This is a genomic window from Sphingomonas alba (assembly GCF_023516555.1).
Classification (GTDB): domain Bacteria; phylum Pseudomonadota; class Alphaproteobacteria; order Sphingomonadales; family Sphingomonadaceae; genus Sphingomicrobium; species Sphingomicrobium album.
On sequence record NZ_JAMGBD010000001.1, the window covers coordinates 1788790 to 1844336 of the forward strand.

Consider the following 55547-nt stretch of genomic DNA (forward strand, 5'->3'; position numbering starts at 1 on the left):
CGGGGTGGTACTCGACTATGCCAAGGGCAAGGGCTGGCGAGAGACCGAAGCCCCAATGCGCGCACTTGGGCAGCTCATGAGTGGTCTCCGGCAACCTAAGGGGAAAAACTTTGCCGCTATGCCTTACCAGCACCTACCCGAGTTTTTTCTTGGCCTTATGGCCAAGGAGCCATCAGCCGGTCGGCTTGCGGTGCAATTTCTCATCCTGACCGCGGCTCGATCGGGTGAAGTCCGCGGCGCCAAGTGGAGTGAGATCGATTTGGTGACGTCCGAGTGGAGGATACCGGCTGATCGGATGAAGGCGGGGCGCATGCATATTGTTCCGCTTTCACCGGCGGCGCTGGGCGTACTTTCGGCTGCCGGCAACTTCTTTGGCAGGGCACCGGGTCAAACCGTTTTTCCTGGCCTCAAGGGGCAGCCCCTGAGCGACGCGACTCTGTCCAAGGCCGTGCGAGGAAGTGGAGGTGGGGAGGCCACAGTTCATGGCTTCCGGTCCGCGTTCCGAGACTGGGCGGCCGACACCGGCGTCGCCGACAGCTGGGCTGAAGCAGCGCTAGCGCACGGCAATCCCAACAAGACCGAGGCCGCTTACAAGCGAACCACTTACTTCGAGCAAAGGCGCGATACTCTGATGCCGGCCTGGGCTCAGTACTGCACTGACGCAGGGAGGTCATGTGCCTGAGGCGCCAAGCGATAAGAGGTTTCTAAAAGACCTTGTTCCGACTGATTATACTCAGACGTGGATTCCGCTCAGAGCCGCCTATCAGAGGGTGAGGGGACGAGCGCCGCAGGCCAGGGACGAGCTACCGCAGATTCTTTTGAGTTGGATCAAAAGCCGACTGCTGCGAACGCGCGCATTTGCTGTTTGGATCGAGGGTGAACGACGAACGAAGGTCGAAGTCCACGGGCATCTTTGGATGGGGCCGGGCTTAACGGTCGACTGGGAAGGCGGAGCTACCGCCAATAGAACGTTTAGTATGCACTCGATTGGCGTCGAGGTTGAGCCGACCGAGCTGGATGAGCTCCTTCACGTTACCGGCCTCGAAGTGCCAAGTAATGGTAAAGCGGGAGCGCCAGGAAAGGTGGCAGTTTGGCATCAATTCTATGCCGAACTGATGCGCCTAATTGATACTGGTGAGTTGCTCAGCTTCTCCACCCAGTCTGCGCTCCGCGACCATCTGTGCGAGGCGGTGGGCGGCAATCTCTCTGACGAAACAATAAAAAAACACGTGAGATTGGCATGGATGCAATACCGGGAAGGCCGAGCAGATTTGGCGCCCTGAATGCGAATTCCAACCAATTCATACCCATTGATACCTTCACCAAACCCTCCAGCCAGAATGAGTCTCCCAGTCACGGCAATGGCGGCCGTGACACGAAGGGAGATTAACAATGGAGCCAATCGGCTTAAGCATCGCGGAAACAGGCCGAGTTCTGGGCGGGGACGGGTCGCGGCTCTCGAGAGCAACCATCTATAGGATGATCGCGAGGGGCCAGCTGGAGGCCTTTAAGCTCGGGAGCCGCACCCTAATCACCGTGGCGAGCATCGAACGCTGCGCACAGACCGCACCGCGGCTGCGGGTGTTCTTGTGAGCCGGCGGCGCAACCGGAAGATGGCATCTAATGGCCGGAATCTGATCGGGGGACGGTTTATTCAGTTCCAGCGATCGTTCCTTCACTCAGCCCAGGTCAGCGCTCTCTCGCTTCCATCGCGCTGGCTGTTGGTCGAGCTCCAGGGCATGTTCAACGGGACTAACAACGGCACCCTTTTTCTTTCGGTGAGAGATGCAGCGGCGCGCCTCAGTTTGGTCGACCTGAAGGCGGCCAGGAAAGCTTTCGACGAACTGATTCAGCTAGGTCTCATCTCCGAAGCCATCGGCGCGTCTTTTTCAGTCAAGGCCGACGAAGTGTCGCGCGCGCGCGCGTGGCAATTGAATTGGCTTGAAAAAGGCGGTCTGGAAAACCTCCGACCCGTCGATTGCGCCCGTCTTTCCAAGAAGCAGAATGTCAGGCTTCTCCGTCGCTCGTCCGTGCTCAAGCGGTACGTAAAAAACTACGTCCAGGGGGATTTCGCGGTGACGAATTCCAACACGCTGGAGGCTCGGATGGCACACTCAGACCAATGTCGCGTGGAGAATTCCTCCACGCCCCCGAATGAAAACGGCGGATTTTCGCCAATACCTCGTGAAGCGAAATCCACCCCGCACATAGTACCATAGGGTAAGGGGCGCGACGGCTGTATCTTGGCCGCCAACATCCATCCTGAGACACTTCTATCCGGCGGCCGCTCGAATGATCGAATTCGGGCCGGCCGGCGTGCGCAAGCGAGACAGGCTAAAGTGTGGGGCAGTAAGGGGCGACCCAAGGCATCTGGCGACACTCTGAGCTGCCCCCCTTCACCGCCGCCAAAAGACGACGGATGCTTGACGAAAACCATGGTGATTTCAGCTGCAACCAGAAAGAAATTACCCATCGGCGGGTCGGTGGCCGGGTTTGTTGGCGCGGCTGCTGCGGAATCAGCGTCCGCCGAACACAGCCTCGAATGCCGCCGAAAATCTTCTACCGTTACCCCATTGGCACCCACAGGGATCGGCATTTCCCCCGAATCGGCTGACCCGTTTCCCTGCTGAAATGACCTGCATCAACCATGCAGCTATGCGGCTCGGCGAAGCTCAGCCTCGCAATCCGTTTCAAAGCGTCAGTTGACCAGGAACGGCCTAGGGCGCAATCGCGCGGGAGATGGGCAGAGCGATGAAGGTACTCTTCTACGGAAAGCTGAGAGGCGTTCTCGGGTCAGAGGTCGACGTGTCGATTGAGACACCATGCACTGTGGCCGCCTTGCGAACTTTGCTTGTCGCCGAGCATCCGGGTGCGGCGGAGTGGCTTCAGGACCGCCGGGTACGCGCGGTCGTTGGCGACACTTTCGTCGACGACACGCATCAGTTTGCGACCGGAGACAGAGTAGAATTCCTCGCGCCGGTGTCGGGCGGCTGATGACGGTCGTGGCGAAACTTGAGGAACGAAGCCTTGATCCGCCCGCGGAACTTGCCGAGCTCATGCACACCTGCAAGGGCGCAGGCGCAGTCGTCACCTTCGTTGGACTGGCGCGCGCGAAGAGCCGCGCCGGGGATACGGTCGACGTACTTGTCCTCGACCATCACCACCAACTGACTGCGAAATCGCTTCAATCGATTGCGGCCGCGGCAGCCGAGCGCTTTGCCATCAGCCATACCCGCGTGGTTCATCGTTGCGGCCGAATGCGGTGCGGCGATCCGATCGTCTTCGTCGGCGTGGCATCGCCGCATCGGCGTGCAGCCTTCGAAGCCGCTGACTATTTAATGGACCGCTTGAAGACAGAAGCCGTATTCTGGAAGCGCGAGGAGGGCGAGTCCGGCACGAACTGGATCGAACCGACCGAAACCGACTACGCCGACCGCCGTCGCTGGGAGTGAGCTTTGGCCGGAGTTGACGAAAGCCTGACCTTTTATCCTCTGCGGATCGCGGTCCTGACGATTTCGGACTCAAGGACGGAGGAAACGGATAAGTCCGGTAACCTGCTCGCTGAGCGACTTGGCACAGCCGGTCACGAACTCGCCCGTAAGGCGATCGTTACGGATGATGTCGAAGCCATACGCACCCAGGTCCGCGCCTGGGTCGAAGACGAATCTGTCGATCTCATCATTGCGACGGGTGGTACCGGCTTCTCTCCCCGCGATGTCACGCCCGAGGCGGTGAAGCCACTTTTCCGGCGCGAAATGGACGGCTTTTCGGTGCTGTTCCACCAAGCGAGCTTCGGTACCGTCGGCTTCTCGACGCTGCAATCGCGCGCCTTTGCGGGACAGGTCGACGATACGTTCGTCTTCTGCCTTCCTGGATCAACCGGCGCCTGCCGCGACGGCTGGGACCTTGTCCTCGTGCACGAACTCGATAGCCGTTACCGCCCCTGCTCTCTGGCAGGCCAGATTCCGCGGCTGAGGCATCTTTGCGCATGAGCAAACTCACCCATCTCGACGGCGAAGGCCGCGCAAAGATGGTAGACGTCTCGGGCAAAGCGTCGACCCTGCGGACCGCAGTAGCGCACGGCACTTTGGCGTGTGAGAGCGGAACCCTCGATCAGGTACGTACCGGCGCTGCGCCGAAGGGATCGGTCGTGCGCACGGCAGAGCTTGCCGGCATCATGGCAGCCAAACGGACCGCGGAGCTGATACCGCTCTGTCACCCCTTGCCGCTGACCAAGATCGAAGTCCGGATAGATATGGATGACAGCCTGCCGGGCTTCCGGGTGGCTGCCGAAGTGCGGACCGAAGGCGTCACGGGCGTCGAGATGGAGGCGCTTACGGCGGTTTCGGTCGCCTGCCTGACCTTGTTCGACATGCTCAAGGCGATCGACCGCTCGATGGTCATCGGCGGCGTTGAGGTGGCGTCCAAGACCGGCGGCAATTCCGGCGACTGGCAGCGGTCCGGTCAGGCATGATCAGCTTCGAAGAAGCGGTTGCGCTCGTAAAAGGCGCCGCTGTTCCCCTTGGCACCGAGACCATCGGCCTTGATACGGCCGCAGGCCGCGTGCTCGCTGAGCCAATCGTCGCGCGCTTGGATTCGCCGCGTTCGGACGTGTCTGCAATGGACGGCTACGCGCTGCGTGACGCAGACCTCGACCAGCTTCCCGTGGAGCTCCATGTGGTCGGAGAGTCTTTCGCCGGACGAAGCTGGAATGGGGAATTCGGCCCGGGCGAGTGTGTGCGAATCTTCACCGGCGCACCAGTTCCAGCCGGTGCCGACCGGGTGGTCATTCAGGAAAATGTCCGGCGCGACGGAGAAGTCGCAACCATTGAGGCGCACCCTGGACATGCACGCCACATTCGGACCCAGGGCAGCGATTTCAGGCGGGGCAGCGAACTAATTTCTGCCGGACGGCTTCTTGACCCTCTCGCCGTAGTCTGCGCGGCGGCAGCCGATGTAGATTCGCTGGTGGTGCATCGAGTTCCGCGGATGCGAATCCTCAGCACGGGCGATGAGCTGGCCGAGCCCGGATCGGCCTGCAACCGGGACGACGCTATTCCCGAGAGCGTGTCCTTCGGTATCGCGGCACTGGCAAGGCAGTGGGGCGGTGAGGTTGTCGGTCGATCCCGACTCAGAGACGACCTTGAGGAAATGGAGCGTAGCGCTGCCGAAGCTTTGGTCGATACGGACTTGGTAGTCGTTACGGGTGGCGCATCCGTTGGCGAAAAAGATTTCGCGAAGACGATGTTCGGGCCTGCTGGATTGGAGCTCATATTCTCCAACGTGGCGATCAAGCCGGGGAAGCCGGTCTGGCTTGGGCGTGCAGGCAAGACCTTGGTCTTGGGGCTGCCGGGCAATCCAACTTCGGCCCTTGTAACCGGAAGGCTGCTGCTCGCGCCGCTGCTCGCCGGCCTTTGCGGACGGGAGCCGGACGAGGCGCTCAATTGGCGGAACGCCTCGCTCGCATCAGATTTGAGCGAATGCGGCCCTCGGGAAACTTTCCATCGCGGACGGTCGGTTGGGGAGCGTGTCGAGCTTCTTTCGAACCAGGATTCGAGCGCGCAAATGACGCTTGCCCAAGCCGACCTGCTCGTGCGCCAACGCGCGGCCGCGCCCGCCCTTACGACAGGCGAACCGGTCCAGGTTTTGGATTTCTAGCCAGCGAGGAGTTCCTCGGCTGTTTTCAGATCTGAGACACTATTGATGTTGAAGAAGGGATCGACCGGGTCGCTGGGCCATTCGACAGCGATAAAACCCGCCTCTTCGGCGAGCCCGTTGAGCGAGCGGCGGCCCGAGGCCAGATACTTGGGCATCAAAGCCAGTACCTCCGGTAGCCAGAGGCCGCAGACCGGGTGAAGCCTGGCGGCACTGCTGGCGATGGCGGCTCGATTTTCACCGATTGCCGCTCCCAAACGATCCGCAAGATCGTCGGGGAGAAAGGGCATGTCAGCCGGAATGGTGAGCAATGCATCTGCTCCTTGCGCATTCGCAAAGCGCAGCCCGGCGACCAGGCCGCCAAGGGGGCCTTCGATCGACGGATCGTCGAGAACGACTGGAGCCTCGCAGGTTCCGATCTGTCGTTCTTCGCGCGCGGCCACGGCTAGGTGCGCGTTTGTCTTCCTTGCATAGCTCAGCGCATGATCAAGGAGAGAAACGCCCCCCAAGAGCCGCTGTGGCTTGCTGCCGCCGATGCGGCTTCCCTCGCCACCGGCAAGGATTACGAGCGCAGGCTTCATGTGAACAACAGCTTGAATGCGGCAATGACCAAGACGATCGCCAGGCCCTGCAGCAGGCGGTGCCGTGGCAGCCGCGAGACCCCGAGCCAAGTGCCGAGAAGCGCGCCGGCGAAGACGGAAGCCACCAGGATCGGTAGCGCCGCCGGAAGATGCTGCACGCTGGCGACGTTGCCGAGCAGACCAGCCGCGGAATTGAGAAGGATGAAGGCTGCGGCGACGCCAGACGTCTTGCGCGCGTCTTCCCAGCCGAAGAGGATGATGAGTGGGCTCAGAAAAATGCCGCCACCGGTCCCGGTGAGGCCGGCGAGCAAGCCGAGTGCGGCGCCACTCGGCAGCGTAATCGCAAGCGGCGGCGCATGGGTCGGCCGGGCAACCAGCCGCTCGGGCTGCCAGAACAAACGAGCGGCCGCGCCGAGGAGGATGACGCCGACCAGCGGGCGGTAGATCTCCGGCGCAAGGTGAATGGTGCCGCCGATGTACGCGGCCGGGGCCGCCGTTACCGAAAAAGCGGCAAGCAGGCGCCAGTTCGTCTGGCCCTTCATCGCAAATCGCGTAGCGGCGAAGGTCGCGACGACCAGATTCAACGCGAGCGCCGTCGGTCGCATGGTGTCCGGCGCGACGGAGAATAGCGCCATGATGGCAAGATAGGCGGAGGCCCCGCCATGACCGACGCTCGAGTAGAGCGCGGCTGCGATCGCCATTAGCGCGGCGATCCAGAAGATTGTGCTGCCGTCCATTGCCACCCCTTCGCCGGAAACAGCTAGTTCGAGCGCTCTTGCCTGCTTTGCGCTAGATCACTTCTAGCGCTTGCGAGCCTGTCTAATTGCTGCGCGGACAACAACAAGTCAGGCAGAACGAACATGGCCAGGATCAACCAGGCAGTCCGGGTTGCGGCGGGCGCAACCGCATCACTGCTACTCGCCAGTCCGCTGTTGGCGCAGGACAAACCCAGCAGACCTGATCGGCTGGAAATCAAGCCCATCCTGGAAGCGCGGCTTCGATACGAGACGGTGGATCAGGGCGCGCTCGATGCGGATGCGGTGACCTTCAGGCTGCGCGCCGGAGCCGAAGCGAAGCTCGGCAAATTCTCGTTCCTTGCGGAGGGAGAGGGCACGCTTGCGCCCGTCAATAATTACAACGCCTTTCCCTTTCCGCTGGCAGACAATCAGCGCAGGACCCAATATGCGGTCGTATCGGACCCCGAGAACATCGAGCTCAATCGGCTCCAGCTCCAGTACAAGACGAAAGACCTTGCCTTCACGCTGGGCCGGCAGCGCATCAATCTGGACGACCAACGATGGGTCGGCGCAGTAGGTTGGCGCCAGAATGAGCAGACCTTTGATGCCATTCGCGGTGAGATGAAGCTGGGGTCAGTTTCGGCAGACATTGCCTATGCCGTCAACCAGCGGACTATCTTCGGTGGGGATGCCGGACCTCGAACCGGTATCGAAGGCAAATTCCTGTTCGCTGGTATTGGTGCCAAGCTCGGCCCCGTCCAGGGCAAGGTCTTCAGCTACCTCATTGATTATGACGAGACGTTTGCGCTGACGAACAGCAGCCAGACCTATGGGGGCTATCTCAGCACCGAGATCCCAATCGGCAAGGCAAAGGTAACGGCGCGGGCCAGCTACGCACGCCAACTGGATTATGGCGATAACCCGTTCAGCTATGCTGCCGACTATTGGGCATTGGAGGGCGGGGCGAAAGCGTCGGGATTTACAGTTTCAGGAGGCGTGGAACTGCTTGGCAGTGATCATGGCCACTCCGTGCAGACCCCCCTCGCAACGCTGCACAGGTTCAACGGGTGGGCAGACGTCTTTCTCACGACACCGCCCCTGGGGCTTCAGGATGTCTATGTCTCGATCTCCAAGGCGTTCGACGGCGTCAGGATGCTGCCTGGACTCAATGCAAACATCGCTTTCCATCAATTCGACAGCGACAAGGGGAGTGTCGATTACGGGACGGAGTGGGACGCTTCGGCCGGCTTCAAGATCGGCAAGGCCGGCATTCTCTTCAAATATGCAGACTACGACGCCCAGCAATTTGGCGTCGATACAAGGAAGTTCTGGTTTCAACTCGAATGGAGCCTCTGACCATCAGTTAGCGCTTAGTTGATATGATCGGCGCTCATTCCGTCGGCCATTTCGCTGAGTCCAGAACGGTTCAGTACTTCCACGCGGTTCTGTGCTTGGAGGCGGATGAGCCGGAGGCTGCGCAAATGCGCCAGCATCCGGCTTACGGTCTCCTTCGTGAGCCCGAGATAGTCGGCAATGTCGATGCGGGACATGGGCAGGTCGAAACAGGTCTCGGCCTTGCCGCTGGCGCGCTCGGCACGGTCGAGAAGGCCCAGAAAGAAGCTGGCCAGCCGTTCCGCGGCCGCCTTGCGGCCAAGAAGCACCATCTGCCTCTGCGCCTCGGCCAGCTCATGCGCCGCGAGGCGATAGAGCTCTCTCTCAACCTGCGGGTGATCGCTGATGAACCTGTCAAAGGCTTCGCGCGAAAACCACCAAAGCTCCGTGTCTTCCAACGCTTCGACGGTGAAAGCATATTCTTCATCGATGCTGACCCCCAAGAAGTCGCCGGGGAACATGAAGCCGGTAATCTGCCGGCGTCCGTCGGCAAGCAGCGTGTACAGTTTCAAAGCGCCATGGGTGACCATGAACACGCGCCTGGCCGGGTCGCCCTCATGAAAGACCGATTGTTCCGGCTTTAGGCGCTGCATAGTTCCCAAGGACCGCATGCCGGCAAGCGTTGGCGCGTCCAGCCCCCTGCAGATGGTGATCGGACGCACGGGACAGTCGGCGCAGGGGTGTCCCTCCGGAAGCGGTGTGAGGCTGGCGGTAGGTACGTAGGGCAAACCTTGAATTCCCGAGCGTGATCCGGGCCAGCCGAAGAATGATCTGGCTCAATGACGTAATAGCCTATCGGACCTAGCGTGCAATCTCGGGGAGTTCTTGAGGGCAGATAACGCATGCGGGATTTGACAGTCCAGCGACTGCCCTATGAGCGCCTCGGGGAGGCCTATACTCTCATCCGGACGGCGACACATGTCAGCTTTGAGCGGTGGCTGGAGTTCGGAGCGGAGCTCATCAAGGCTGGTGGCGGTGTGATCGCCGTGGTCGCGGCCGACCACTATATCCATGGGGTAGCGGCGTTTCGGCCATGGACACATCTCAGACACGATGCGGCGCTCGAAGTAGAGGCGATGGTGGCCTTCGATCTAAGGGGCAATGATCGCGTGAAGGACGTGCTCTACAAAGAACTGGAGCGGATCGGCCGCGAGCATGGATGTCGGACCATTTGTTTCAACATGGCAGCCAAAAGCGCCGATCCCGGTTCGAGAGCCCGCGCGGGTCTGGAGCGCCTTGGCCTGAAGCTTGAGACAGCTGGCTTCGTTCGCGAGCTACCGGGTGAGGATAGGCTTGACTAAATCAGGAAATACACCGCCAGCGCGACACAAACGATCGTCACCGCGAGCCAGAGGACAGGCCAGCCCTCTCCTTCATTTTCCTTCGCCGAAGCGGTCTCGATCGGCGCCGGTGTGGACTCTTTCGTCGGGTAGACGGTCTCGGTGCTGCTTTTCAGCGCAGGATTGAGGGGAGCATCCGCAGGCTCGTCGCGTCGATCGTCACTCATGGATGGTCTCCGGCAGTTCCGGCTTACTCGGCCGGTGAGAGTGATTGTGACATCCCTGAGCCATCAAGCGCCAGCGGATCATTGCCAACAGGCAAACGGTGCCCGGATCGTCAGTGTTCCTCACGCTCGAAGTGAGCGTGGCCCAATCCTCCTCGCCAGCAAAGCGGTTGAAGTCGGCAATGGCGCTCCGGACGAACTGGGTACAAGTCATCTCCGATCTGGCTGCCGCTTCGGCGATCCGGGTCGCAAGCTCGGCATCCGACCGCTCAAGCCACGCCTGGAAGCCGGACGAGGAATCTCGTGCCGCCGCAAGCATGTCGCCAAGCATGACCATCAGGCGGATCCCTGAATGGTAATGCCTTCGAGGCTGCTACGCGCAGCGAGGCTCGCAACATAGCGCGCTGCCTCGACCGACCAGCTACGGGCTTCGAGCATGTCCGCGATCCGGTCGCGTGCCATTTCGAACGGCATGGTGCGTCCACCAATGCGGCGGTGCAGCCGAAGGACGTGCCAGCCGTAACGCGACCGCACTGGTTCACGTGAGATTGTCCCGGCTTCGAGGCGTTCAAGTCCGGCCTGAATCTCGCCGACAAGCTCGCCGCGCCGGATTTGACCCAAGGACCCGTCCTGCTTGGCCGATGCGCACGCAGAATGGGTTCGGGCTGCGCTTGCGAATGCTGCCGGATCGTCGCCGATTTCGCGGGCAATGTTCCGCGCGCGCTCCAACGCCGAGCACCAGGCCTCCTCCGTTTCCGCTTCGGGCTCAATCAAGATGTGCGCGGCTTCAAACAGTTCGGCCGTGTTGAAGCGGTCGAGGTGACTCTCATAATATCGCTGGCATTCGGTTTCGGAGGGAGCGGCCGGCTCGACGTCCTTTTCCAATAGGGCGCGAATTACCGCATCCTCCTCAACCTCAATTCGGCCGGCGTCGTCGGCCATCGCTTCTGGCGCAAGGCCAATGCGACGTGCCTCCTGCAGCAGGAGTTCACGAACGGCGAGGGCCCGTGCAGCCTCGACCCAGGCAGTCTCGGCATCGGGAGCCGGGTGATGCTGGATTTCCTCCGCAATAGCCTCCGGCGTGATTTCAACGCCGTTGACCCGCACCTCGCCAAAGCTCGGCGGCGGAGGCAGCATCGGCTCAGGTCCACCGCAACCCCCACTCTCGCACGAACTCATCATCTTTGGCGCCGGCCGTTGGGCCGGGTCGCCGAGATTGATGACGTCAAGCCGCCGGCTCATGCGCCTTCCTGCCCGCTTTCCGCCTGCTGACGCAGGACGGTAGGGCCGCCATAACTCGGCGCACCGCCCGCGGGCCCGCGCGTTGGGGAGCGCGGGGCGTTCTTGGCGCGGCGAGTACGCACGATCTGGAAGCCCGGCCTCAGCAGGTACCAGACCGGCGCACTCCAGATGTGCACGAGCCGGGTGAATGGCGTGATCAGGAACAGGGTCAGGCCAAGCACGATATGGAGCTTGTAGACCAGAGCGACATCTCGAATGCGCTCGGGAGCCGCCGGGTCGAAGGTAAGCATGCCATTCGCCCACCCCATAAACTTCACCATCTCGCTGCCGTCGAGATATTTCATCGTCCAGTAGGTTGTCGCGATTCCCAGGGTCAGCTGAATCCAGATCAGCACGAGGACCAGGATGTCTCCGAACGATGAACTTTTGCGGATGCGGGGGTCGAACAATCGCCGGTGGAGCAACAGTGAGCAACCAATGTAGGCGAGCACGCCGGCAATGCCGCCGACCACGAGTGCTGCGGTCTGCTTGAAGCTATGGCTGATGCCAACCGCATCGAAGACGTTCACCGGCGTCAGCAGGCCGATGAAATGGCCCGCGAGCAGCACCAATATTCCCATGTGGAATAAGTTGGAGCCGAGAACCATCTGCCGCCGGCGCAGGAATTGGCTGGATTGGGTGCGCCAGCTGTACTGGTTGGAATCGAACCTGAGGATGCTACCGACGACCAGCACAGTGACGGCAAGGTAGGGATACCAGCCGAACGCAAGCTGGTTGATGAAAGCGGTCATGGAGCGGCCTCCTGATTGACCGGGCGGTTCGACGCCCGGATCTTTGCGACAACCCCTGTCGGGCCGCCCATTTCGTGAGCGCCGCCGATGTTGAAGGAGACGGGCGCCTCCTCCCACTCGGCGTCGATATCGGCGCCGTCTTCCGCCGGCGTATTCTGGTCGACGACGGCACGGGCGTCGGCGTCGACGCGGGCGCCGGCCAGTGCGACAAGGCAGTGGAAGATCGCCGCATAGTCGCTCCCGCGCTGGTCAAGCCGCTCAGCTAAAGCAGCGAAGACGTGGCTCGGCTGGCCGAGCATGTCACGCGCTTCGGCCGGTGCCAGACAGGAGGCGTATTCGAGGAAGACCGGGACGAAATCTGGCAGCTCGCTGCCCTCAAGGAAAAAGCCGCTCTTCAGATATTGCTCGCCAAGGTCGATCATCGCCTGGCCACGCTCGCGGCTATCGCCGTGGACATGCTCGAACAGGTGAAGCGACAACGAACGCGAACGATCGAACAATTCGCTGTAGGCCGCCTGCAGGTCAAGGAGATCTTCGTTGGCCAAACGACGGAGCAGTGGCTCGAGCCGAGTGAGATCCTTCCTGCTCAGCAGGCCGTCGTTACGGAACGCGCGATCTACTTCGGCAACGTTTGCCTGAAGATCAGGTGACGGATAGCCGAGCAGCGCAGCGAGGGCCTTGAGGGTCAGTTTCATGACGGAATGTCCATTCTGGGTTCGCGCTTCGTCCTGGCCTTGTCGGCACCGCCACCAAACAGATTGACCTTGGTCCTGCCTTGCGTGCCTTCTCGGAAGCCGAAACCGGAGGAACCCCGAAGCACGAAGGCATCCTCGTCGAGCTCGCGGCGCGCAGTCGGAATGACGTAGCGATCCTCGTAGGCAGCGAGCGCCATGATCCGGTACATCTCCTCGATGCGCGCCCGGTCGAGGCCGACGCGCTCGGGTATCGACTCGTCGATCCGGCCTTCGATGCTTTTCGCCCGCATATAGGAGCGCATCGCCAGCATCCGTTCGAGCGCGGCGGCAATGGGCTCTTCATCGCCGGCGGTCAGAAGGTTGGCGAGATAGCGCAGAGGAATGCGCAGGGAGCGGACATCCGGCATGCCGTCGCGGGCCGAAATCTTGCCGGCTTCCGCTGCCGACTGGATTGGCGACAGCGGCGGCACGTACCAGACCATCGGCAATGTGCGGTATTCGGGATGGAGCGGGAAGGCGATCTTCCACTCGACCGCCATCTTGTAGACCGGCGATCGCATGGCCGCTTCCAGCCACTGGTCGGTGATGCCCTCGGCCCGTGCCGCTTCCTGAACCGCGACATCGTTAGGATCGAGGAATACGCCAAGCTGCGCCGGGTATAGATCCTTGGGATCCTCGACGGACGCCGCCTCCTCGATCCGATCAGCATCGTAAAGGACGACACCAAGATAGCGGATGCGACCGACGCAGGTTTCCGAACAGACGGTTGGCTGGCCGGTCTCGATCCGCGGGTAGCAGAAGATGCACTTCTCGGATTTCCCGGTCGCCCAATTGTAGTAGATCTTCTTGTAGGGGCAGCCGGACACACACATCCGCCAGCCGCGGCACTTCTCCTGGTCGATGAGGACTATGCCGTCCTCTGCGCGCTTGTAGATTGCGCCCGAGGGGCAGGAGGCCAGGCATGACGGGTTGAGGCAGTGCTCGCACAGCCTCGGTAAGTACATCATGAACGTCTTTTCGAACTGGCCGTAAATCTCCTTTTCGACCCCTTCGAAATTGTAGTCGTGGCTGCGCTTTTCGAACTCGCCGCCAAGCATGTCTTCCCAGTTGCCGCTCCACTCGATCTTGTTGAGCTTTTCGCCGGTCACCAGGGATCGGGGCCGGGCCGTGGGCTGAGCCTGAAGCTCCGGCGCTGACTGGAGCCATTCATATTCAAATGTGTACGGCTCGTAGAAATCGTCGATTTCCGGAAGATGCGGGTTGGCGAAGATCTTTGAGAGGATGCGCCACTTGGCGCCCTGCCGCGGTACAATCTTCCCGTTCTTCTTGCGGATCCAGCCGCCCTTCCACCGCTCTTGGTTTTCCCAGTCCTTGGGATAGCCGATGCCAGGCTTGGTCTCGACGTTGTTGAACCAGACGTATTCCATGCCTTCGCGGTTGGTCCACACGTTCTTGCAGGTGATCGAGCAGGTGTGGCAGCCGATGCACTTGTCGAGGTTGAGGACCATCGCGATCTGAGCCCGAACCTTCATTGCGCCACCTCCTTTCCGGAGGCCGCGGCACCTCTGACGCCCGTCCCCCAGTCAGCCGTGCCGCCCTCGACGTTGGCGGAATCATCGGCCGCCTTGTCGAACCAGTTCACCTCGCTCATCTTGCGGACAATTACGAACTCGTCGCGGTTGGCGCCGACGGTTCCGTAGTAATTGAAGCCGTAGGCGAGCTGCACATAACCGCCGATCATGTGCGTCGGCTTCATGTTGATGCGGGTGACGCTGTTGTGGATGCCGCCGCGCTGGCCGGTGATTTCCGAGCCGACAGTGTTCACCAGCTTTTCTTGCGCATGGTACATGATCGCCGAGCCGGGCATGATCCGCTGGGACACAATTGCCCGGGCTGTCAGCGCGCCGTTGACGTTGAATACTTCGATCCAGTCGTTGTCGACGATCCCCGCAACCTTGGCGTCGTCCTCGCTGATCCACACCGTCGGCCCGCCGCGACTGAGGCTGAGCATGATCAGGTTCTCAGTGTAGGTCGAATGGATGCCCCACTTCTGGTGCGGGGTCAGAATGTTCAGCAGAATCTCCGTGTTGCCGTTCGGAAGCTTGCCGAGCACCTGGCGAACGGTCTTCGTGTCGATCGGCGGCCGCCAGGTGACAAAGCCCTCACCGAACGCGCGCATCCACTGGTGGTCCTGATAAAGTTGCTGCCGGCCGGTCAGCGTCCGCCACGGAATGAGTTCATGGACGTTCGTGTAGCCGGCATTGTAGCAGACGTGTTCGCTTTCCAGACCTGACCAGGTCGGCGATGAGATGATCTTGCGGGGCTGCGCGGCGACGTCGCGGAAGCGGATTTTCTCCTCCTCCTTGCCCTCGGCGAGGTGGCCGTGATCGCGACCGGTGATCTTGCCGAGCGCTTCCCATGCCTTGACCGCGACCTCGCCGTTCGTTTCCGGCGCGAGCATCAGGATCGTCTCACAAGCATCGATATCGCTATCAACCTTGGGCCGCCCCTCGGTCGGGCCGTCTAGCACGCGACCGTTGAGGTCGCCGAGCAGCTCGACCTCGCGCGTGGTGTCCCAGCCGATCCCCTTGCCGCCGTTGCCCAGTCTTTCCAGCAGCGGACCCAATGACGTGAACCGAGCGTAGGTCTCGGGATAGTTGCGCTCGACGAGCGCGATCGACGACATGGTCTTGCCCGGGACCGGCTCGCATTCGCCTTTCAGCCAGTCCTTCGGTTCATAGGGCTGCGCGAGCTCGCCAGGAGTGTCGTGCTGGATCGGTGTCATGACCACATCGTGCTCGACGCCCAGCACCTCGGGAGCGACGTCGGAGAATTTCTTGGCGATCGCGCGGAAGATGTTCCAATCGCTCTTGGTTTCCCAGGCCGGATCAACCGCCGCCGACAAGGGGTGGATGAACGGGTGCATGTCCGACGTGTTGAGGTCGTGCTTCTCGTACCAGGTGGCCGTCGGCAGCACGATGTCAGAGTAGATGCTGGTCGTCGACATGCGGAAGTCGATGTTGACCATGAGGTCGAGTTTCCCGACCGGCGCCTCGTCGCGCCAGACAACGTCCTTGGGTCGATCAAGGCCGGCATCCTCATCGTCAGTGCCGATGACCCCATGCATCGAGCCGACAAGATGCTTGAGAAAGTATTCGTGGCCCTTGCCGCTGGCTCCGAGAACGTTGGAGCGCCAGAAGAACATGTTCCGCGGCCAGTTAATCGGGTTGTCGGGGTCGAGGCAGGCGGGCTTCAGCTCGCCTGATTTAAGTCCTTCGACCACCGTCGCCGACGCATCTCCGCCAGCTTCCCGGATCTTCCGACCAAGCTCGATCGGATTCGTGTCGAACTGAGGCGCGGACGGCAGCCACCCCATCCGCTCGGCCTTGACGTTGTAATCGATAAGGCTGCCCGACCAGTCTCCTTCCGGCGCCAAGGGCGAAAGGATTTCGGACATGCGGAGCGACTCATAACGCCACTGATCGGTATGGGCGTAGAAGAAGCTCGTTCCATTCATCTGCCTTGGCGGTCGCGACCAGTCGAGGCCGAATGCCAGCGGCAGCCACCCCGTCTGCGGCCGAAGCTTTTCCTGGCCGACATAGTGTGACCAGCCGCCGCCCGACTGGCCGATGCAGCCGCACATGACGAGCAGCGCGATGATCCCGCGATAGCTCATGTCCATGTGGTACCAATGGTTCAGACCCGCACCGAGGATGACCATTGAGCGGCCCTTGGTGATCTCGGCATTGGCGGCAAATTCACGCGCAACCTGAATAATCGCCTCCCGCGGTACGCCGGTGACCTTCTCGGCCCAGGCGGGGGTGAACGGCGTATCGTCGTCAAAGCCGGACGCGACGTTACTTCCGCCGAAGCCGCGATCGACGCCGTAATTTGCGCAGAAGAGGTCGAAGACCGTCGCCACCGCACAGCTGCTGCCGTCGGCGAGCTTGACCTGCTTCACCGGTATGTTGCGAAGCAGGACTTCGCTGTGGTCGGTCGCGACGAAATCGTGCGGCGCATCACTTCCGAAGTAAGGGAATGCAACGGGGACGATCTCGTCATGGTCACCGGCGAGAGTAGTGCGAAGCCGTACATCCTTGCCTTTCCCGTCCTTCTCCTCGAGATTCCATTTGCCCTGCTTGTCCCACCGGTGTCCGGCCGAGCCCGCGGGCGCGACAAATTTCCCGCTGCCTTCGTCGATGGCGACCATCTTCCAGTCGACATTCTCTTTTTCGCCGAGCGCGCCCTTGATGTCGGCGGCGCGAAGCATTCGGTCGGGAACCAGGGTTCCGTCCTTGTCGACAAGCTTCACCAGCAGCGGGAAGTCGGAATATTTGCGCGTGTAATCGGCGAAATATTCAGCCTGCCGCTCGACGTAGAATTCCTTGAGAACAACGTGCCCCAAGGCCATCGCCAGGGCGGCGTCGGTCCCCTGTTTCGGATGCAGCCACATGTCGGAGAATTTAGCCGCTTCGTTGAAATCCGGCGCGATGACGACGCTCTTGGCGCCGCGATAGCGAACTTCCGAATAGAAATGCGCGTCGGGCGCGCGGGTCATCGGGATGTTCGAACCCCAGACGAGCAGGAAGCCGGCGTTGTACCAATCGGCGCTTTCGGGAACGTCGGTTTGCTCGCCCCAGGTCTGCGGCGACGACGGCGGTAGGTCGCAATACCAGTCGTAGAAGCTCAGCAGGTTGCCGCCGATCAGCGACAGGTAGCGGCTGCCGGCCGCATAAGAGATCATCGACATGGCGGGGATGGGCGAGAAGCCGGCAATGCGGTCAGGGCCATATTCTTTGATCGTGTAGGCGTTTGCGGCCGCGATGATCTCGGTGACCTCGTCCCAGCCAACGCGGACGAAGCCGCCGCGCCCGCGCTTCGCAACCCAGTCCCGGCGCTTGTCCGTGTCTTGGACGATCGACTTCCAGGCGGCGACCGGAGTCATGGTCTTGCGCGCTTGACGCCAGTGGCGAACGAGTCGCGCACGTACGAGCGGATATTTGATGCGGGTCCCGGAGTAGAGATACCAGCTGTAGCTTGCTCCACGCGGGCAACCGCGGGGCTCATGATTGGGAAGATCGGGCCGGGTGCGCGGATAGTCGGTTTGCTGGGTTTCCCAGGTGACGATGCCGCCCTTCACGTAGATTTTCCACGAACAGGAACCGGTGCAATTCACGCCATGGGTGGAGCGGACGATCTTATCCGCGGCCCAGCGCTTCCGATACGCGTCCTCCCAATCCCGCGCTTCGTTCGTCGTGATTCCGTGACCGTCGGAAAACTTCTCCTGGGTACGCCGAAAGTAGGTGAGGCGATCGAGAAAATGACTCATCTATTCATCCTTCAGGCGGGCACGGTGGATGGCGGGGTAGAAGACAATTTGCGCTCGAGGTCGCGCAACACGCCGCGCGGGCCGCTGTACGCGAACCAGGTCAGGGCGGCGCAGCTGACGTAGAAGAAGAGGAAGCCCCAGAGCGCGACATTGGCTGTACCGGTCAGCTGGATGGACGAACCATAGGCCTTCGGGATGTAAAAGGCGCCATAAGCAGCGATTGCGGAGATGAAGCCGATCACGGCCGCGGATTCACGCTCCGCCTGCATGCGTCGGTCGGCTTCCGGAAGCGCGGCTTCGGTGCGATCGATTTCACGGCGCATGATGCCGGGCACCATCTGGAAGGTTGACGCGTTGCCGACCCCGCTCGCGACGAACAACAGCAGGACCATCGCGAAGAAGCCGCCGAAGCTCTGCGCATCAAGGAACCAGATCATACCGAGGATCGCGGCGATCTGAACGGTGAACACCCAGAAGCTGACGCGGGCGCCGCCGTAACGGTCCGATACCCATCCGGTCGCCGCGCGTGAGATCGCGCCCAAGAGAGGGCCGACAAACGCATATTTGAGTGCGTTGACCTCAGGGAAGACCAGCTTGGCCAGCAACGGGAAGCCGGCTGACATGCCGATGAAGGTGCCGAAGGTGCCTGTGTAGAGCCAGCACATCAGCCAAGTGTGCAGACGTCCGAAGATGGTCGCCTGGTCGGCGAACGATGACTTGGCGCTCAGAATGTCATTCATGCCAAACCATGCGACGATCGCGCCGACCATGATCAGCGGGACCCAAATGAAGCCGGCGTTCTGCATCCAAAGCTGGGTGCCGTCCGAGGCTACCTGCCCATGGCCACCGAGGAAGCCGAACAGGCTCATCGTGACGACGAGTGGAACGAGGAACTGCATGAGGCTAACGCCTAGGTTGCCGAGTCCAGCGTTGAGCGCGAGCGCATTGCCCTTCTCCTTCTTCGGGAAGAAGAAGCTGATGTTCGCCATCGACGATGCGAAGTTGCCACCGCCGAGCCCGCAGAGGAGGGCGAGCACGAGGAAGATCAGGTAGGGGGTGTCAGGCGACTGAACCGCGTAACCGATCCCGAATGCCGGAATCAGCAACGACCCGGTCGACAGGGTCGTCCATAGACGGCCGCCGAAAATTGGGACCAGGAAGGCGTAGAAGATACGAAGCGTCGCTCCGGAAAGCCCCGGCAGTGCAGCTAGCCAGAATAGCTGGTCGGTGGTGAAATCGAAGCCAATCGCGGGCAGGCGAGCGACGACGACGCTCCACACCATCCAGACGGCGAAGGACAGCATCAGGCAGTAAGTCGAGATCCAGAGGTTGCGACGGGCCACGGCGCGACCGCCACTCCGCCAGAACTCCTCATCCTCGGGCCGCCAATCTGCAATCGGGCCAGCGCGGCGCGCCGGTATTTCGATGTCCGGCTCTCCAAGGCCGCGCATTTCGGGCAGTTCCGGGACTTGGCCCGCGCGTCCTGCGCGTATTGCCGACCGCTCCATTTGCCGGATGGCAAAGTGCATCCACGCGAGTGCGACCGATACTAGGACGAACAGAAGCACGAAGCAGCTCGTCCAGACGCCAGTCAGGTCGTTGAGCGCGCCGAATGCGAGCGGCAGAACAAAGCCGCCGAGGCCGCCGACCATGCCGACGAGGCCGCCGACCGCGCCAACGTGGTTGGGATAATAGACGGGGATATGCTTGAACACCGCAGCCTTGCCGAGGCTCATGAAGAAGCCCAGCACGAAGATGGTGACCAGGAACGGCACCAAGCCCATCTCGGTGCGGAAGGTGATTGGGCCGCGGACTCCGTCGATGATGTAGGTCGTCGGCGGATAGGAAAGCATGAAGGTGGTCAGCACCGAAATGCCGAAGGTCACGTACAGCACCGACCGAGCCCCATACCGATCGGCAAGCTTGCCTCCGTAGATGCGGAACAGGCTGGCCGGCACCGAGTAAAAGGCCGCGAGCATGCCGGCGGTTTTCACGTCGAGATGATAGACGCCCATGAGGTAGCGGGGCAGCCACAACGCCAAGGCTACGAAGGCGCCGAAGACAAAGAAATAATAGAGCGCAAACCGCCAGACCTGCAGGTTCCTAAGGACGGCCAGCTGGCTGCTCATTGCAGCCGCCTTGCTGCCTGACTTGGCCCGCTCGACCTGCTCGGGATCTTCTTTCGTGAAAGCGAGGAAGAGCACGGACGTAACGATCAAGGCTGCCGCCCAGACCTGGGCCACGGCCTGCCAGCCCATTGCGACCATGACGAAGGGCGCAAGGAATTTGGTCACGGCGGCGCCGACGTTTCCCGCTCCGAAGATACCGAGCGCCAGCCCCTGTTTCTCCTTCGGGAAGAATTTCGAAACGTAGCTGACTCCGACGGAAAAACCGCCGCCGGCAATGCCTACGCCAAGCGCTGCAACCAGCAGCTCGCCATAGGTGTCGGCGTAGGAAGTCAGGAAGGTCGCGATTGCGGCGGCGATCATGACGCCGGCAAAGACTCGGCGGCCTCCAAACTGATCGGCCCAGATGCCGAGGATGACGCGCGTCAGGGAGCCGGTGAGGATCGGGGTTCCAACCAGCAGGCCGAATTCGGTCTCGGACAGGCCGAGCCGCTCCTTCACGCCGATGCCGATGATCGAAAAGATCGTCCAAACCGCAAAGCAGACCGTAAAGGCGATCGTGCTCGACCAGAGCGCCCGGCTGGCACCTGGAGCTGGCTGACCGCTCCCTCTAATCATCGCGCTTCTCCTGCAAACCGAATCTGGTTGCAGCTTGCCTCTGGCAAGAATGAGCAGGGCGGCGATTGATCAGAATCATTTGCTGGCGCTCTCAGCCTCCCGTTACGCTCATGTGGCGGTCAACAGCCGGCGAACCGCCAATGTGAAAGTCATGTCTCCGGGGCTTTCCTGCCAGCAGCTGGTCAAGAAGCGCATCCACGGCCGCGGCATCACCCGAGCGAAGCGCGTCCCGGAGCTCAACCTTCTGGTCGTGACCGAGACAGCCATAGATCGTGCCGGTAGCGGCGATCCGGATCCGGTTGCAGCCATCGCAGAAATTGTTGGTCAGCGGCGTGATGAGGCCCAGGCGGGCGCGCAGCTCCGGGATTTCGAAGTACCGTGCGGGTCCACCGGTGCGCTTCGCCGAGGGCAGGAGGGTAAAGCGGTCCTGCAAGCCCTGCCGGACCACGTCGAGCGGCAGATAATGGCTCGTGCGATCTTCCTCGACGTCACCGAGCGGCATTGTTTCGATGAGCGTAAGCTCCATGCTCATCGCGGCGCACCAGCGCAGCATGTCCTCGATTTCGTCGTTGTTGATGCCGGCCAGGGCAACCATGTTGATCTTGACGGCGAGTCCGGCCGACAAGGCTGCGTCGATCCCGCGCAGTACCTGGTTCAGGTTCCCGCCGCGCGTGATGTGGGCGAACCTGTCAGCACTTCGGCTGTCGAGACTGACATTGATGCGCCGAACGCCGGCATCGTGAAGTTCGCCGGCGAATTTTTCGAGCCGGGTGCCATTGGTTGTCATCACCAACTCGTCGAGGCCGTGGCCAATGCGATGCCCAAGCGTGCGCACAAGCTCCATCACGTTTTTGCGGACCAGGGGCTCGCCTCCGGTCAGGCGGATCTTGCGAACTCCGCGAGCAATGAGGATGTCGGCGAGCGCGGCCATCTCCTCGAGCGTGAGGATTTCGCGCCTCGGCAGGAACTGCATGTGCTCCGCCATGCAATAGCGGCACCGAAGGTCGCATCGATCTGTGACGGAGAGGCGAACATAAGTAATGTGGCGGCCAAAGCCGTCGACCAGCTTTGTAGTGGACTCTGCTGTGAGACTGTTCACGGCCTGCCCTCGCTCCGGTTCATCATGCTTCGCGACTAGAACCGAATCGCAATGCTCTAGTGACTTGGATCAACTTGTCTCTAGGGGATGACCGCTACCCACTATGGGGTGACGGAGACACTCGATCCCGGGTTGCTGGCCCGCTATGGGAACGCCAACTTGCCGCGTTACACCAGCTATCCGACGGCGCCTCATTTCACTCCCGCCGTCAGCGAGTCTCAGTATCGGAATTGGCTTGCAGAAATGCCGCCATCCAGCGGTTCGCTCTATCTGCACGTCCCGTTCTGCAAGGCGATGTGCTGGTACTGCGGCTGTCACACCACGGTTGCCAGCCGTGATGGGCCAATCTCGCGTTATCTTGACCATCTGACAGCCGAAATCGATCTCGTCGCAGGGCAGCTTTCAGGGGACCTGACGGTTAGGCACGTGCATTTCGGCGGCGGCACCCCAACGCTGATGCCGCCAGCACGGATGCGCCTGCTCATGGCGCAGCTTCGAACCCGATTCTGTATTGTCGAGGATGCCGAGATTGCGATCGAAATCGACCCCCGGACGCTTCGTCACGAGATGGCAAAGATGCTGGGCGAATGCGGATTCAATCGCGCCAGCCTGGGCGTCCAAAGCTTCGATCATGACGTGCAAAAAGCGATCAACCGGGTCCAGAGTTTTGAGGAAACCGCAAAGGCTGTGCGATCGCTCCGGGAGGCTGGGCTACGGGCTATCAACTTCGATCTAATCTATGGACTACCGGGCCAGACGCTAAATTCCTGTTTGGAAACAGTCAGGCTCGCCTTAAAACTGTGCCCGGAACGATTAGCCGTATTTGGCTATGCGCATGTGCCGTCGTTCAAGCCGCACCAGCGCAAGATCGACGAACGAACCCTCCCTGACTCCGAGCTACGATTTGCCCAGTCACGAGCAATTGCGGACGCGCTCTTGCAGGCAGGCTATGTAGAGATCGGGCTGGATCACTATGCCCTTCCCGACGACCCGCTTTCGCGGGCTGCGGCTTCGGGGCGTCTCCACCGCAATTTCCAGGGCTACACGACCGACGCAGCCGACGTCCTTCTCGGCTTCGGCGCGTCGGCAATTGGCCGGCTGCCGCAAGGGTACGTCCAGAACGAGTCGCGGAGCCCCTCCTATCAAAAGGCGGTCGGCGCAGGCCGCCTCCCGATTGCACGCGGATATGGCTTCCATGACGACGATCGCTTGCGCGGCGCAATCATCGAGCGGTTGATGTGCGACTATCGGGTGGATATCGCTAGCATCTGCAGTAGCTTCGCGTCGGAACCCGCTGGATTACTGGCTGGACCGGCGCTGGCGGAAATCGCCAGCGCCGGCCTGATCGAACAGGATGGCTGGAAGGTCTCAGTCCTGCCACACGCTCGTCCGCTGGTGCGCTCGATCGCCGCTGTGTTCGACGCGCACCTGCATCGCGGAGGCACGCACAGCCGCGCAGTTTGACCAGCTGAACTTAGCGATCAGCCGGATCGGCAAACGGCTCCAGATCGCTCAACCGCACTTGGAATAGCCGCACTCCAGGCAATTGTTGCAACCCTCGACCTTGATGAGCGCCGAAGCACCGCATTGCGGACACTGCGGGAGCAACCTCTCGGCGGACTGGGAAACGAAGGCAGTGGCGGGTGATTGTTGCGGCACCAGCCCGCCAATGTGTCGATCGACAATATCGCCGATCGCGGCGAGCAAGGATGGCACGTATCGTCCCTGCATCCAGGCGCCGCCACGCGGGTCGAAGACAGCCTTCAGTTCCTCGGCGACGAAAGCGACATCCGACGTACGGCGGAACACGGCCGAAATCATCCGGGTCAGGCCAAGGGTCCACGAATAATGCTCCATGTTCTTGGAGTTGATGAACATCTCGAAAGGACGGCGCCGGCCATCAAGCTCGATGTCGTTGATCGTCACGTAAACGGCGTGTGCATTCTCGGGCCATTTTAGCTTGTAGGTTGTGCCATGAAGTTGGTCGGCTCTCGGCGTAAGGGATTCGTTGGCCTCGATTTTCACCTCGGACGTCTCGGCAACACTAAGGACGGATCCGGTGACCGCGTTCGGCCGATACGTCGTTAGGCCCTTGCAACCGAGATGATAGCCTTCGACGTAGATATCGGCGAACGCCTCGAAGCCGATGTCCTCGGGACAATTGACGGTCTTGGAGATGGAACTGTCGATCAATGCTTGGGCGGCAGCCTGCATCGTCAGGTGGTCAGACGGCGAAAGTGTCTGGGCGCTGACGAACAAGTCGGCAGGGGGCGGCTCGTCGCCCTTAACTTGGCGCCAGACTCGCATCGCATAGTCCTCGACCTTTTCCTCGCGCTTTGAGCCATCGGGCTGCAGGATTTTCCGAGTGTAGGAATAGGCGAAGACCGGTTCGATACCTGAGGAAATATTGCCCGCGAGGAGCGACGTCGTGCCTGTGGGTGCGATCGACGTGAGACAGCCGTTGCGAAGGCCGTGCTCGGCAATGAGGCCGAGCGTTTCCTCATCGAGCTGAGCCAGGTTCGGGCTGTCGAGCATGCAAGGATCGTAGAGCGAAAAGGGAGCCTTTTCCTTGGCAAGAAGCGCAGAGGCTCGATACGCTTCGCGCTTGATAATGCCGAGCCATTGCTGTGTGAGCTCGACGGCCTCGGCGCTGCCGTAGGTCACGCCGCAGAAGAGCAAAGCGTCGGCAAGCCCGGTGATGCCGAGGCCTATGCGGCGCTTGGCCTTGGCCTCTTCCTCCTGCTCGGGCAGCGGATATCGCGAAATGTCGATGACGTTGTCGAGGAGCCGCACCGCCGTGCGCGTGACTGAAGCGAGCTCGCTCTCGTTCAATGTACCGCTGTCGAAGGGATGCTCGACCAAGCTTGCAAGGTTGATCGAACCGAGGAGGCAGGCGCCATAGGGCGGGAGCATCTGTTCGCCGCAAGGGTTGCTGGCGCTGATCGTCTCGCAAAAGGCCAAGTTATTCGCGGCGTTGACGCGGTCGACGAAGATGACGCCGGGTTCGGCGACATCGTAGGTAGCGTGCATGAGCCGTTCCCATAGGTCACGCGCGCGCACCGTCCGGATCGTCTTGCCATCGAACAGCAGCGGCCAATCGTTGTCGGCCCCTAGCGCCGCCATGAAGGCGTCCGTGACCAGTACCGAAAGATTGAAATTCCGGAATCGGGCAGGATCCCGCTTCGCGTCGATGAACGCCTCGATATCAGGGTGGTCGATCCGGAGGCAGCCCATCATCGCGCCTCGGCGTTGTCCGGCGGAATGCACCGTCCTGCACATCGAGTCCCAGCAGTCCATGAAGCTGAGCGGGCCCGAGGCATCGGCTCCGACCCCTTTTACTGGGCTGCCCAACTGCCGAATCGTGGAAAAATCCATCCCGACGCCGCCGCCTTGCTGCATTGTGACCGCGGCTTGCTTCAAATGGTCGAAAATTCCTTCCAGGCTGTCCGGGATGGTGCCCATGACGAAGCAATTGAATAGGGTGACGTTGCGGTCCGTGCCGGCTCCGGCCAGGACGCGACCGGCAGGAATGAAACGCATCTCGGCGATCGCGTCGCGAAAGCGACCGTACCAGTCTCCGCGAAGCTCGGGTGCCTCAGCGTCGGCAACTGCCCGCGCTACGCGTTCGGCAGTCTCCGAGAAGGACTGATCGCCGGAACCATCATCCGTTTTGAAGCGATATTTCTTAGTCCAGATTTCTTCGGCAAGCGCCACTTCGAATGACATCGGTCCCCTCCCTTTTCTCCAATTGGGAGAGTGGCAGGCAGGATGGGACCTAGCCTTGATCTAACGCAATTCGCGCGGGCCTAGAGCTTGCCGTCGATACGCGGGCCAAGCAGCACCGGGGCATAAGCACCAAGGAAGCACAGGAGGGCAGCGATCCACGCCGTTCCAGCCACTTCAATTCCAAGCCGATATTCGAGGAGCCCAAGCGGCGCCGTGATCCGGAGAAGCGCTCCCAGTGTCACCAGCAGGTAAGCGAGCTGGGTCATTGCGCTGGCACGGAGCTCACGACCCGTATGGCCGAGCGAGGCGCGGCTCATGACGGCGAGGATCATGGTCGACATCGCCCCGGCGGTGAGCGCGTGAATGGCTGCGGATCTAGGGATCGGCGCACCCAGATCGACGGCCGCCAGCAGGCCAAGTCCGATGGGAATCCAAAGATATCCGACGTGAAGGATGAGGACGAGCGGATCGGCAAATGTCTTCCACCCCTTCCAGCGCGCGAGCCGAACTGCCTGACCGGCGGCGGCCGCGGCGAACAGGATACCCGTAAGCCAGCCGGACGGCGCCGTGATCCAGGCCAGGAACGCCAACGCAGTGGAGACGATGACCGCCGTGTCGAACCGGCCTGGCTGCGTCGGGAGGCCGTCACTCAAACCCTGCTTTGCAAGCCAATTGCGCGTGAAGGACGGGATGATACGGCCACCGATCAGCGAAATGAGGATCGTGACCAGCGCGACGGCGCATTTCCATCCGAGATCCGGGTCCGCCAGCCGTCCCGCTGCTGCCAGGTGGTCGACGGCGTTCGCCAGGCCGAACAGGAAGATGAGGCCGACAACCGGAAAGTTCCGGTTATTTGCTTCAAGCACCTCGCGGCCTGCCAGCCCGGCCAGGACCATGAAGAATCCCACGTCGATGCCGGCGGCGGCTAAGGGCCCGATTTCAGCCGAGAAAAGAACGGCAAGCCGCCCGGCGAGCCAAAGCAGGAACAATGCAGCTAGCGGATAGCCAGCGATCGGCAGGCGGCCCGTCCAGTTCGGGACTGCCGTCAGCAGGAAGCCGGCGATGATCGCGCCGACAAAGCCAAACAGCATTTCGTGCCTGTGCCATGCGAGCGGGTCGAAGCTGGACGGAAGCGAGGCACCAGAGCCGAGCGAGTGTAGCCAAATCAGGAGGGCGATGACCGCCCAGGCAGTGCCACCGAAGAAGAACGGCCGAAAGCCGCCCCGCAGGAACGGCGGCGCGGCTGCCATCCTCGCGTAGCGCAACGCCAGCATCCGTTCGCCTCGGGTTTTGGGTTCCATCTCGTTCTTTCATCGCCGGGCGCCAGACCGGTGCGGCGCCATAAGGTCATTTCATCAATTGCCCGCCGGAAGCCCGACCGATTTGATCCATGTCAAACTGGGTTGCCGTGCAATTCCTACGGTGGGGTCATTCGCAGGGAGAAGGTGCATGACCCGCCGCATCGATCAGGGACAAATGCTCAAGCAGGCCGACATTGTGGCAAGCCCGCCCTTGCTTGCCTGCGTCGATCAGAGCTTTGAGATGCCAACAGCAATTTTCGCGACGATGGGCACGCTGTTCTTCGGCTTTCTCGCGGTGATGACAATTGGCTTTGCCAACCCGAATCTGGCCGTACCGATGGCGGTCAACTTCGCCTTCCTGACGGCGTTCTTCGGGATACCTGTGCTTTTCGTGCGTATTCCGCAGGGAGGTTCGCGGGCACTCGGCTGGTCGCGTTTCATGAGACAGGGCATCCAAACGGCGACTGGTCACAGCTCGGGCACCGAGGCTGCGGTCCTGACCCTGCTTTTGCCTCTGCTAATCTTCCTTTGGGCGGTCGCGATCACGATCATCGCTGCTCTGATTTAGGCTGCATATGCAACTCTTCGATGGGTCCGGCGCGTACTACAGGATGCGCGCAAAGGAGGATCGGAGGTTGGCGTCGAGGGCACCCAATGCGACAGCGCGTCAGGTCCACCTGAAACTTGCAGTCAAATACGATGCGCTCGCCGATCTTGTTCAAGGCGAGGGTAATTCAGGCGACTCGGAGTAATTCACATTTGACCCAGATCAACTCCAAACAGCGCACAGAGCCTAGCTAAAAGTCGAACAGGGCGGTGGCGCTCAACATAGGCGGCGTCATGCTGACCCTGAGGAGAGGGGAAGTCTGATGTCACGATATTTTTGCCTGAACACGCTTGCCGCAGTGCTGATCGGCGCTGCAACTGCCTCTTCCGCCACCGCGGAAGACATCACGGTAAACGGACCGGGAGAACGTATCGTCGCGCGCACCAATATTGGCGCTGAAGTTGTCGAGTACACCACTTCGGTGGTCATCAATGTTCGTGATCTCGACCTCGTCAGCCCTGCGGGTTGGAACGCGCTGGAGGAGCGCCTGACCTTTGCGAGCCGCGACGCTTGTGATGTTCTCAAGCAGCGCATTCCAATCGAATTACTGACCGAAAGCAGCGGTTGTGAGAGGACTGCATATCGGGCTGCTATCGCCCGGGCTCGCGAACTAACGAAAGCAGCCTCCAATTAAGTGGTGGTTCGCGCCGACCGCGGCGGCACGCCCTGAGCGAGTCCGCCGCTAGCGGGGTAGCGTTTGTGGGAACAATCGCGTTGTGGGCAAATCCCTAGAGCGAAGTAGGGCAGCCTCCGTCTCCGCCACTCCAGCGAGTCTGCACAGTTCAGGGAATCTTGAGCAGCCGGTCGAGCGACCATTTGCCGCCGCCCATGGCGATCAGCGGCAGCATCAATCCGGCCCAGCTCAGGTGGGTCGGCCATGCGTCGGGATAGACGAAGACCTGAATGACGAGCGTCATTCCCAGGAGCGCCCCGGCAGAAAGCCGGGTGAGGAGGCCGAGAACCAGCAGGATCGAGAAAATATGTTCTGCGCCCGCGGCCATGTAGGCGGCCACCTCCGGTGGCAGGAGCGGGAGCGCGTATTCCGTCCGGAACAGCTCGATGGTCGTATCCGGGATGGTGAAGATGCCTTCGACCTTGGTCCGGCCCGATTGGAAGAAAACGGCCGCAATCCCGAGGCGCTGGATCGCGAGCAGCAGCGATGGGCCAAGGATGGCGCCCAATTTCTCGGCCAGCCTGTCCAATGGGCGGCGCCGGGCCGGCGTCGCGGATGCAACCATCTCCATCTCAATTCCTCTCGTCATTGGGCGCCGCGAAGACGCCGAGATTGGCTAGCGATGCGAGGATCGCGGCCGGGTTTTCTTCGGGATACAGCCGTTCGGCAGCGGCGAGGCTCTGGCCCATCGTCTCGCCGAAACGGATTCCGCAGAGCAGGCGGTGCGCTGCCCGGCCGATGCGGGGAGCGTGCATGGTGAATGCGTCGGGCCTGGCGAAGAGCGCGCCTTCCGGCTTCCAGTCGGGCTCGATCGTTCGTCGGTCCGGCTGCTGATGAGCCAGCCAGATGCTCATTGCCGGCGTCGACAGCCAGGCGAAGCGCGTCGCCGGATGAACCTGGACGCGGGCAGAAATCATTTCGTTTGGCCTGGGCAGGTCGAGCAGTGGTTCGGCATCGCTCGCGAACAGGCTCTCGATCCGCAGCCGCTCGACCCTGGCAACATCCGCGAGATACGGAAGGTCTCCGATCCAGGGCTGGTGCCCAAGCCAGTCGGCAAACTCGCTTCCATAAAGGGCGAGGACTGGCGTTCGGGGAGGGCAGGTTGAATCAAAGTCGACCGCGACTGCTTCGAACATCTCAGGACCGACAATCTGCTCAACGACCGGATAATTGTCGCGCAGCGCCTGTACCGCGCCGCTGATCACCGTGTTCCGGTAGACGCGCAGCGGGCCGGTCGCCGGGCTCGAGATGGCCGCCGCGAAGTCTTCCTGCATGGCGAGGAGTTCAAGCGGCAACGGCGAATTCCCCCCGCAGCTTGGCTTGAGCCCTGTCGCGCTCCGCCATCAGGGTCGCGAATGGCGGAACGTTGCCGTCCCGTTCGATCAGGGTGGGCCGCGGTCCAATGCGGTCGATGAGACCGTCGAAGAGTTCCCAGACGCGGTCGCTCACTGGCTCGTCGTGGCTGTCGATCAGGAGCGTGCCCTCGGCATCGAGCGAATGGCCCGCAAGATGGATTTCACCGATGGCGTGCGGCGGGATGGCTCCGAGCCACTCGACCGCATCGAAGCCGAGATTGTGGGCGCCAACCACGACATTGTTGACGTCGATGAGCAGGCCGCAGCCGGTTCGCCGCGCCAGCTCGGAAAGGAAACTTGTCTCGCTCCATTCGTGATCGCGAAGCGCAAGATAATGCGTCGGATTTTCGATCATGATCGGCCGGCCGATCGCATCCTGGACGCGGCCAATATTGGCGGCCAGCCTGCTCAGGGCCTCGTTGGTTCGAGGCACGGGCAGGAGATCGGGAAAGCACCGCCCGTCGAGACGGGACCAGGCGACATGTTCGGAAACAGCAAAGGGTTCGAAGCGATCGACAAGGCGCTTCAGGGCCGCGAGGTGATCGGGATCCGGGTCAGTAGTGCCCGCGAGCGACATGCCGACGCCGTGCAGCGACAGTGGCCTTTCCGACCGCAGTGCTTCCAGCATTGCGAGGCGAGGCCCGCCGTCGACCATGTAGTTTTCGGCGTGGACCTCGAACCAGAGATCCGCCGCCGGCCATGCCAGCGCTTCCTGGAAATGCTGCGGCTTGAAGCCGAGGCCGGCGGCGGGGGTCATGGTCAGCGAGCGATCGGCTTGAGCGAGCCGGGGCCCTTGGGCGTGCTGATCTTGGTGCATGTGCCCTTGGCGACATACTTCCAGCTATTGCCCTGGTAGTTGCGTTTGGAGGTTCCGGCGCAGCTGGTGCCGGCGCCGGCCGCGCAGTCGTTGTGGCCGGCCAGCGAAACGCCATAGCACTTGTCGGCATTGGGTTGCGGCTTGGCCGGGCCGGCCATCGCATTGCCTGCGGCGAGGGCCGTCAGGGCGGTGGCGGCGATTGCAAACTTCGAGTTCATCATCTTCTCCCGTGAGGACACCGTTTTTCCGGTAACCATATTTTCGGAGAAACAGGCCTTGCGGTCACAGACCGAGAGCGCATGGGATCAATGCGCGATCGGTATCGCCCTATTCTGTCGCAGCGTGTAAGAGTCCCGCGCTGTCCACTGGGGGGATTGCACGATGGAAATGCAGCAGGTGCGCTACTTCGTTGCGCTTGCCGGAACGCTGAATTTCACGCGAGCGGCTGAGCAATGCAATGTCAGCCAGCCAGCCCTGACCCGCGCCATCCAGCAGCTCGAGCATGAACTCGGCGGCCCCCTTTTCCATCGTGAGCGCGGCAATACGCATTTGTCCGAACTCGGCCGGATGATGCTGCCCTATTTGCAAACGGTCGAGGAGAGCGCCCGAGCGGCCCGGGACCAGGCGCGCGCCGCCAAGAAGCTGGAGCGGGCGACGCTGACGATCGGGACGATGTGCACGATCGGTCCGGGACTCATTTCAGACCTGCTGATCCGATATCAGGCCGCCCATCCCAATGTGGAAGTGCGCGTCATCGATACCGGCGGTCCGGAAATGATCGAGATGCTGGAAAAGGGAGATCTTGAAGTCGCCGTCGTGGGTGTTCCCGACGAACTGCCCGACTCTCTCCACCAATTGCCGATCTTCGAAGAAAATTTCGTGATCCTTTTGCCGGCCAACCATCGGCTCTGCACGAGCAATCCAATACGCGCCGCGGAGCTTCACGACGAACCCTATGTCAGCCGTTCGAACTGCGAGGTCTTCGCACCCGTACGCAAGGCCCTCACCGATCGAGGCATCTATTTGCGTCAGGTTTTCAGCTCTCCCCGGGACGATTGGGTGCAGGGCATGATCAAAGCCGGCCTGGGCCTTGGATTTTTCCCCGAGTTCAGCGTCACGGATCCGGACCTCGTTGTCCGGCCGCTGGTCGACCCAAGCTTTTCAAGGACGATCTATCTCGCGACCGTTCGCGGCCGCCCCCATTCACCCGCCGTCGGAGCGTTCGTGCAAGAGGCCCGGCGTTACCCCTGGCCGGCGACGCGGCAGGCGGCCTGATCGTCGCCACCCTCTGCAACCAGAAGGTCATGGCAAGCCGCCAGTGACCTAAGGGCCGCCGGAAATCCGGCATAGACCGCGGTCTGCATCAGGATTTCGACGATCTCTGTCTTGGTGACCCCAAGATTAAGTGCCGCGCCGATATGATTGCGCAGCTGCGGCACGGCATCGCCGATGGTCGCCAGCGAGGCGATGGCAGCGATCTCGCGGCTGCGAAGGTCCAGCCTGTCGCGCGAATAAAGGTCGCCGAATGGAAATTCGACGGCCATCCTGGCGAAATCCGGTGCAACTTCGGCGACCTTGCCGGCCATGAACTGCTCATAGTGGCCGGCCGCCAAATGCTGGATGATGTCAACGCCCTTACGATAACGATCGCTCATGGATTCTCCTCACCCGTACGCAACTGAAGGCCAAGGACGGCGGCCAACGCCAAAGCAAATCCGACGCCGATCAGCGATGCCGTCCAGCCGAAGCGGTCGAAGAGTTGCCCAATGACTGCTGCGCCAGCCAGGCCGCCGGAATAATATGCCGAGAGATAAAGGCCGCTGGCTGCGGCTTTGTCGCCGGTCGCGGTACGACCGACGTGCCCGGTGGCAACGGCCTGCCCGAAGAATGTGCCGACGCCGACGAGCGCCATTCCCAGGATCACCATGGCGAGGCTGGGCAGCAGCAGCAGGCCGAGCCCTGCGATTGCCAGGACGAGACCGCCGAAGAGCGCCGACGACGGCCCCATCTTCGCCACGGCGGATCCGGCCAAAGGGGTGGTGATCATCGAAGGCAGGAAAACGAGGAAGACGAACCCCAGCGCTGTCATCGACAGCGAAAATGGCGGTCGCATCAGGACGAAGCCGACGTAAGTGAACACACCGATGAAGCCGAACAGGATCAGGAAGCCGATGGCAAAGCTGCGCCGAAGGTTAGGGTCACCAAGGTGATGCAGCCAGGCGGCCCAGAACTGTCCGTCACGGACCTGGTCCGGGTGGTTACGATCGAGTGAAACGGCACACAGCAAAGCGCCCGCGATATTGAGCGCCGCGAAAAACAGGAAGCTGGTTTCTGCGCCCACGAAACCCGCGACCAGGGCAGCCGCGAGGCGTCCGATGAGGTTGGCCGCGACGGCGCCCGTCACATAGGCCGCTAGTGCCGCGGGCGTTCGAACGGCGCAGCGTTCGGCGAGATGCGTCAACGTCAGGGTGAAAGCTGTTGCCATGAACAGGCCCTGCACGACCCGAAGCAAGGCGAAGACCTGCAGGTTGGGTGCAAAGGCGAGCGTTGCAGTCGGAATGGAAAGGAGCAGCAAGCTAAGCGAGATCGCGCGCTTGCGTTCGACAGCACCGGTGAATGCACCCGCCAGAAGGCCGGCAATGGCCATGCCCAATGTGCTCGCGTTCGCGGCAACGCCGATTTCGGAGGGCATGACCCGGTAAATCTGCGCAAGGCTCGGCAGGATCGCCTGGGTCGCGAAGAGGTCGACCAGCGTCAGGAAGCCTATGACGGCGATCAACACTGTCCGGCTTGCCGATAGTCGCGGCATCGGTGGTGCAATGGGAAGTGCAAGATCGGTCATGTTTCAGTTCCGTCCGGCGGGCGTGGCGCCCCGCCTGGGTCGAGGCGAGGCGCCACTGGGCCGCCGGCTGGGAGCGTGGGGGAGGCCGGCTTCGGGGATGGTTACTGGGCCTTGACGTCGGCGGAGTAGAGTACCGCCGGCACCTTGCCGTGGTTGACCCAATAGTGGCCGGTTTCCTTGGTCTCGCGGGCGAGGTCGCCGGCGTGATGGGTGATCGGCACACCGCAGGTCGTGCGATATTCGGTGATCTCGCCGCTGACCGTAAGGATCAGCGCGGGCCGGCCTTCATGGCTGTGGAAGGGGACGACGCCGCCCGGCTGCACGACCAGCTTGCGGAGGCGCAAGTCGCGACCCTGGACGCCGATTTCTTGGCCCAGGTCGATCGAGCCCAGCACGTCGTCGGTGACGGCCTTGGGCATGGTTTCGCGATTGGTGAGCGGGTTGGCCATGACCTTGTCGGTCGGGCACTGGCCGGCCATTGCCGGCGAAGCCGCGGCAAGGCTTGCGAGGGCGACGCCCAACGCCAGAGTAGTCTTGGTGAAGTTGAACATTGCCTTCTCCTTGTTTGGTCGTCGCGGGAACCGGGCCGAGCAGTGCGAGGGACTGTCTGTCGCTCCCGTGCGTCACCAGCTGTGGGTCGGTTCCGCGACGTGAATTGAATTTTGCAGGCAATCCCTGTCGCGCGGAAATCGCGAGGCGGCATGGAGTCGATGCACAATGCGCATTTCACGCACATCGCGCACATCGGCATCCTTTTGGGCATGAACCTGAAGGAGCACCCCGGCATGGACATGCAGGTCCAAGAGCAGATCGACACCGCGCGCCCACTGGCCGGCCGGGTCGCCGTCGTCACAGGATCGACCAGCGGCATCGGCCTCGGCATCGCCAAGGCGCTTGCCCATTCCGGCGCCGACATCGTCATCAACGGCCTTGGCGACCCGGAGGACATCGACCGCACCTGCGCCGAGCTGGAGAACAGCGCCCCGATCAGCCGCGTCGCTTACGACGGCGCGAACCTGATGAAGGGCGAGGAAGCGCGAAAGCTCGTCGAGCGAACGGTCGACCAGTTCGGGCGCATCGACATCCTCGTCAACAATGCGGGCATCCAGCACGTGAGCCCGATCGAGCAGTTTCCGCCCGAGAAATATGACGCGATCATCGCGCTCAATCTCTCGGCAGCCTGGCACACGATCCGCGCTGCATTCGCGCCGATGAAGGAGGCCGGGTTCGGGCGGATCATCAACGTCGCCTCCGCCCACGGCCTCGTCGCCTCGCCTTTCAAGAGCGCATATGTGGCCGCGAAGCACGGCATCGTCGGACTGACCAAGACGATCGCCCTGGAAGGCGCCGAGCACAACGTCACCTGCAACGCGATCTGCCCGGGCTATGTCTGGACGCCGCTGGTCGAGAACCAGATCGACGATACCGCCAAGGCGCGCGGGATCAGCCGCGAGGAAGTCATCCGCGACGTGCTCCTGGCCGCGCAGCCGAACAAAAGGTTCGCCGAGGTCGAGGAACTTGGCGCCCTTGCCGTGTTCCTGTGCACGCCGGGCGGCCGATCGATCACTGGCACAGCCCTACCCGTCGACGGCGGCTGGACCGCGCACTGACGCTTATGCTTGCCGTTTACCCGAAAGTCGTGATCGTCGGCGCCGGCTTCGGCGGCCTTGCCGCCGCCAAAAGACTGGCGAACCGCAAGGTCGAGGTGACGCTGGTCGATCGGCGCAACCACCACCTCTTCCAGCCGCTATTATACCAGGTCGCAACCGCTGCGCTGTCGCCGGCCGACATCGCCGCGCCGATCCGGTCCATCCTTAGCTACGCCCGCAACATCCGGGTGCTTCTCGATGAGGTCGTCCGTGTCGATCGCGACCGGAAAACCGTCACTCTGGCGAGCGGCCGGATCCTCGATTTCGACAAGCTCATCATCGCGACCGGATCCAGCCACAGCTATTTCGGGCGCGACCAATGGGCGGCCTTCGCACCCGGCCTGAAGAGCATCGAGGATGCGACAACGATCCGCCGCAATGTGCTGCTCGCGCTGGAGCGCGCCGAATCGGAAACCGACCCGGATCGCCGCCACGCGCTTCTGACCTTCGTCGTCATCGGCGGCGGCCCGACCGGCGTGGAGATGGCCGGCGCCATTGCCGAGCTCGCCAGGCGCTCCGTGTCGAAAGACTTCCGGAACATCACGCCGGCATGCTCTCGCGTCATTCTGGTCGAGGCCGGCCCCCGGCTGTTGCCGTCCTTTCCCCCGGCGCTTTCGGCAAAGGCCGAAGAGATGCTTCGCGGCCTCGGAGTCCATGTTCGTACGGGCACGCCCGTTACCGGACTCGGCTATGGGCATGTCCAAACAAGCGATGTGTGGATTTCCGCCAAGACGATCGTCTGGGCGGCCGGCGTCGAAGCCTCTGCGGCTGCAGATTGGCTGGGCGCCGAGCAGGACCGGGCGGGACGCGCCCTGGTCACGCAGGGACTGACCATAAAAGGTTCTGACGACATCTTTGTCATTGGCGACACGGCCAGCGCACGGGGCGCGAACGGCCAGCCGTTGCCGGCAATCGCGCCGGTCGCCAAGCAACAGGGCGCTTATGCCGCCGATCGGATTCTCGGGCGGGCAAGGAAGCCGTTCGCCTATCGTGACTTCGGCAATTTGGCGACGATCGGGCGCAGCCGTGCCGTCATCGACTGGGGGCGCATCCAGCTCAGCGGCTTCATCGCCTGGCTTGTCTGGTCCGCCGCCCATGTCTGGTTCCTGATCGGCTTCCGCAGCCGCCTCTCCGTCATGACGACCTGGCTGTGGAGCTACCTCACCTACCGGCGTTCGGCGCGCCTCATCATCGGGACGGATGGCAATTCCGCCTCGACGATCGCCCCCCGGCGCAAAGCAGCTTGAAGGGACGAACAATGATCTCGCTTGCAAAGGAAGTCGCGGGCCTCGGCCAGACCGTCATGGTCCTGCAGGGCGGCGGCGCGCTCGGCGCATATCAGGTCGGAGTCTATGAAGCGCTTCACGAGGCCGGCATCGCGCCGACCTGGGTAATCGGTACGTCGATCGGCGCGATTAACGCGTCGATCATCGCCGGCAGCAAGCCGGGCGAGCGGATCGAAAAGCTCTGCGACTTCTGGTCGCGCGTCCAGAACGACCAGTTCGTGCCGGGCGGCCTTCCTGCCTGGATGGCAACGGCGGCGCGCAACTGGCAGTCGATCACGACCGGCGTCCCGGCGTTCTTCACGCCGAACCCGGAGGCATTCCTTGGTCCGCACTATGAACTGGGTGCCGACAAGGCCGGCTATTATAGCGTCGATCCGCTTCGACAGACGCTGAGCGAGCTGGTCGACCTCGACGAGCTCAACCGGGGCGAGACGCGGATTACCGTAGGCGCCTCGTCAGTCCGGACCGCCGAGATGCGCTATTTCGACAGCCGCGACATGCCGCTGACCCTCGACCATATCCTTGCATCCGGAGCGCTGCCGCCGGCCTTCCCGGCGGTCCGCATCGACGGTGAACTTTACTGGGATGGCGGCATTCTTTCGAACACGCCGGTCGAGGTCGTGTTCGACGACAATCCGCGCCGCGACAGCCTGGTCTTTGCTGTCCACATCTGGAATCCGCACGGCGACGAGCCTGAGACCATCTGGGAGGTGATGAACCGCCAGAAGGACATCCAATATTCGAGCCGCGCGGCATCGCACATCAAGCGCCAGCGGCAGCTGCACAAGCTGCGTCACATGGTGGCCGAGCTGGCGCAGCTGGTTCCCGAGGAAAAGCGGCGCGACAATCGGTTTGCCGACATGGCGAGTTACGGTTGCCTGACGCGGATGCACGTCGTCCGCCTGCTCGCCCCGGCACTCGATCACGAGGATCATAGCAAGGATATCGATTTTTCCGCCGGCGGAATCCGCCGCCGCCGCGAAGCGGGCTATAGCGACACGATGCGCACGTTGGAGAAAGCGCCGTGGCGGACTCCGGTCGACGACCTTGAGGGTTTCATCCTGCACGAGGCCAGCGGGGGCCGCATGGTCGAGACCCCGGCGGCTACCAGGCCATGAAACCGCTTTCGGTCGCGGTGCTGCTCGGCTCCGTCCGCCGCGACCGTATGGGGCCGCGGGCGGCCCGGCTCGTGACACGGGAGCTTGAGCGGCGCGGGCACGAGGTTCACCTTGTGGATCCGCTCGAACTGAAACTGCCGCTGCTGGATCGGATGTACAAGGAGCATCCCGAAGGCCAGGCTCCACGAAAGCTTGAAAAACTGGCGCGGCTCTACCGCAAGGTCGATGGGTTCCTCATCGTCAGCGGCGAATATAATCACGGCATTCCACCCGCTTTGAAGAACCTCCTCGATCATTTCCTCGAAGAGTATTTTTGGCGTCCCTCGGGCATCGTCTGTTACTCCGCCGGCTCATTCGGCGGCGTGCGCGCTGCGATGCAATTACGCATGACCCTTGCCGAACTCGGGATGTCCAGCGTCCCCAGCCTCCTGCCGATTCCGCGGATTGGGCAGCTATTGAACGAAAACGGGGTGGCGCAGGAAGACTTCCTCAACCATTCGGCGAGCCGGTTCATCGACGAATTTCTCTGGTATGCGTCGGCGCTGGCGGAGGCTCGAGCAGGCGGCACGCCATACTGAAGTTCGTTCAATACGGACGACGCATGGAAACCATGCCGAATCGCGATTTTTCCTGAGGCACTGAACAGGTCAGAATCCAGGGCATTCGAGAGGAGAAATCCCAATGCCCAAGAAGTCGAACAAGCTGATGAAGAAGTTCCTCACGGTCCTGATTCTCGCAGGCCCGGGCACGGTGCTTAGCCCGATCGTAACTCCACCAGTCAGTGCCGCGGTTCCAATTGCCAGTGCGCATGCGGACGGCGTCATTCGCCAGAAGAGCGATTACGGCTTCGACGAAACCGTGGCTCGCCTCAAAGGCGATATCGCCGCCAAGGGCATTCGGTTCTTCGATGCCATCGACCATTCGCAGCTCGGCGCCAGCGCCAATTTGCAGATCAACCGGTCGACCCTCCTGCTGTTCGGCAACCCGCCGCTGGGTGTGCAGTTTCTCCAGTCCAATCCGCTTGCCGGCCTCGACTGGCCGGTCCGGATGCTGGTGACCCAGGACTCGGACGGAAGCGTCTGGGTCAGCTGGACGGACTTCCGTTTCGTTGCCGGCCGTTACCAGATTGCCGATCGCGAAGCCCAGATCGCCATGGCGAGCCAAGTCGCCGCCTCGATCGCCTCAGCCGCAAGGAAGTGACCATGGTCAGCATCACACCGCTCAACGCCGCCGCCCCAGCCTCGCTTCCGCGCCGCGACCTGATCGCCATCTTCGCCTATCTCAATCGCCGCGGCGAAGAGCTGAAGCCGGAACGCGACCCCGCGGCCCAGGCCGACGGCGTCCTCCAACTGCTCGCAAGCGCCGCCCGCATGCAATGACCGACATCGCAGCCGCCTCCCCCTCGACGGCCGCGAACTGGAGCCTCCCGCCGCTCAGCGGGAGGCTCCCTACTGCTTATCGGATCATCTGGGTCCTGCTCGCATTCGGGTCGGCCGCGACGCTCGCCTGGCTTGCCTATTCGGCAAGGATGGAAACGACGATCCTCATCCTGCGGCTTTGCAAGGGCGTCGTGCTGCTCGCGGTTGCGACGATCCTCTTTCGCCGGCGTCAAAGCGACCTTGTGGCCGGACTCCTGTCCTCGGCATTCCTGTTATGGATCATCACCAGCAGCTTCGATGTCGCCGGCGGCAGCGTCCCGCTCGCGGTCGGCCTGGCGGACCGCCTGCGCTTCCTCCTGCTGGTCCTGGCTCTCCTGCTCTTCCCCAATGGTGAAATGACCCCGGCCTGGGCGCGATGGGTGGCGATCGCGGCCTGCGGAGTCTTCGTCCTCGGCCTCGTCGAAACCGTGGGGGCCGCCCCCGTGCATTTGTTCCTGCCGCTCGCGATCCTGTGCGTGCTGAGCGCGGTGACACTGCTTGTTGTCCGCTACCGCAACAGTGGATCCATGGCGGAGCGACAGCAATTGAAATGGATCGCTTTGGGCCTGGTGTCCGGAATTTCCTTGATCCTCGCGACAAGGGGCGGGGCGGCGTTGAATGCCGGCGCGGGAAGACCGGTGATCGAGCCCCTGGTGCTGGAAGGGCTGTTCCAGGCCGGCATCATCGCTATCGCAATCGGGTTCCTCGTCTCGCTTCTCCGCTATCGCCTGTACGATGCGGAAACGGTCATCAGCCGATCCGTCGCCTATGCGGCGCTGACATTGTCGCTCGTTGCCGTCTTTGCGGGCACCGAAGCGGTGATCGAAATGTTCGGGCAGCAGTACCTCGGGATGGGGCTTGGCAATATCTCGGCAACCATGGCCGCCGCCGTCGCCGCGGTGCTCCTTTCTCCGCTGCATGGCCGGATCACGGGCTGGGCCGAAAAGCGCTTCCAGCGCGACCTTGCGGAATTGAAGGAGCAGCTGCCCGAATTTCTGGCCGAGCTCTCGGGGATCTCCTCGACGGCGCGTGTCGGCGAAATGGCGCTGCAGCGGATCGAAAGCGCGCTTTATGCGGTGCGCACGGCGCTTGTCCTGGACTCCAGAGTCATTGCGACGACCGGTATCGATTTGCGCGCCACGGAGCATTGGCTGCAGGGCTGGTCGATACCCGATCCGCATCTTTTCCACGTCGAACCATCGTCGCCCTTCGCGTTGCGGATGCCGCTTCGCTGTCCATTCGGATCGCTCCGCGGCTGGCTCTTGCTTGGCCCGCGGCCGGACGGGACGCCCTTTGGCCGGGACGATCTCGACGCGCTCACCGCCATTGCCCCTTCGCTCAAGCGGGCCTTGTTCTCGGCGCGCGAAAGAGAGGTCGAGCGGGACCAGGAGCATGCCGAGCAGCGACGGCTACGGAAGGCCATCGAGTCGCTGGGCTCCCGGCTTGCTGCAGTCGAGCGGGCTAGCGACCGAACCTAGGCGGACATTCCACCGATGCTAGGCGGCGGGGCGTCGCAGCGTGCGGACCTTTGTTGCTGGCTCATCGGTCATCTGGTCCGGGTCGATGTCCATCTCGTGCATGTTCATGAGCGACGACATCAAGGCTTCGTCGGCACTCGAGCAGACGCCGAGGACAAGCGCTTCTTCGCAATCTTCGGCGGCGACGTAGGCGTGGCCCATGTTCGAATCGATGTAGATCGCTTCGCCAGTCTTCAGCGTGACCGGATCGTAGAATTGCGTGTGAACGACGATCGTGCCTTCCAGCACATGGATATATTCTTCACCGGCGTGGCTGACGAGGTCGCCGAATTCGCTCAATGACTTGGCGCGGATGCGGGTGAGGACGGGGACCATCCGCTTCCGCCGCAACTCCGTGCAAAGATAATAATAATCGTAGTTCGGGGTCGTTACGCGAACCGCGTCTTCGACCTTGCCGATGCTCCGGCGGGCGGTGATGGCTTCCACCTGCTCGGTTTCGGCGAACAGGTCGGAAATCGGGATCTGCAGTTTCTGACTGAGCTGCGCGAGCTTGTCATAGGTCAGCGTCAGGCGGTCGTTCTCCACCTTCGACAGGGTCGATAGCGGGATTCCGCTGTGCTCGCTCATCTCACGCAGCGTCCAATTCCTGTGATTTCTCAATTCCTTGAGAATCCGTCCAAGGGTCGGCCGCTCGCTCAATTCCGTCGCTCCCGTAATGAGTTTGACATTTTTCCAATCAGGCTCATTATGTCCTCATTCGACACATTTGTCACGATAAGGCGATTTGCCTCTGATGAGCAAATCGTTTGGAGGGGAGAGAAAAATGCGGAAATTGGCTGCATTCTTTGCGGCGATTCTGGGGGCTGCCGTCCTGTCTGGCGCTAATGCCCAGACCGTTCAACCGACTTTGGGCCCCAAGCCCACTGTTACTGCAGCACCCAGCGCCGAGTCGCTCCCCGCGGCGGCGGATTCGAGCGGAGTCGCCGCACCGCTCGACGCGCAAGACGTCAATGCCTGGCTCGACGGCTACGTGCCGATCGCGATCGGCCGGGCAGATATTCCCGGTGCCGTGGTGGTCGTCGTCAAGGACGGCCAGATCCTGACCAGCCGGGGCTACGGCTATTCGGACGTCGCCAAGCGCTCGCCTGTCGATCCGCACAGCACCCTGTTCCGCCCGGGTTCGATCTCCAAGCTCTTCACCTGGACCGCGGTCATGCAGCTGGTCCAGGAGGGCAAGCTGAACCTCGACGAGGACATCAACAAATATATCGATTTCAAGGTGCCGCCGCGCAACGGCAAGCCGATCACGCTGCGCAACATCATGACCCACACGTCGGGTTTCGAAGAGCAGGTGATGGACCTGATCGCCATCGATCAGAAGAAGTACGTCCCCTACGACCAGATCATCAAGCGCTGGATTCCGAAGCGGGTTTATGACCCGGGCACGACTCCGGCCTATTCGAACTATGCGACCGCGATCGCCGGCTACATCGTCAGCCGAGTCTCTGGCCAGCCGTTCGACGATTATATCCAGCAGCACGTCTTCGCGCCCGCGGGGATGAAGTTGGCGACCTTCAGCCAGCCGCTTCCCGCCAACCTGAAGCCGTACATGTCGCAGGGCTATTTGCCCGGCAAGGACAAACCCTACGGCTATGAATATGTCGGCGTTTCCCCGGCCGGCAGCCTTGCCGCCAGCGGCGACGACATGGGCCGTTTCATGATCGCCCATCTCAACAACGGCGGCCCGCTGCTGAAGCCGGAAACCGCCAAGCTGATGCACACGACGGCCAACGATCCCATTCCCGGCCTGCAGAAGATGTCGCTCGGCTTCTACCAGTCGGACATCAATGGGCATCGGGTCGACTCGCACGGCGGCGATACGGTCGCGTTCCACAGCGATTTGCATCTCTTCCTGAATGACAATGTCGGCCTGTTCGTGTCGTTCAACAGCCCAGGCAAGGAAGGCGCCGCACATGCCCTGCGCACCGCGCTGCTCGAGAAGTTCGCGGACCGCTACTTCCCGGCACCGGCGGATGTCCGGACACTCGATGCCAAGGACGCCCGCGCCAATGCTGAAAAGCTGGCCGGCACCTGGTCGACTTCGCGCCGGTCGTTCTCGACCTTCATCGGCGTCGTCGACCTGATCAGCCAGACCAAGGTCGGTGTCGATGCCGACGGCCGTCCGGTCGTCGCCGACGCACTGTTCATGGGCCTTGGCGGCCAGCCGCGGAAATGGGTCGCGTCCGGCCCGATGCAGTGGCGCGATCCGGACAGCCACGAAACCCTCGGCGCCAATGTCGTCAATGGCAAGGCCGTCCGCTTCAGCCTCGGCAGCGTCGCCCCGATCATCGTCTGGGACCGCACGCCCTGGTACCAGGATTCGGCCTGGCTGCTGCCGCTGACCTATCTCGGCCTCGCAGTCCTGTTCCTGACCACGGTCCTGTGGCCGGTCCGGGCGCTGGTTCGCCGCAAATATGGCGCCAAGCTTGCGCTCGAAGGGCGTGAGCTCAAGGCCTACAAGGCGAGCCGCATCGCCGCGACCGCGATCCTGCTCACGCTTGTGGCCTGGATTGTCATGATTTCGACGATGTTCGGCGACCTCAATTACCTCAGCGCCAGCTTCCTGCCGGTCGTGCTGACGGTCCAGGTCATCACCTTCATCACCTTCATCGGCGGCTTCCTGGCGACGCTCTGGTACGCGCTCAGCGTCTGGCGGCGGACGGGCGGCTGGAAGGCGACCTGGAAGGCCAAGCTCTGGAGCCTGCTGCTGGTCGTGTCGTCGGCGACGATCCTCTGGATCGGCCTCGTCTACCACCTGATCGGCTTCGCGACGAAGTACTGATGGGCCAGTCCTTAGCCTATCGGGTCGAGCGTCACGCGCTCGCGGCGCCGTTCCGCATATCCGGTTATGTCTTCGAGGCGTCCGACCTGGTCGTCGTCGAGCTGACCGACGGAACGCACCGCGGGCGCGGCGAGGGCGGCGGTGTCTATTATCTCGGCGACGAGGCGCCGCAGATGATCGAGCAGCTCGAAGCCAATCGCGTGGCCATCGAAGCATGCGAAAGCCGAGAGGAACTCCGCCAGATCCTCCCACCCGGCGGCGCCCGCAACGCGGTCGATTGCGCGATGTGGGAACTGGAGGCGAGCCGCCAGAACGTCCCCGCCTACAAGCTTGCGGGATTCGACGCGCTGAAGCCGCTGGTGACGACCTTCACACTCGGCGCCGACGAACCGGAAATCATGGCAGAAGGTGCGCGCAACTACGTCGGCGCGCGTGCCATCAAGATCAAACTGACGGGCTCGCTAGAGCTGGACGTCGCCCGCGTGCGGGCTGTCCGCGAAGCGCGCCCGGATGTCTGGATCGGTGTCGACGCCAACCAGGGCTATGGCATCCAGGATCTGAACGCTTTGATCCAGGCCATGGACCGCCTGAAAGTCTCGCTCATCGAGCAGCCGCTGCGCCGCGGGGCGGAGGCGGACCTGGATCGGTTCAACAGCGCCATCCCGCTGGCCGCCGACGAGAGCGCGCTCAGCCTCGACGATGTCGCCGGGCTGGTCGGCCGCTTCCAGGTCGTGAACATCAAGCTCGACAAGTGCGGCGGCCTGACCGAGGCGCTGCTGATCGCCAAGGAAGCGCGACGGCTTGGCCTGGGCGTGATGGTCGGCAACATGGTCGGCACCAGCCTGGCGATGGCGCCGGCGTTCATCCTCGGCCAACTCTGCGAGATCGTCGACCTCGATGGCCCCACCTTCCTCAAAGAGGACCGTGTGCCGGGTGTCGAATATGGCGACGGCAGGATCTGGTGCCCGGACGAGGTCTGGGGCACGCCTTCGACGGTGTTTGCCGCGTGAGCGCGCAGGGGAACTGGTTCGGTCAGCCGCGCGGCCTGACAATCCTGTTCCTCACGAACATGTGGGAGCAATTCTCCTACTTCGGAATGCGGGCGCTGCTCGTCTATTACATGACGACGACGATGCTGTTCGGCCAGGAAAAGGCCTCCAGCATCTACGGCCTCTACACCGCTTTCGCTTATTTCACGCCGATCATCGGCGGGACGATCGCCGATCGCTGGCTGGGCAAGCGCCGGGCGGTGATCATCGGTGCGACCGTCATGGCGGCGGGCCATTTCATGATGGCCTTCCAGCCGGCCTTCTATTTCGCGCTGGCGACCATCGCGCTCGGCAACGGCCTGTTCCTTCCCACCCTGCCGAGCCAGATCAACGACCTCTACAAGGCCGACGATCCGCGCCGGCCCTGGGCCTACAACGTCTATTATGTCGGCGTGAACCTGGGCGCTTTCCTGGCGCCTTTGGTCTGTGGTTTCCTCGGCGAGCGATATGGCTGGCACTGGGGCTTCGGTGCCGCCGGCGTCGGCATGCTTTCGGGCCTTTTCATCTATCTCTGGGGCAAGCCCTATTTGCCCGACGAACAGGCGCAGGTTGAACCAGCGACGCCCACCGCCGCGAAGTCGCATCGCGGCCGCGACACCATCCTGCTGCTGCTCGGCATCGGGCTTGCCGTGACGATCTTCCGCGGCGCTTATGAGCAGATCGGTAATACGTTCGCGTTGTGGATGCGCGACGATGTGAGTCGGGTGATCGGCGGGGTCGAGATCGGCGCGGCCATGTTCTTCTCGCTCAACCCGCTGCTCGTCATGGTGATGACGCCGTTGCTACTGGCGCGGTGGAAGCGCCAGGCGGAAAAGGGCCGCGAGCTGTCGCCAACGCAGAAGATGGCGTGCGGTGCGCTGATCGTTGCAGCGTCCTATTTGCTGGTTGCCGGCGCCGAGGCCTTCAGCGGCGGTGGGCGCGCTCACTGGCTGTGGCTGCTCAGCTACTTCGTCGTTTTCACGCTCGGCGAACTCTACATCCTGCCGAACGGCCTGGGCGTTTTTGCGCGCCTCGCGCCGCAGAAACTCGGCGCGACCACGGTCGCCTCCTGGTACCTTGCAACCTTCGCCGGCAGCCTCGCGGCCGGCCAGGTCGGGCGCCTCTGGAGCCACCTCGACCATATCCAATTCTTCGTGCTGCTCGCGGGCATCGCCTCGATCGCAGCGGCCATCCTGTACCTGCTCGACCGGCCGACGAGGCGGATCCTCGGGCAGGTCTCGCCACCGCGAGAACCGGCGCTGGAGGTGGCTGCATGACATCGAATTCCTGGGGAATTTCTGGCGCTTCGGCGCTGCGTAAATCTGCCGTGAGGGCGGCGGAAACTGGTTCAAGGGGAGTGAACATGACTAAGTTCGGACAAACATCACGCTTTGCATTGCTGGCGTCGGCGGCGGGCTTTTGCCTGACGATTTCGGGGGCAGCCTTCGCACAGGACACTGCAGCCACAACGGTGGCGGTCGCGCAGGATCCGACGGCTGAGGGTGGTTCGGCCGCGAGCGATCAAAGCGAGGAAAAAATCGTCGTCACCGCTCAGAAGCGCGCGGAAGCGGTTCTGGACGTCCCGGCATCCGTTTCGGTCATCAGCGGCGATCGGCTCGAGAAAGCACATGCATATTCGCTTTCCGAATACGCCACCTACGTTCCAGGTCTGATTGTCGGGTCGGCTGGAACGCCGGGTCAGACGTCTATCGCTCTTCGCGGTGTCAGCTCGGAATTGGGTGTGGGTGGTGCAACGGTCGGCACCTACATCGGCGACCTTCCGTTGGGGTCGAGTTCTGCATACGCCCGTAGCGCTACCTTCGCGCTCGATCTCCTGCCCTATGACCTTGACCGGATCGAGGTGCTCCGCGGCCCGCAGGGCACGCTCTACGGCGCCAGCTCCATGGGCGGCATCCTGAGTTACAACCTTCGCCCTGCCGACCTCGATCAACTGGAGTTCCGCGTCGGCGGTGAACTCGATTCCATCAACGGCGCAGGCGATCTCGGATGGGGAGTGCGCGGCACGGCCAACGTTCCCATCGTAACCGACAAAGTTGCCGCGCGTCTCAGCCTCTTCAAGCAAAAGACGCCGGGCTACATCAACACGGTTACGTTCGATTCAGTCGACGGAAACGGCGTCCCGGCAGGCTTCCACGCGAACAAGGATGACGTGAACGAGGTCGAACAGACGGGCGGCAGGCTTGCGCTGCAGGTTCAGATCAACCCGCAGGTGAACCTAAAGCTCGAGGGCCTAGTTCAAAAAACCCGAGCCGATGGCAATGCCAGCATTGCGGTCGACAGAGACGACTTCGATCCGCTGGTCGGCGACCGCGATCTCATCCGGTACATGGATGAACCGTTCAAGCGGGACGTCCTCTTCTTTGGGGCGACGTTCAACGCGGACCTGGATTTTGCCACGTTCACGTCAGCGACCAGCTACAGCAAGTATGACATCGCCCAGCGCATTGACGCGACCGTTCCGTTCGGTCTCGCTCCCAATCCGGGTGTTCTTGCCGACTTGCTCACCGACATCAGCGTCAAGAAGTTCACTCAGGAAGCTCGATTGGCTTCACCGACAGGCGGCACGTTTGAATGGTTGGTGGGTGCTTTCTACACGAATGAAGACGCACCCGTCAGCCAGGCGTTGAGCTTGTTCACCACGGGCAGCAATCCGACCTTTCTTTTCACGAATCTTTCGATCGATCTGCCGACGACCTTTGAGGAATTTGCTCTCTTCGGTGACGTAACCGTTCGGCCCTTCGAGAATTTTGAGGTCACCGGCGGCCTCCGCTGGGCGCACAACACCCAGAATTTCTCCCAGGAATTCAATCAGTTTGACGGCGTATCTCCAGATCCGGTGTTCACGCTCTCTGCCGACGGCACTTCGAAGGAAAGCGTGGTCACCTGGATGGCCAATGCGCGCTATCATTTCACGCCGGACATCATGGCATATGCACGCGTCGCTACGGGCTATCGACCGGGTGGTCCCAACGTGGTTGTTCCTCTCATCGATGGCCCGCCGACCTTCGAAGCCGACAAATTGATCAACTATGAGGCCGGTCTCAAGGGGAGTTTCTTCGAACACCGTGTCGATCTGGAACTCTCCGCCTACCATATCGACTGGAAGAACATTCAGATCCCGGTCCAAATCTTCATCTTCACGGGCGCGGACAATGGGGGCAAAGCGGCGGTCAACGGAGTTGAGTTCAATACGCTGTATCGGCCGTTCAAGGGTGCTCGGATCGGCTTCAACGGCGCTTACACCGATGCACAGCTTACAGAGGACTCGAACGCTGGTCCCGATGGCGCCCGGCTGCCGCTCATCCCGAAGTGGAGCTGGTCACTTAATGCGGATTACAGCTTCCGGATCGCTCAAGACTGGAACGGACGGGTCGGCGGTGGGCTGCGTTATGTCGGTAAGCGTGCGGTAAGCGTGCAGGATGGAGGCAAGTTGCCTTCATACACCTTGCTCGACCTCACTGCCGGTGTTTCACACGGACCATGGGAACTTGGTCTGTTCGCCCGCAACCTGACTGACGAGCGCGCATATTTGGGCACCACGGACTACCTGCAGCTTGGCTTAAATTTCGCCGACGTGACGATCAACCAACCGCGGACGTTCGGCATCAGCCTGGATACTCGATTCTAAGGATGGTCGATCTCGCCCAGGCACCCCGTGTGCCAAAGCAGAAAGGCAATGCTCCGCTCGGCCCGTATCTCTTGTTCCTCGGGGATACGGTCGAGCGGGGCTATGCCAAGACCGCGTTCGGGTTGCGCGATTGGGCGCCGCACCAATGCGTCGGGGAGTTTGCACTTCCCGACGCCACGGTCACGCTCGACCTGCCGCGGCTGACGCCGGCCGAGGCGGTCGACCGGGGTGCTCGATCGCTGGTGATCGGGGTCGCCAACACCGGGGGGTTCATTGCCGAGGCATGGATTCCCGCTTTGGTGGAAGCACTCGAAGCTGGCCTGGATATCGTCAGCGGCATGCATGCGAAGCTCGGCCAGATTACGGAACTTCGCTACACCGCCGAGCGGCTTGGCCGCCGCCTCATCGATGTGCGCACGCCGCCTGTCGACATCCCGATTGCGACCGGATTGAAGCGCAGCGGCAAACGGCTGCTGACCGTCGGGACCGACTGCGCATTGGGAAAGAAATATACGGCCTTGGCGATTGCCCGTGCATTATCCGCTCGCGGAGTTGACGCGGATTTCAGGGCGACGGGCCAGACCGGCATCATGATTGCCGGCGGCGGCATCCCGATGGACGCGGTCGTCGCCGATTTCGCCGCCGGTGCCGCCGAGATTCTCAGCCCGGATGCGCCGGCCGATCATTGGGACGTCATCGAAGGGCAGGGCTCGATCCTGCACCCTGCATTCTCCGGAGTGTCGCTGTCGCTGCTTCACGGTAGCCAACCCGATGTGTTCGTCGTCTGCCATGACCAGCGGCGGACCAGGGTGCTCGGTGACGAGGAATTCGCGGTGCCGACGATCGAGGAAATCATCCGGCTGACGATTGCGCTGGGCTCGCGGACGAACCCGCGAATCCGGTGCGGGGGCGTGGCGCTGAACACGTCCTACTTGTCCGCCGAAGAGGCAGACGCGCTTTGTGCTTCGGAGTCGGAGCGGCTGTGCCTGCCGGTCGCAGATCCCATCCGTGGCGGGCCTGCGTTCGACAGGCTGATCGATGAGTGCCTGAAGCCGTGACGTCACAAGCCGCGAGTGAGCACAGCTGGTTCAAGCGCATCCTGCTCCCCGGCCTCGCACTGAAGGCGTTCGTCATTGGTGGCGGCTATGCGACCGGCCGCGAGTTGGCCGAATTCTTCCTTCCAGCCGGCCCTCGCGGCGGACTCATGGCAATCGGTCTTGCGACCGTCATCATGAGCGTCTTGTCGGTCATCACCTTCATGCTCGCCCGGCGCATCCAGGCGTTCGATTACCGGACCTTTTTCAAGAGCCTGCTCGGTCCCGGCTGGATCGCCTTCGAGCTTGGCTATTTGTTGCTCGTGGTCCTCATCCTCGCCGTCTACGGGGCGGCCGCCGGTGCAATCGCGGCCGCGGTTTTTGGCGCGCCGGACTGGGTGGGGACGGTCGCCCTGATGTTGGGCATCGCCGGTGTGGTGACCTTCGGCAACAAAGCGGTCGAGCGCCTGTTCACCGGCGTCTCCTATTTGCTCTTCGGCGTCTACGCGCTGTTCATCGTTTTTGCCTTGGCCGCATTCGGCCACCTGCTTGGACCGGCGTTTGCGTCGCATCCGGAGACGGCGGGCTGGGCCATCGGCGGCCTTACCTATGCCAGCTACAATACCGTCGGCGCCGTCATCATCCTGCCGGTGCTGCGGCACCTCGTCACCGATCGCGATGCCGTGGTTTCCGGCATCATCGCCGGGCCGCTGACGATGCTGCCGGCGCTGCTGTTCTTCATTCCGATGGTCGCCTTCTATCCGGCCATCAAGGACGCCGCTCTCCCGTCCGACTTCCTGTTGCAGAAAATAGGACTTCCCTGGTTCCATTTGCTGTTTCAGGCGATGATCTTCTCGGCGCTGCTCGAGAGCGGGACGAGCGGCGTCCACGCCATCAACGAGCGGATCGGGCATGCCTGGAAGGCGAGCCGCGGCACCGAGCTTTCGCACCGCGCGCGCCTGTTGATCGGTTTGGTCCTGCTCGCATTGTGCATGTTTGCGGCCGGGCGCTTCGGCCTCGTTGCGCTGATCGCCAATGGATACCGCGCGCTCGCCTACATTTTCCTCGCCGTCTTCGTCCTGCCGCTCGTGACACTCGGCGTCTGGCGCCTGGCGAAGCACCGCACGACACCCCTGGAGGTTGCATGAAATTCCGTCATTCCGTCGCGCTGATCGCGCTGGCCTTTGCCGCACCGGCACTGGCCGATCCTCCCGCCAATTTCGACCAGAGGGTCGAGGCACTCAGGGTCGCGTCGGAAACGCCCGGCATGGCGATCGCCATTGTCGAGAATGGCAAGACGGTGCTCGCCAAGGGTTATGGTGTAAGGAAGATCGGGACCAATGACCCGGTCGACGCCGACACGATCTTCATGACCGGATCGACCGGCAAGGCGGTCACGGTGGCCGCGCTCGCGACCCTTGTCGATGCCGGCAAGCTCGGCTGGGACGACAAGGTCGTCGACCGCCTGCCCGGCTTCCAGATGTACGATTCCTGGGTCACGCGCGAGATGACCGTGCGCGACCTTCTGGTCCATCGCAGCGGCCTTGGCCTTGGCGCCGGCGACCTCATGTTCGTTCCGCGTAGCAACCGCACCCGGGCTTCGGTCCTGCAGAGCCTGAAGTACATCAAGCCGGCGACGAGCTTCCGCAGCGGCTATGCCTACGACAACATCCTCTACACGGTCGCGGGCGCGCTGATCGAAGCTGTCAGCGGCCAGACCTATGAAAGCTATGTCCGCGACCATGTCTACAAGCCGGCCGGCCTGACCACCGCGACCAGCGACGAGCCGAGCCGCCTCCACACCGTCAACCGCGCCTATCCGCACGGCCGGATCGATGGCCCCGTGCGGATGCTCGGGCATCAGCAATTGCTGGACGAAACCGACCAGCTCGGGGCCGCCTCGACCCCGGCCGGCCTGCTTGCGATGAGCGCCAACGACCTCGCCAAGTGGATCACGATCCAGCTGGCGCACGGCAAGCTGCCCAATGGAGGCACTTTGTTCAGTGAGGCCTCGTCGGCGACGATGTGGCAGCCGCAGGTCATCGAGCCGAACCCGCCAGTACCGCCCGGCTTCGAAGCCACGCAATCCTTGTTCAAGACCTATGCGCTCGGCTGGGAAGTGTCCGACTACGGCGGCGCCAAGATCATTTCGCATTCCGGCGGCGTCTTCGGATTCATCACGATGGTCGTGCTGATCCCGGAAAAGAACGTCGGCTTTGCCATCACCATGAACGCGGAGGAAAGCGCGGTTCGCCGCGGCCTGACCTACGAGCTGATCGACCATTATCTCGGTCGTCCCTATGTCGACTGGGTCGCCCGCTACAAACAGCTGATCGGCACGATGCTGTCGGGCGCCAAGGCCGCCGTCGAGACCAAGGCCGCGGCCCCCGCCAAGGTCGGTCCTTCATTATCGCTCGACCGCTATGCCGGACAGTTCAAGGATCCGTGGTATGGGAAGATCACCGTGTCCCAGGGCAAGTCGGGCCTGGCCATCAATTTCGATGATACGCCGCGCATGAGCGGGCCGCTGGTTCACTACCAGTATGACACTTTCATCGCCCGGTTCGACGACAAGGGGATCGAACCCGCTTATGTGACCTTCGCCCTCGATGCCGAAGGCAAGGTCGATCACATCAGCATGAAGCCAGTGTCGCCGACCGCCGACTTCAGCTTCGACTATCAGGATCTGAACTTCACGCCTGTCGCGGCGCGTTAATGGAGGCAATCATGGTCCGGCGCTCACTGGTTCTGACGACCGCACTCGCGGCGGTGCTCTCGCAAGGCTTAATGGCGCAAGGCACTGCGCCCGCGAGCTACGACCTGCTCATCCGCAACGGCACCATCTACGATGGCAGCGGCGGCACACCATACACCGGTGACATCGGCATCAAGGACGGCAAGATCGTCTATGCCGGTCCGTCCCAGGCAGGCAGCGCAGCCAAGACGGTCGATGCGCACGGCCTCGCCGTCGCGCCTGGCTTCATCAACATGCTCAGCTGGGCCACCGAGTCCCTGCTGGTCGACGGCATGGGCCAGAGCGACCTGCGGCAGGGGGTCACGCTGGAGGTGATGGGCGAGGGCTGGTCGATGGGCCCACTTAACGACCGCATGAAGAAGCAGGCGGTCGAGCAGCAGGGCGACTTCAAATATCCGATCGAATGGACGACGCTTGGTGACTACCTTAGCCTCGTCGAAAAGCGCGGCACGACGATGAATGTCGCCTCCTATGTCGGCGCGACGACGGTCCGTCAGCATGAGCTTGGCGACAATGATGTCGACCCGACCCCGGAGCAGCTGAAGCGAATGCGCGCACTGGTGCGGCAGGCGATGCAGGAAGGCGCATTGGGGGTCGGAAGCTCGCTCATCTATCCGCCGGCGACATTCGCAGAGACCGATGAGCTTGTCGCGCTGACCACCGAAGCCGCCCAGTGCGGCGGGCGTTACATTAGCCATATGCGTTCGGAAGGCGATCGCCTGCTGGAGAGCATCGACGAGGTCATCGAAATCTCGCGCCGTTCGGGTGCTCCGGCCGAAATCTATCACTTGAAGCAAATGGGCCGCGCCAATTGGGGCAAGCTCGATGCCGCCATCGCCAAGATCGAGGCTGCACGTGCGTCAGGCCTCAAGATCAGCGCCGACATGTACACCTACACCGCGGGCGCGACCGGTCTCGCCGCGTCCATGCCGCCCTGGGTCCAGGATGGCGGCACCGAGGCGATGCTGAAGCGTCTCAAGGACCCGGCGACGGTCGAGCGGATCAAGGCGGACATGCTGAAGCCGGGCTCGAACTGGGAAAATTTGTACCTCCACGCCGGGCCGGAAGGGGTACTCCTGGCCAGCCTGGTCGACCCGTCGCTCAAGCCGCTGATGGGGAAGACGGTGGCCGAGGTCGCCAAGCTGCGGGGCGTTTCCCCCGAGCAGGCGGTGATCGATCTGGTCCTGACCGATCAGGGACGCTCCGGCGCCATTTATTTCCTGATGAACGAGGACAATGTCCGCAAGGAAGCCGCGCTTCCCTGGGTCAGCTTCGGATCGGACGGCGAAGCTTCGGCGCCCGAGGGCGTCTTCCTCAAGAGCAGCACCCATCCGCGATCCTACGGCAATTTCGCCCGCTTCCTCGGCAAATATGTCCGCGACGAAAGAGTGACTTCGCTGGCCGATGCCGTCCGCCGCTTGTCGGCATTGCCGGCAAGCAACCTCGGTCTGCAGGACCGTGGCCAGCTCAAGGCCGGAATGGCGGCCGACGTCGTGCTGTTCGATCCGGCAACCATCGCTGACCATTCGACCTTCGCCAACCCGATGCAGTTCGCAACGGGGGTACAGGCCGTCTTCGTCAACGGCGTGCAGGTGTTGAAGGACGGGACGCCGACGGGCGCCAAGCCTGGCCGGTTCGTCAAGGGACCGGGCTGGACCGGATGGCCCGGCGGAGGTGCCTGCAAATAGCGTCTTCTTGCCGGCGCGACCGCATTTCTATCTCCTCATTTTCCCCAATTGCGTTGAGCCGCGGCTAGCGGAGGCTGCGCCGTTATGAAAACGACGACGCAAGCCCAGGGCCGCTCCGAGCTTGAGAAGGCCTACGGTCGCAACCGCTATGCGGTGCTCTTCTATTCGCTGCTCCTGATGTTGGTCGCCTTGCCGGCCGCCAGCGAGCTCGGCTTTCCCGCCGTCGTGATCAAGCTTCTCATCGCTGCCTGCCTGCTGACGGCGGTCATGCCCAGCGCCCGCAAGGGCCGGCGCCTGATCCTGTTCGTCGTCATATTGTTGCTGATCGGGCTGCGGTTCGTCGCCGAGCCGGACGAAGTGCCGATAAGCTTCGGACCCGTGCTGGCGCTTTACGGCGTGACCGGGCTCCTCGCCGCCGCGGCCACTCTCCGCTTCGTCGTCAGATCGCCGCGTGTCGACAGCGAAACGGTCTATGCGGCGCTCAGCACCTACCTTCTCGCCGGGCTTTTCTTCGGGGTCATCTATTCGGCGATAGAGTTCATGACCCCCGGAAGTTTTTCCGGCCCCGATGCCTTCAGCGAGGGTGCCGCCATCTATTACAGCTTCGTCACCCTGGCGACTTTGGGCTATGGCGATTTCCTGCCGCGCACGGAACTGGCGCGCGGCATTGCCACCTTCGAGGTGATTGGTGGCCAACTCTACCTGGCCGTGATGGTCGCGCGCCTGATCGGCGCCTTCGGGTCTCACCCAGGGGATCCCTAGATCAGGCCTTCACTTTCGCGGGTGTGCCGAGCCACTCCATGAGCAGCACCCAGCCGACCGCGAGGACCACGGCGCCGATGAACAGGCCGACAAGGCCGTAGGCCATGACGCCGCCGATAACGCCGAGCAGGATGACCGGCATCGGTACTTCCAGGCCATGACCGATCAGCAGCGGCTTGAGCACCGCATCGCTCAGGCCGGCGATGATCTCCCAGATTGTGAAGATGATGGCGACGGTCGTCGCCTTGACCGAGAAGGCCCAGACGATCGCAGGCAAGGTCACCAGGACCACCGGAACCTGTACAACGCCCAGCGCCATGGCGAGGATCGACAACAATCCCGCGCCGGGCATGCCGATGACGAACAGGCCGATGCCGACGAGGAGCGCCTGGACGAAGGCGACTCCGATCACGCCGTTAGCGACGGAGCGGACGGTGGCGCCGATGACGTCCATGTAATGCTCGCCATTGGCGCGGCTGCCGGTGATCTTGGACAGGATCCTCAGCATGAACTCCCGGGCCCGTTCAGCGTAGGCCAGCATGATCGCCGCGAAGATGATGGCGGCGACGATCGCGAGGACCGAAACAAAGAGTCCGCCGGCCTGGGCCACGAGCCATTTGGTGAAGGCGGCGATTTGCGGCCCATATTCCTTGGCAAAGGCAGGCATGTCGGTCGAGGCCTTCTGCCAAACGACATAGGCCTTGTCGCCGATGAGCGGCAGGTCATGCAGCCTCTCCGGCGGCGGCCTGACCTGGCGCTCGCCGCTCTGCAGGGCCGAAACTAGCGCCGGCACCGAACTCGCTGCGCCCGCGGCGGCGATCGCCGTCGGGACAAGGATGAATGCCGACAGGACGACACCGATCAGCGTCGCCGACCACTTGTTCTTCATGCCTTTGGCTTTGAGCTTCTTGTGCAGTGGGTAGAAGCAGACGGCGAGGATGGTCGTCCAGATCAGCAGCGCCACGAACGGGACGAGCAACTGCACGCACAGAGTGATCAAGAGTGCGAGCAAGAACAGCGGCAAAAGCAGCTCGACCAGCTGACCAACGGTCAGTTTCGAGGTTGCGTTGTCGGGAACCTTGGTAGCCTTCGATTTTGCTGCTGCCGTCGCCATGGCGTCACCTCGCGCGAGAACCCCGGAACAGGATGAGGGCAATCGCCGCGAACGCGACGAATGCGAAGAAGCTCATCGTCTGGCCGACGTGCATGCCGCCAATCGTGATCGGAAATCCGACCAACAATCGGTAAAGCGCAAGCGCCGCCAGGCACAGGAAGACGAGGCCGCCAATCAGGCTGAGGGTCCTATTTCCAGACATGAATTTCTCCGTTCGTCCTAGGGGCGAATTGGTGACAAAGCTTTGAGGTTATTGAGACCGTTGACGCCGTCCCGTGCCCAACCGGACACGAGATCGCGGAAGTCGCCGCGGTTGCTCGCGCTGGTGCGCCAGTTCCCGCCGCCGTAATCACCGGCGTAGCGTTGATCGACCGCGCGGCCGAGAAGCGCGCCCGTCAGGGAATCTCGGGCCTCGATGAAGAAGGTCGCCTGCCCGGCTTCCGGGGCGAGCGTGACGCCGCGACTCGATGTCCGCACGTCCGGAGCATTGACCGTGATGTTCACAACGCCGGTCTTGATGCGGAGGACGTCGGGTCCCGGCTCGGTGACCACCTGATAGCCGCCCTTGGACCATGCCTCGGCGAAGATCTCGTTGGATGCGGCCACGCCCTTGACCAGGGCCTGCTGCACGTCGCG

General features: G+C 62.4%; 56 protein-coding genes (2 of these 56 only partly in view). 31 read left to right on the forward strand and 25 right to left on the reverse strand.

Features of this window, described 5'->3' with window-relative positions:
• The 9 genes from LZ536_RS09415 to LZ536_RS09455 form a co-directional block, all read left to right on the forward strand.
• Window positions 1–682: the 3' portion of a tyrosine-type recombinase/integrase gene (locus tag LZ536_RS09415; protein WP_249848417.1), read on the forward strand. The gene continues 533 nt to the left of window position 1, outside the view; the window shows 682 of its 1215 coding nt (coding positions 534–1215); its start codon lies off the left edge, out of view; it ends in the stop codon at window positions 680–682.
• A 136-nt stretch (window positions 683–818) separates the two neighbouring features.
• Window positions 819–1283, forward strand: a complete 465-nt coding sequence (locus LZ536_RS09420; RefSeq protein ID WP_249848418.1) for a hypothetical protein — start codon at window positions 819–821, stop codon at window positions 1281–1283.
• A gap of 109 nt (window positions 1284–1392) precedes the next feature.
• Window positions 1393–1593 (forward strand): helix-turn-helix domain-containing protein, encoded by a 201-nt coding sequence (locus LZ536_RS13070; RefSeq protein WP_283938399.1) that lies wholly within the window; start codon window positions 1393–1395, stop codon window positions 1591–1593.
• A 20-nt stretch (window positions 1594–1613) separates the two neighbouring features.
• On the forward strand, window positions 1614–2219 hold the full coding sequence (locus tag LZ536_RS09430) for a hypothetical protein (protein ID WP_249848419.1): 606 nt from the start codon (window positions 1614–1616) through the stop codon (window positions 2217–2219).
• A gap of 532 nt (window positions 2220–2751) precedes the next feature.
• Window positions 2752–2994: a MoaD/ThiS family protein gene (locus tag LZ536_RS09435; RefSeq protein ID WP_249848423.1), complete on the forward strand. Its 243-nt coding sequence runs from the start codon at window positions 2752–2754 to the stop codon at window positions 2992–2994.
• Window positions 2994–3452: a molybdenum cofactor biosynthesis protein MoaE gene (locus LZ536_RS09440; protein WP_249848424.1), complete on the forward strand. Its 459-nt coding sequence runs from the start codon at window positions 2994–2996 to the stop codon at window positions 3450–3452. Before LZ536_RS09435 ends, LZ536_RS09440 begins: the two co-directional genes overlap by 1 nt.
• Window positions 3453–3455: 3 nt before the next feature.
• Window positions 3456–3992 carry a molybdenum cofactor biosynthesis protein B gene (gene moaB / locus LZ536_RS09445; protein ID WP_249848425.1) on the forward strand — a complete coding sequence of 179 codons (537 nt, stop codon included), beginning with the start codon at window positions 3456–3458 and terminating at the stop codon, window positions 3990–3992.
• Window positions 3989–4474, forward strand: coding sequence for a cyclic pyranopterin monophosphate synthase MoaC (moaC, locus tag LZ536_RS09450; protein ID WP_249848426.1), 486 nt, complete (start codon window positions 3989–3991; stop codon window positions 4472–4474). Before moaB ends, moaC begins: the two co-directional genes overlap by 4 nt.
• On the forward strand, window positions 4471–5658 hold the full coding sequence (locus LZ536_RS09455) for a molybdopterin molybdotransferase MoeA (protein WP_249848428.1): 1188 nt from the start codon (window positions 4471–4473) through the stop codon (window positions 5656–5658). Before moaC ends, LZ536_RS09455 begins: the two co-directional genes overlap by 4 nt.
• On the opposite strand, the gene mobA is transcribed toward LZ536_RS09455, so the two are convergent.
• Together mobA and LZ536_RS09465 are read right to left on the reverse strand one after the other, a co-directional pair.
• The gene (mobA, locus tag LZ536_RS09460) at window positions 5655–6236 is read right to left on the reverse strand and encodes a molybdenum cofactor guanylyltransferase (RefSeq protein WP_249848429.1); all 582 of its coding nucleotides are present in this window, start codon (window positions 6234–6236) and stop codon (window positions 5655–5657) included. The two genes, LZ536_RS09455 and mobA, sit on opposite strands and share 4 nt — an antisense overlap.
• Window positions 6233–6973: a sulfite exporter TauE/SafE family protein gene (locus LZ536_RS09465; protein ID WP_249848431.1), complete on the reverse strand. Its 741-nt coding sequence runs from the start codon at window positions 6971–6973 to the stop codon at window positions 6233–6235. The genes mobA and LZ536_RS09465 overlap by 4 nt, the downstream gene beginning before the upstream one ends.
• A gap of 123 nt (window positions 6974–7096) precedes the next feature.
• Between LZ536_RS09465 and LZ536_RS09470 the strand changes: the two genes are divergently transcribed.
• Entirely contained in the window at window positions 7097–8329 is a 1233-nt protein-coding gene (locus LZ536_RS09470; RefSeq protein WP_249848433.1) for an alginate export family protein, read from the forward strand.
• Window positions 8330–8343: 14 nt separating this feature from the next.
• Here the strand turns inward: LZ536_RS09470 and LZ536_RS09475 are convergent, their stop codons facing one another.
• A complete protein-coding gene (locus LZ536_RS09475) occupies window positions 8344–8958 on the reverse strand; it encodes a cyclic nucleotide-binding domain-containing protein (RefSeq protein ID WP_249848435.1) in 615 nt (204 codons plus the stop codon).
• A 249-nt stretch (window positions 8959–9207) separates the two neighbouring features.
• Between LZ536_RS09475 and LZ536_RS09480 the strand changes: the two genes are divergently transcribed.
• Window positions 9208–9666 (forward strand): hypothetical protein, encoded by a 459-nt coding sequence (locus LZ536_RS09480; protein ID WP_249848436.1) that lies wholly within the window; start codon window positions 9208–9210, stop codon window positions 9664–9666.
• Here LZ536_RS09480 and LZ536_RS09485 read toward each other — a convergent pair.
• The 9 genes from LZ536_RS09485 to moaA all read right to left on the reverse strand — a co-directional run bounded on the left by LZ536_RS09485 (window position 9663) and on the right by moaA (window position 21769).
• The gene (locus LZ536_RS09485; protein ID WP_249848437.1) at window positions 9663–9872 is read right to left on the reverse strand and encodes a hypothetical protein; all 210 of its coding nucleotides are present in this window, start codon (window positions 9870–9872) and stop codon (window positions 9663–9665) included. The genes LZ536_RS09480 and LZ536_RS09485 overlap by 4 nt on opposite strands.
• Window positions 9865–10206, reverse strand: coding sequence for a hypothetical protein (locus tag LZ536_RS09490; RefSeq protein WP_249848438.1), 342 nt, complete (start codon window positions 10204–10206; stop codon window positions 9865–9867). Before LZ536_RS09490 ends, LZ536_RS09485 begins: the two co-directional genes overlap by 8 nt.
• A complete protein-coding gene (locus LZ536_RS09495) occupies window positions 10206–11111 on the reverse strand; it encodes a peptidylprolyl isomerase (protein WP_249848439.1) in 906 nt (301 codons plus the stop codon). Before LZ536_RS09495 ends, LZ536_RS09490 begins: the two co-directional genes overlap by 1 nt.
• Window positions 11108–11902, reverse strand: coding sequence for a respiratory nitrate reductase subunit gamma (gene narI / locus LZ536_RS09500; protein ID WP_249848440.1), 795 nt, complete (start codon window positions 11900–11902; stop codon window positions 11108–11110). The genes LZ536_RS09495 and narI overlap by 4 nt, the downstream gene beginning before the upstream one ends.
• Complete coding sequence (gene narJ / locus LZ536_RS09505; RefSeq protein ID WP_249848441.1) at window positions 11899–12597, reverse strand: nitrate reductase molybdenum cofactor assembly chaperone; 699 nt, start codon at window positions 12595–12597, stop codon at window positions 11899–11901. The genes narI and narJ overlap by 4 nt, the downstream gene beginning before the upstream one ends.
• Window positions 12594–14129 carry a nitrate reductase subunit beta gene (gene narH / locus LZ536_RS09510; protein WP_249848447.1) on the reverse strand — a complete coding sequence of 512 codons (1536 nt, stop codon included), beginning with the start codon at window positions 14127–14129 and terminating at the stop codon, window positions 12594–12596. Before narH ends, narJ begins: the two co-directional genes overlap by 4 nt.
• Window positions 14126–17926: a nitrate reductase subunit alpha gene (locus LZ536_RS09515; protein WP_283938400.1), complete on the reverse strand. Its 3801-nt coding sequence runs from the start codon at window positions 17924–17926 to the stop codon at window positions 14126–14128. Before LZ536_RS09515 ends, narH begins: the two co-directional genes overlap by 4 nt.
• Before the next feature lie 11 nt (window positions 17927–17937).
• Window positions 17938–20670: a nitrate/nitrite transporter gene (locus tag LZ536_RS09520; protein WP_249848448.1), complete on the reverse strand. Its 2733-nt coding sequence runs from the start codon at window positions 20668–20670 to the stop codon at window positions 17938–17940.
• A 91-nt stretch (window positions 20671–20761) separates the two neighbouring features.
• Complete coding sequence (moaA, locus tag LZ536_RS09525; protein ID WP_249848449.1) at window positions 20762–21769, reverse strand: GTP 3',8-cyclase MoaA; 1008 nt, start codon at window positions 21767–21769, stop codon at window positions 20762–20764.
• A gap of 87 nt (window positions 21770–21856) precedes the next feature.
• Here moaA and hemN point away from each other — a divergent pair, with 87 nt between their 5' ends.
• Window positions 21857–23233, forward strand: a complete 1377-nt coding sequence (gene hemN, locus LZ536_RS09530) for an oxygen-independent coproporphyrinogen III oxidase (RefSeq protein WP_283938401.1) — start codon at window positions 21857–21859, stop codon at window positions 23231–23233.
• A 48-nt stretch (window positions 23234–23281) separates the two neighbouring features.
• On the opposite strand, the gene LZ536_RS09535 is transcribed toward hemN, so the two are convergent.
• Complete coding sequence (locus tag LZ536_RS09535) at window positions 23282–25495, reverse strand: adenosylcobalamin-dependent ribonucleoside-diphosphate reductase (protein ID WP_249848451.1); 2214 nt, start codon at window positions 25493–25495, stop codon at window positions 23282–23284.
• Window positions 25496–25575: 80 nt separating this feature from the next.
• A complete protein-coding gene (locus tag LZ536_RS09540) occupies window positions 25576–26796 on the reverse strand; it encodes an NnrS family protein (protein WP_249848452.1) in 1221 nt (406 codons plus the stop codon).
• A gap of 148 nt (window positions 26797–26944) precedes the next feature.
• Between LZ536_RS09540 and LZ536_RS09545 the strand changes: the two genes are divergently transcribed.
• Together LZ536_RS09545 and LZ536_RS09550 are read left to right on the forward strand one after the other, a co-directional pair.
• Window positions 26945–27364, forward strand: a complete 420-nt coding sequence (locus LZ536_RS09545; RefSeq protein ID WP_249848453.1) for a hypothetical protein — start codon at window positions 26945–26947, stop codon at window positions 27362–27364.
• Between the two features lie 301 nt (window positions 27365–27665).
• Window positions 27666–28037, forward strand: a complete 372-nt coding sequence (locus LZ536_RS09550) for a UrcA family protein (RefSeq protein WP_249848455.1) — start codon at window positions 27666–27668, stop codon at window positions 28035–28037.
• A gap of 148 nt (window positions 28038–28185) precedes the next feature.
• Here LZ536_RS09550 and LZ536_RS09555 read toward each other — a convergent pair whose 3' ends face one another.
• From LZ536_RS09555 to LZ536_RS09570, 4 genes are read right to left on the reverse strand one after another with little or no spacing between them, the layout of a single operon-like run.
• Entirely contained in the window at window positions 28186–28665 is a 480-nt protein-coding gene (locus tag LZ536_RS09555; RefSeq protein WP_249848456.1) for a DoxX family protein, read from the reverse strand.
• Window positions 28649–29371: an HvfC/BufC N-terminal domain-containing protein gene (locus tag LZ536_RS09560; RefSeq protein ID WP_249848458.1), complete on the reverse strand. Its 723-nt coding sequence runs from the start codon at window positions 29369–29371 to the stop codon at window positions 28649–28651. Before LZ536_RS09560 ends, LZ536_RS09555 begins: the two co-directional genes overlap by 17 nt.
• The gene (gene bufB, locus LZ536_RS09565) at window positions 29361–30188 is read right to left on the reverse strand and encodes an MNIO family bufferin maturase (protein ID WP_249848460.1); all 828 of its coding nucleotides are present in this window, start codon (window positions 30186–30188) and stop codon (window positions 29361–29363) included. The genes LZ536_RS09560 and bufB overlap by 11 nt, the downstream gene beginning before the upstream one ends.
• A gap of 2 nt (window positions 30189–30190) precedes the next feature.
• On the reverse strand, window positions 30191–30469 hold the full coding sequence (locus LZ536_RS09570; protein ID WP_249848462.1) for a BufA1 family periplasmic bufferin-type metallophore: 279 nt from the start codon (window positions 30467–30469) through the stop codon (window positions 30191–30193).
• Window positions 30470–30629: 160 nt separating this feature from the next.
• Between LZ536_RS09570 and LZ536_RS09575 the strand changes: the two genes are divergently transcribed.
• Window positions 30630–31523 (forward strand): LysR family transcriptional regulator, encoded by an 894-nt coding sequence (locus tag LZ536_RS09575; protein WP_249848464.1) that lies wholly within the window; start codon window positions 30630–30632, stop codon window positions 31521–31523.
• Here the strand turns inward: LZ536_RS09575 and LZ536_RS09580 are convergent.
• From LZ536_RS09580 to LZ536_RS09590, 3 genes are all read right to left on the reverse strand, one after another.
• Window positions 31490–31903 (reverse strand): carboxymuconolactone decarboxylase family protein, encoded by a 414-nt coding sequence (locus LZ536_RS09580; RefSeq protein WP_249848468.1) that lies wholly within the window; start codon window positions 31901–31903, stop codon window positions 31490–31492. The genes LZ536_RS09575 and LZ536_RS09580 overlap by 34 nt on opposite strands.
• Complete coding sequence (locus LZ536_RS09585) at window positions 31900–33090, reverse strand: MFS transporter (RefSeq protein WP_249848469.1); 1191 nt, start codon at window positions 33088–33090, stop codon at window positions 31900–31902. Before LZ536_RS09585 ends, LZ536_RS09580 begins: the two co-directional genes overlap by 4 nt.
• A 101-nt stretch (window positions 33091–33191) precedes the next feature.
• Window positions 33192–33641: a cupin domain-containing protein gene (locus tag LZ536_RS09590; protein WP_249848471.1), complete on the reverse strand. Its 450-nt coding sequence runs from the start codon at window positions 33639–33641 to the stop codon at window positions 33192–33194.
• Between the two features lie 240 nt (window positions 33642–33881).
• Between LZ536_RS09590 and LZ536_RS09595 the strand changes: the two genes are divergently transcribed.
• The 7 genes from LZ536_RS09595 (at window position 33882) to LZ536_RS09625 (ending at window position 40039) form a co-directional block, all read left to right on the forward strand.
• Complete coding sequence (locus LZ536_RS09595) at window positions 33882–34700, forward strand: 3-hydroxybutyrate dehydrogenase (protein WP_249848604.1); 819 nt, start codon at window positions 33882–33884, stop codon at window positions 34698–34700.
• A gap of 5 nt (window positions 34701–34705) precedes the next feature.
• A complete protein-coding gene (locus tag LZ536_RS09600; protein ID WP_249848472.1) occupies window positions 34706–35986 on the forward strand; it encodes an NAD(P)/FAD-dependent oxidoreductase in 1281 nt (426 codons plus the stop codon).
• An 11-nt stretch (window positions 35987–35997) separates the two neighbouring features.
• A complete protein-coding gene (locus tag LZ536_RS09605; RefSeq protein ID WP_249848473.1) occupies window positions 35998–37143 on the forward strand; it encodes a patatin-like phospholipase family protein in 1146 nt (381 codons plus the stop codon).
• Window positions 37140–37721 (forward strand): NADPH-dependent FMN reductase, encoded by a 582-nt coding sequence (locus LZ536_RS09610; protein WP_249848474.1) that lies wholly within the window; start codon window positions 37140–37142, stop codon window positions 37719–37721. Before LZ536_RS09605 ends, LZ536_RS09610 begins: the two co-directional genes overlap by 4 nt.
• Before the next feature lie 103 nt (window positions 37722–37824).
• On the forward strand, window positions 37825–38343 hold the full coding sequence (locus tag LZ536_RS09615; protein WP_249848475.1) for a DUF302 domain-containing protein: 519 nt from the start codon (window positions 37825–37827) through the stop codon (window positions 38341–38343).
• A gap of 2 nt (window positions 38344–38345) precedes the next feature.
• Window positions 38346–38522: a hypothetical protein gene (locus LZ536_RS09620; RefSeq protein ID WP_249848476.1), complete on the forward strand. Its 177-nt coding sequence runs from the start codon at window positions 38346–38348 to the stop codon at window positions 38520–38522.
• The gene (locus tag LZ536_RS09625; RefSeq protein ID WP_249848477.1) at window positions 38519–40039 is read left to right on the forward strand and encodes a hypothetical protein; all 1521 of its coding nucleotides are present in this window, start codon (window positions 38519–38521) and stop codon (window positions 40037–40039) included. The genes LZ536_RS09620 and LZ536_RS09625 overlap by 4 nt, the downstream gene beginning before the upstream one ends.
• 18 nt (window positions 40040–40057) lie before the next feature.
• On the opposite strand, the gene LZ536_RS09630 is transcribed toward LZ536_RS09625, so the two are convergent.
• Complete coding sequence (locus LZ536_RS09630; protein ID WP_431357941.1) at window positions 40058–40711, reverse strand: helix-turn-helix domain-containing protein; 654 nt, start codon at window positions 40709–40711, stop codon at window positions 40058–40060.
• Between the two features lie 151 nt (window positions 40712–40862).
• Here LZ536_RS09630 and LZ536_RS09635 point away from each other — a divergent pair, with 151 nt between their 5' ends.
• The 9 genes from LZ536_RS09635 to LZ536_RS09675 all read left to right on the forward strand — a co-directional run bounded on the left by LZ536_RS09635 (window position 40863) and on the right by LZ536_RS09675 (window position 53797).
• Window positions 40863–42881 carry a serine hydrolase domain-containing protein gene (locus LZ536_RS09635; protein ID WP_249848481.1) on the forward strand — a complete coding sequence of 673 codons (2019 nt, stop codon included), beginning with the start codon at window positions 40863–40865 and terminating at the stop codon, window positions 42879–42881.
• A complete protein-coding gene (locus LZ536_RS09640) occupies window positions 42881–43891 on the forward strand; it encodes a dipeptide epimerase (protein WP_249848482.1) in 1011 nt (336 codons plus the stop codon). Before LZ536_RS09635 ends, LZ536_RS09640 begins: the two co-directional genes overlap by 1 nt.
• Entirely contained in the window at window positions 43888–45186 is a 1299-nt protein-coding gene (locus LZ536_RS09645; RefSeq protein ID WP_249848484.1) for a peptide MFS transporter, read from the forward strand. The genes LZ536_RS09640 and LZ536_RS09645 overlap by 4 nt, the downstream gene beginning before the upstream one ends.
• A gap of 86 nt (window positions 45187–45272) precedes the next feature.
• A complete protein-coding gene (locus LZ536_RS09650) occupies window positions 45273–47558 on the forward strand; it encodes a TonB-dependent receptor (protein ID WP_249848485.1) in 2286 nt (761 codons plus the stop codon).
• A gap of 29 nt (window positions 47559–47587) precedes the next feature.
• Window positions 47588–48616 (forward strand): N-acetyltransferase DgcN family protein, encoded by a 1029-nt coding sequence (locus LZ536_RS09655; RefSeq protein WP_249848486.1) that lies wholly within the window; start codon window positions 47588–47590, stop codon window positions 48614–48616.
• Window positions 48613–49740: a YkvI family membrane protein gene (locus tag LZ536_RS09660; protein ID WP_249848487.1), complete on the forward strand. Its 1128-nt coding sequence runs from the start codon at window positions 48613–48615 to the stop codon at window positions 49738–49740. The genes LZ536_RS09655 and LZ536_RS09660 overlap by 4 nt, the downstream gene beginning before the upstream one ends.
• Entirely contained in the window at window positions 49737–51308 is a 1572-nt protein-coding gene (locus LZ536_RS09665) for a serine hydrolase (RefSeq protein ID WP_249848488.1), read from the forward strand. Before LZ536_RS09660 ends, LZ536_RS09665 begins: the two co-directional genes overlap by 4 nt.
• A gap of 11 nt (window positions 51309–51319) precedes the next feature.
• On the forward strand, window positions 51320–53035 hold the full coding sequence (locus tag LZ536_RS09670; protein WP_249848489.1) for an N-acyl-D-amino-acid deacylase family protein: 1716 nt from the start codon (window positions 51320–51322) through the stop codon (window positions 53033–53035).
• Between the two features lie 84 nt (window positions 53036–53119).
• Complete coding sequence (locus LZ536_RS09675) at window positions 53120–53797, forward strand: potassium channel family protein (protein ID WP_249848490.1); 678 nt, start codon at window positions 53120–53122, stop codon at window positions 53795–53797.
• Between the two features lies 1 nt (window position 53798).
• Here the strand turns inward: LZ536_RS09675 and LZ536_RS09680 are convergent, their stop codons facing one another.
• The 3 genes in view from LZ536_RS09680 to LZ536_RS09690 are tightly spaced (at most 17 nt apart) and all read right to left on the reverse strand, a layout consistent with a single transcriptional unit that may run on beyond the window.
• Window positions 53799–54911: an AI-2E family transporter gene (locus tag LZ536_RS09680; protein ID WP_249848491.1), complete on the reverse strand. Its 1113-nt coding sequence runs from the start codon at window positions 54909–54911 to the stop codon at window positions 53799–53801.
• Between the two features lie 4 nt (window positions 54912–54915).
• Window positions 54916–55113, reverse strand: a complete 198-nt coding sequence (locus LZ536_RS09685; RefSeq protein WP_249848492.1) for a hypothetical protein — start codon at window positions 55111–55113, stop codon at window positions 54916–54918.
• Window positions 55114–55130: 17 nt separating this feature from the next.
• Window positions 55131–55547, reverse strand: partial view of a DUF3313 family protein gene (locus tag LZ536_RS09690; protein ID WP_249848493.1) — the 3' portion only. 261 nt of this gene lie beyond the right edge of the window; the window shows 417 of its 678 coding nt (coding positions 262–678); its start codon lies beyond the right edge, outside the window; its stop codon occupies window positions 55131–55133.

What these genes read in the sequence shown, in the direction of transcription:
- LZ536_RS13070 (WP_283938399.1), top strand. Translation starts at nt 1,393, where the DNA reads ATGGAGCCAATCGGCTTAAGCATCGCGGAAACAGGCCGAGTTCTGGGC.
- LZ536_RS09430 (WP_249848419.1), top strand. Translation starts at nt 1,614, where the DNA reads ATGGCATCTAATGGCCGGAATCTGATCGGGGGACGGTTTATTCAGTTC.
- LZ536_RS09435 (WP_249848423.1), top strand. Translation starts at nt 2,752, where the DNA reads ATGAAGGTACTCTTCTACGGAAAGCTGAGAGGCGTTCTCGGGTCAGAG.
- LZ536_RS09440 (WP_249848424.1), top strand. Translation starts at nt 2,994, where the DNA reads ATGACGGTCGTGGCGAAACTTGAGGAACGAAGCCTTGATCCGCCCGCG.
- moaC (WP_249848426.1), top strand. Translation starts at nt 3,989, where the DNA reads ATGAGCAAACTCACCCATCTCGACGGCGAAGGCCGCGCAAAGATGGTA.
- LZ536_RS09455 (WP_249848428.1), top strand. Translation starts at nt 4,471, where the DNA reads ATGATCAGCTTCGAAGAAGCGGTTGCGCTCGTAAAAGGCGCCGCTGTT.
- mobA (WP_249848429.1), bottom strand. Translation starts at nt 6,236, where the DNA reads ATGAAGCCTGCGCTCGTAATCCTTGCCGGTGGCGAGGGAAGCCGCATC.
- LZ536_RS09465 (WP_249848431.1), bottom strand. Translation starts at nt 6,973, where the DNA reads ATGGACGGCAGCACAATCTTCTGGATCGCCGCGCTAATGGCGATCGCA.
- LZ536_RS09470 (WP_249848433.1), top strand. Translation starts at nt 7,097, where the DNA reads ATGGCCAGGATCAACCAGGCAGTCCGGGTTGCGGCGGGCGCAACCGCA.
- LZ536_RS09475 (WP_249848435.1), bottom strand. Translation starts at nt 8,958, where the DNA reads ATGCAGCGCCTAAAGCCGGAACAATCGGTCTTTCATGAGGGCGACCCG.
- LZ536_RS09480 (WP_249848436.1), top strand. Translation starts at nt 9,208, where the DNA reads ATGCGGGATTTGACAGTCCAGCGACTGCCCTATGAGCGCCTCGGGGAG.
- LZ536_RS09485 (WP_249848437.1), bottom strand. Translation starts at nt 9,872, where the DNA reads ATGAGTGACGATCGACGCGACGAGCCTGCGGATGCTCCCCTCAATCCT.
- LZ536_RS09490 (WP_249848438.1), bottom strand. Translation starts at nt 10,206, where the DNA reads ATGGTCATGCTTGGCGACATGCTTGCGGCGGCACGAGATTCCTCGTCC.
- LZ536_RS09495 (WP_249848439.1), bottom strand. Translation starts at nt 11,111, where the DNA reads ATGAGCCGGCGGCTTGACGTCATCAATCTCGGCGACCCGGCCCAACGG.
- narI (WP_249848440.1), bottom strand. Translation starts at nt 11,902, where the DNA reads ATGACCGCTTTCATCAACCAGCTTGCGTTCGGCTGGTATCCCTACCTT.
- narJ (WP_249848441.1), bottom strand. Translation starts at nt 12,597, where the DNA reads ATGAAACTGACCCTCAAGGCCCTCGCTGCGCTGCTCGGCTATCCGTCA.
- narH (WP_249848447.1), bottom strand. Translation starts at nt 14,129, where the DNA reads ATGAAGGTTCGGGCTCAGATCGCGATGGTCCTCAACCTCGACAAGTGC.
- LZ536_RS09515 (WP_283938400.1), bottom strand. Translation starts at nt 17,926, where the DNA reads ATGAGTCATTTTCTCGATCGCCTCACCTACTTTCGGCGTACCCAGGAG.
- LZ536_RS09520 (WP_249848448.1), bottom strand. Translation starts at nt 20,670, where the DNA reads ATGATTAGAGGGAGCGGTCAGCCAGCTCCAGGTGCCAGCCGGGCGCTC.
- hemN (WP_283938401.1), top strand. Translation starts at nt 21,857, where the DNA reads ATGACCGCTACCCACTATGGGGTGACGGAGACACTCGATCCCGGGTTG.
- LZ536_RS09535 (WP_249848451.1), bottom strand. Translation starts at nt 25,495, where the DNA reads ATGTCATTCGAAGTGGCGCTTGCCGAAGAAATCTGGACTAAGAAATAT.
- LZ536_RS09540 (WP_249848452.1), bottom strand. Translation starts at nt 26,796, where the DNA reads ATGGAACCCAAAACCCGAGGCGAACGGATGCTGGCGTTGCGCTACGCG.
- LZ536_RS09545 (WP_249848453.1), top strand. Translation starts at nt 26,945, where the DNA reads ATGACCCGCCGCATCGATCAGGGACAAATGCTCAAGCAGGCCGACATT.
- LZ536_RS09550 (WP_249848455.1), top strand. Translation starts at nt 27,666, where the DNA reads ATGTCACGATATTTTTGCCTGAACACGCTTGCCGCAGTGCTGATCGGC.
- LZ536_RS09555 (WP_249848456.1), bottom strand. Translation starts at nt 28,665, where the DNA reads ATGACGAGAGGAATTGAGATGGAGATGGTTGCATCCGCGACGCCGGCC.
- bufB (WP_249848460.1), bottom strand. Translation starts at nt 30,188, where the DNA reads ATGACCCCCGCCGCCGGCCTCGGCTTCAAGCCGCAGCATTTCCAGGAA.
- LZ536_RS09570 (WP_249848462.1), bottom strand. Translation starts at nt 30,469, where the DNA reads ATGATGAACTCGAAGTTTGCAATCGCCGCCACCGCCCTGACGGCCCTC.
- LZ536_RS09575 (WP_249848464.1), top strand. Translation starts at nt 30,630, where the DNA reads ATGGAAATGCAGCAGGTGCGCTACTTCGTTGCGCTTGCCGGAACGCTG.
- LZ536_RS09580 (WP_249848468.1), bottom strand. Translation starts at nt 31,903, where the DNA reads ATGAGCGATCGTTATCGTAAGGGCGTTGACATCATCCAGCATTTGGCG.
- LZ536_RS09585 (WP_249848469.1), bottom strand. Translation starts at nt 33,090, where the DNA reads ATGACCGATCTTGCACTTCCCATTGCACCACCGATGCCGCGACTATCG.
- LZ536_RS09590 (WP_249848471.1), bottom strand. Translation starts at nt 33,641, where the DNA reads ATGTTCAACTTCACCAAGACTACTCTGGCGTTGGGCGTCGCCCTCGCA.
- LZ536_RS09595 (WP_249848604.1), top strand. Translation starts at nt 33,882, where the DNA reads ATGCAGGTCCAAGAGCAGATCGACACCGCGCGCCCACTGGCCGGCCGG.
- LZ536_RS09600 (WP_249848472.1), top strand. Translation starts at nt 34,706, where the DNA reads ATGCTTGCCGTTTACCCGAAAGTCGTGATCGTCGGCGCCGGCTTCGGC.
- LZ536_RS09605 (WP_249848473.1), top strand. Translation starts at nt 35,998, where the DNA reads ATGATCTCGCTTGCAAAGGAAGTCGCGGGCCTCGGCCAGACCGTCATG.
- LZ536_RS09610 (WP_249848474.1), top strand. Translation starts at nt 37,140, where the DNA reads ATGAAACCGCTTTCGGTCGCGGTGCTGCTCGGCTCCGTCCGCCGCGAC.
- LZ536_RS09615 (WP_249848475.1), top strand. Translation starts at nt 37,825, where the DNA reads ATGCCCAAGAAGTCGAACAAGCTGATGAAGAAGTTCCTCACGGTCCTG.
- LZ536_RS09620 (WP_249848476.1), top strand. Translation starts at nt 38,346, where the DNA reads ATGGTCAGCATCACACCGCTCAACGCCGCCGCCCCAGCCTCGCTTCCG.
- LZ536_RS09625 (WP_249848477.1), top strand. Translation starts at nt 38,519, where the DNA reads ATGACCGACATCGCAGCCGCCTCCCCCTCGACGGCCGCGAACTGGAGC.
- LZ536_RS09635 (WP_249848481.1), top strand. Translation starts at nt 40,863, where the DNA reads ATGCGGAAATTGGCTGCATTCTTTGCGGCGATTCTGGGGGCTGCCGTC.
- LZ536_RS09640 (WP_249848482.1), top strand. Translation starts at nt 42,881, where the DNA reads ATGGGCCAGTCCTTAGCCTATCGGGTCGAGCGTCACGCGCTCGCGGCG.
- LZ536_RS09650 (WP_249848485.1), top strand. Translation starts at nt 45,273, where the DNA reads ATGACTAAGTTCGGACAAACATCACGCTTTGCATTGCTGGCGTCGGCG.
- LZ536_RS09665 (WP_249848488.1), top strand. Translation starts at nt 49,737, where the DNA reads ATGAAATTCCGTCATTCCGTCGCGCTGATCGCGCTGGCCTTTGCCGCA.
- LZ536_RS09670 (WP_249848489.1), top strand. Translation starts at nt 51,320, where the DNA reads ATGGTCCGGCGCTCACTGGTTCTGACGACCGCACTCGCGGCGGTGCTC.
- LZ536_RS09675 (WP_249848490.1), top strand. Translation starts at nt 53,120, where the DNA reads ATGAAAACGACGACGCAAGCCCAGGGCCGCTCCGAGCTTGAGAAGGCC.
- LZ536_RS09680 (WP_249848491.1), bottom strand. Translation starts at nt 54,911, where the DNA reads ATGGCGACGGCAGCAGCAAAATCGAAGGCTACCAAGGTTCCCGACAAC.
- LZ536_RS09685 (WP_249848492.1), bottom strand. Translation starts at nt 55,113, where the DNA reads ATGTCTGGAAATAGGACCCTCAGCCTGATTGGCGGCCTCGTCTTCCTG.